General features: G+C 35.6%; 50 protein-coding genes (1 of these 50 cut by a window edge). 5 read left to right on the top strand and 45 right to left on the bottom strand.

From position 1 onward, the window contains the following. Positions 1-111: 111 nt before the first annotated feature. Positions 112-3285: an LVIVD repeat-containing protein gene (locus TTHT_RS01300; RefSeq protein ID WP_201328236.1), complete on the top strand. Its 3174-nt coding sequence runs from the start codon at positions 112-114 to the stop codon at positions 3283-3285. Positions 3286-3312: 27 nt separating this feature from the next. Here TTHT_RS01300 and TTHT_RS01295 read toward each other — a convergent pair whose 3' ends face one another. The 6 genes from TTHT_RS01295 to htpG all read right to left on the bottom strand — a co-directional run bounded on the left by TTHT_RS01295 (position 3313) and on the right by htpG (position 13769). Further along, positions 3313-4974: a peptidylprolyl isomerase gene (locus TTHT_RS01295; protein WP_201328235.1), complete on the bottom strand. Its 1662-nt coding sequence runs from the start codon at positions 4972-4974 to the stop codon at positions 3313-3315. A gap of 83 nt (positions 4975-5057) precedes the next feature. After that, positions 5058-7889 (bottom strand): S8 family serine peptidase, encoded by a 2832-nt coding sequence (locus TTHT_RS01290; RefSeq protein ID WP_201328234.1) that lies wholly within the window; start codon positions 7887-7889, stop codon positions 5058-5060. Between the two features lie 201 nt (positions 7890-8090). Further along, positions 8091-8318 carry a FeoA family protein gene (locus tag TTHT_RS01285; protein ID WP_201328233.1) on the bottom strand — a complete coding sequence of 76 codons (228 nt, stop codon included), beginning with the start codon at positions 8316-8318 and terminating at the stop codon, positions 8091-8093. Then, complete coding sequence (locus TTHT_RS01280) at positions 8315-10276, bottom strand: peptidylprolyl isomerase (protein ID WP_201328232.1); 1962 nt, start codon at positions 10274-10276, stop codon at positions 8315-8317. Before TTHT_RS01280 ends, TTHT_RS01285 begins: the two co-directional genes overlap by 4 nt. Positions 10277-10525: 249 nt before the next feature. Further along, positions 10526-11875 carry a hypothetical protein gene (locus tag TTHT_RS01275; RefSeq protein WP_201328231.1) on the bottom strand — a complete coding sequence of 450 codons (1350 nt, stop codon included), beginning with the start codon at positions 11873-11875 and terminating at the stop codon, positions 10526-10528. Between the two features lie 58 nt (positions 11876-11933). Beyond that, positions 11934-13769 (bottom strand): molecular chaperone HtpG, encoded by a 1836-nt coding sequence (gene htpG, locus TTHT_RS01270; protein WP_201328230.1) that lies wholly within the window; start codon positions 13767-13769, stop codon positions 11934-11936. Positions 13770-13965: 196 nt separating this feature from the next. On the opposite strand from htpG, the gene iorA reads away from it, so the two are divergent. The 3 genes from iorA to TTHT_RS01255 all read left to right on the top strand — a co-directional run bounded on the left by iorA (position 13966) and on the right by TTHT_RS01255 (position 17256). Continuing rightward, positions 13966-15741 carry an indolepyruvate ferredoxin oxidoreductase subunit alpha gene (gene iorA / locus TTHT_RS01265; RefSeq protein WP_201328229.1) on the top strand — a complete coding sequence of 592 codons (1776 nt, stop codon included), beginning with the start codon at positions 13966-13968 and terminating at the stop codon, positions 15739-15741. Position 15742: 1 nt separating this feature from the next. Beyond that, positions 15743-16324, top strand: a complete 582-nt coding sequence (locus TTHT_RS01260) for an indolepyruvate oxidoreductase subunit beta (RefSeq protein ID WP_201328228.1) — start codon at positions 15743-15745, stop codon at positions 16322-16324. Positions 16325-16401: 77 nt separating this feature from the next. Then, a complete protein-coding gene (locus tag TTHT_RS01255) occupies positions 16402-17256 on the top strand; it encodes a DMT family transporter (protein ID WP_201328227.1) in 855 nt (284 codons plus the stop codon). Here TTHT_RS01255 and TTHT_RS01250 read toward each other — a convergent pair. From TTHT_RS01250 to aspA, 14 genes are all read right to left on the bottom strand, one after another. Beyond that, positions 17243-18868 carry a TonB-dependent receptor plug domain-containing protein gene (locus tag TTHT_RS01250; protein WP_201328226.1) on the bottom strand — a complete coding sequence of 542 codons (1626 nt, stop codon included), beginning with the start codon at positions 18866-18868 and terminating at the stop codon, positions 17243-17245. The two genes, TTHT_RS01255 and TTHT_RS01250, sit on opposite strands and share 14 nt — an antisense overlap. Beyond that, entirely contained in the window at positions 18858-19682 is an 825-nt protein-coding gene (locus tag TTHT_RS01245) for a sensor histidine kinase (protein WP_201328225.1), read from the bottom strand. Before TTHT_RS01245 ends, TTHT_RS01250 begins: the two co-directional genes overlap by 11 nt. After that, a protein-coding gene (gene prfB, locus TTHT_RS01240) for a peptide chain release factor 2 (RefSeq protein ID WP_408033905.1) occupies positions 19679-20795 on the bottom strand; the annotation gives its coding sequence in 2 pieces (ribosomal slippage) (positions 19679-20732 and positions 20731-20795; 1119 coding nt in all). Before prfB ends, TTHT_RS01245 begins: the two co-directional genes overlap by 4 nt. A gap of 22 nt (positions 20796-20817) precedes the next feature. Then, positions 20818-21219 (bottom strand): secondary thiamine-phosphate synthase enzyme YjbQ, encoded by a 402-nt coding sequence (locus TTHT_RS01235; RefSeq protein WP_201328224.1) that lies wholly within the window; start codon positions 21217-21219, stop codon positions 20818-20820. Further along, entirely contained in the window at positions 21194-21703 is a 510-nt protein-coding gene (locus TTHT_RS01230) for a DUF2062 domain-containing protein (RefSeq protein WP_201328223.1), read from the bottom strand. Before TTHT_RS01230 ends, TTHT_RS01235 begins: the two co-directional genes overlap by 26 nt. A gap of 2 nt (positions 21704-21705) precedes the next feature. Beyond that, positions 21706-22641 (bottom strand): thiamine-phosphate kinase, encoded by a 936-nt coding sequence (gene thiL, locus TTHT_RS01225; protein ID WP_201328222.1) that lies wholly within the window; start codon positions 22639-22641, stop codon positions 21706-21708. Beyond that, complete coding sequence (locus tag TTHT_RS01220; protein ID WP_201328221.1) at positions 22634-23302, bottom strand: hypothetical protein; 669 nt, start codon at positions 23300-23302, stop codon at positions 22634-22636. The genes thiL and TTHT_RS01220 overlap by 8 nt, the downstream gene beginning before the upstream one ends. A gap of 12 nt (positions 23303-23314) precedes the next feature. Beyond that, complete coding sequence (locus TTHT_RS01215) at positions 23315-25378, bottom strand: PEGA domain-containing protein (RefSeq protein WP_201328220.1); 2064 nt, start codon at positions 25376-25378, stop codon at positions 23315-23317. Continuing rightward, the gene (locus tag TTHT_RS01210) at positions 25378-26742 is read right to left on the bottom strand and encodes a tetratricopeptide repeat protein (RefSeq protein ID WP_201328219.1); all 1365 of its coding nucleotides are present in this window, start codon (positions 26740-26742) and stop codon (positions 25378-25380) included. The genes TTHT_RS01215 and TTHT_RS01210 overlap by 1 nt, the downstream gene beginning before the upstream one ends. Then, positions 26739-28697 (bottom strand): serine/threonine-protein kinase, encoded by a 1959-nt coding sequence (locus tag TTHT_RS01205; protein ID WP_201328218.1) that lies wholly within the window; start codon positions 28695-28697, stop codon positions 26739-26741. Before TTHT_RS01205 ends, TTHT_RS01210 begins: the two co-directional genes overlap by 4 nt. Before the next feature lie 106 nt (positions 28698-28803). After that, positions 28804-29403, bottom strand: coding sequence for a DUF2238 domain-containing protein (locus tag TTHT_RS01200; protein ID WP_201328217.1), 600 nt, complete (start codon positions 29401-29403; stop codon positions 28804-28806). Positions 29404-29447: 44 nt separating this feature from the next. Continuing rightward, entirely contained in the window at positions 29448-31004 is a 1557-nt protein-coding gene (locus tag TTHT_RS01195; RefSeq protein ID WP_201328216.1) for a M16 family metallopeptidase, read from the bottom strand. A 10-nt stretch (positions 31005-31014) separates the two neighbouring features. After that, positions 31015-32502: a M16 family metallopeptidase gene (locus TTHT_RS01190; RefSeq protein WP_201328215.1), complete on the bottom strand. Its 1488-nt coding sequence runs from the start codon at positions 32500-32502 to the stop codon at positions 31015-31017. 108 nt (positions 32503-32610) lie between these two features. Beyond that, complete coding sequence (aspA, locus tag TTHT_RS01185; RefSeq protein WP_201328214.1) at positions 32611-34479, bottom strand: aspartate ammonia-lyase; 1869 nt, start codon at positions 34477-34479, stop codon at positions 32611-32613. 61 nt (positions 34480-34540) lie between these two features. On the opposite strand from aspA, the gene TTHT_RS01180 reads away from it, so the two are divergent. Further along, a complete protein-coding gene (locus TTHT_RS01180; protein ID WP_201328213.1) occupies positions 34541-35962 on the top strand; it encodes a lipopolysaccharide biosynthesis protein in 1422 nt (473 codons plus the stop codon). A gap of 54 nt (positions 35963-36016) precedes the next feature. Here the strand turns inward: TTHT_RS01180 and ndk are convergent, their stop codons facing one another. The 25 genes from ndk to TTHT_RS01055 form a co-directional block, all read right to left on the bottom strand. Further along, positions 36017-36430, bottom strand: coding sequence for a nucleoside-diphosphate kinase (gene ndk, locus TTHT_RS01175; protein ID WP_201328212.1), 414 nt, complete (start codon positions 36428-36430; stop codon positions 36017-36019). A gap of 15 nt (positions 36431-36445) precedes the next feature. Continuing rightward, positions 36446-36988 (bottom strand): 2-oxoacid:acceptor oxidoreductase family protein, encoded by a 543-nt coding sequence (locus tag TTHT_RS01170; protein ID WP_201328211.1) that lies wholly within the window; start codon positions 36986-36988, stop codon positions 36446-36448. A 3-nt stretch (positions 36989-36991) separates the two neighbouring features. Beyond that, positions 36992-37813 (bottom strand): 2-oxoacid:ferredoxin oxidoreductase subunit beta, encoded by an 822-nt coding sequence (locus TTHT_RS01165; protein ID WP_201328210.1) that lies wholly within the window; start codon positions 37811-37813, stop codon positions 36992-36994. Then, positions 37813-38955 (bottom strand): 2-oxoacid:acceptor oxidoreductase subunit alpha, encoded by a 1143-nt coding sequence (locus TTHT_RS01160; protein WP_201328209.1) that lies wholly within the window; start codon positions 38953-38955, stop codon positions 37813-37815. Before TTHT_RS01160 ends, TTHT_RS01165 begins: the two co-directional genes overlap by 1 nt. Then, on the bottom strand, positions 38948-39232 hold the full coding sequence (locus TTHT_RS01155; protein ID WP_201328208.1) for a 4Fe-4S binding protein: 285 nt from the start codon (positions 39230-39232) through the stop codon (positions 38948-38950). The genes TTHT_RS01160 and TTHT_RS01155 overlap by 8 nt, the downstream gene beginning before the upstream one ends. A gap of 11 nt (positions 39233-39243) precedes the next feature. After that, positions 39244-40116, bottom strand: coding sequence for a succinate--CoA ligase subunit alpha (gene sucD, locus TTHT_RS01150; protein ID WP_201328207.1), 873 nt, complete (start codon positions 40114-40116; stop codon positions 39244-39246). 12 nt (positions 40117-40128) lie between these two features. Then, a complete protein-coding gene (gene sucC, locus TTHT_RS01145) occupies positions 40129-41295 on the bottom strand; it encodes an ADP-forming succinate--CoA ligase subunit beta (protein WP_201328206.1) in 1167 nt (388 codons plus the stop codon). A gap of 74 nt (positions 41296-41369) precedes the next feature. Beyond that, a complete protein-coding gene (add, locus tag TTHT_RS01140) occupies positions 41370-42464 on the bottom strand; it encodes an adenosine deaminase (RefSeq protein ID WP_201328205.1) in 1095 nt (364 codons plus the stop codon). Between the two features lie 67 nt (positions 42465-42531). Then, positions 42532-45132, bottom strand: a complete 2601-nt coding sequence (locus TTHT_RS01135; RefSeq protein WP_201328204.1) for a CBS domain-containing protein — start codon at positions 45130-45132, stop codon at positions 42532-42534. Next, positions 45129-45515, bottom strand: coding sequence for a thioredoxin family protein (locus TTHT_RS01130; protein WP_201328203.1), 387 nt, complete (start codon positions 45513-45515; stop codon positions 45129-45131). The genes TTHT_RS01135 and TTHT_RS01130 overlap by 4 nt, the downstream gene beginning before the upstream one ends. Before the next feature lie 4 nt (positions 45516-45519). Next, the gene (locus tag TTHT_RS01125) at positions 45520-46644 is read right to left on the bottom strand and encodes a LysM peptidoglycan-binding domain-containing protein (protein ID WP_201328202.1); all 1125 of its coding nucleotides are present in this window, start codon (positions 46642-46644) and stop codon (positions 45520-45522) included. An 89-nt stretch (positions 46645-46733) separates the two neighbouring features. Next, entirely contained in the window at positions 46734-47678 is a 945-nt protein-coding gene (locus TTHT_RS01120; protein WP_201328201.1) for a bifunctional riboflavin kinase/FAD synthetase, read from the bottom strand. Further along, a complete protein-coding gene (locus TTHT_RS01115; protein ID WP_201328200.1) occupies positions 47675-48148 on the bottom strand; it encodes a phosphatidylglycerophosphatase A family protein in 474 nt (157 codons plus the stop codon). Before TTHT_RS01115 ends, TTHT_RS01120 begins: the two co-directional genes overlap by 4 nt. Continuing rightward, positions 48135-48428: an ArsR/SmtB family transcription factor gene (locus TTHT_RS01110; protein WP_201328199.1), complete on the bottom strand. Its 294-nt coding sequence runs from the start codon at positions 48426-48428 to the stop codon at positions 48135-48137. Before TTHT_RS01110 ends, TTHT_RS01115 begins: the two co-directional genes overlap by 14 nt. After that, complete coding sequence (locus TTHT_RS01105; RefSeq protein ID WP_201328198.1) at positions 48409-48996, bottom strand: type II secretion system protein; 588 nt, start codon at positions 48994-48996, stop codon at positions 48409-48411. The genes TTHT_RS01110 and TTHT_RS01105 overlap by 20 nt, the downstream gene beginning before the upstream one ends. Next, positions 48983-49378: a prepilin-type N-terminal cleavage/methylation domain-containing protein gene (locus TTHT_RS01100; RefSeq protein WP_201328197.1), complete on the bottom strand. Its 396-nt coding sequence runs from the start codon at positions 49376-49378 to the stop codon at positions 48983-48985. The genes TTHT_RS01105 and TTHT_RS01100 overlap by 14 nt, the downstream gene beginning before the upstream one ends. Beyond that, on the bottom strand, positions 49368-50105 hold the full coding sequence (locus TTHT_RS01095) for a metallophosphoesterase family protein (protein WP_201328196.1): 738 nt from the start codon (positions 50103-50105) through the stop codon (positions 49368-49370). The genes TTHT_RS01100 and TTHT_RS01095 overlap by 11 nt, the downstream gene beginning before the upstream one ends. Continuing rightward, positions 50083-51444, bottom strand: a complete 1362-nt coding sequence (gene accC / locus TTHT_RS01090) for an acetyl-CoA carboxylase biotin carboxylase subunit (protein WP_201328195.1) — start codon at positions 51442-51444, stop codon at positions 50083-50085. Before accC ends, TTHT_RS01095 begins: the two co-directional genes overlap by 23 nt. A gap of 12 nt (positions 51445-51456) precedes the next feature. After that, positions 51457-51906, bottom strand: a complete 450-nt coding sequence (accB, locus tag TTHT_RS01085; protein ID WP_201328194.1) for an acetyl-CoA carboxylase biotin carboxyl carrier protein — start codon at positions 51904-51906, stop codon at positions 51457-51459. Continuing rightward, the gene (efp, locus tag TTHT_RS01080; RefSeq protein ID WP_201328193.1) at positions 51906-52466 is read right to left on the bottom strand and encodes an elongation factor P; all 561 of its coding nucleotides are present in this window, start codon (positions 52464-52466) and stop codon (positions 51906-51908) included. Before efp ends, accB begins: the two co-directional genes overlap by 1 nt. Positions 52467-52478: 12 nt before the next feature. Continuing rightward, complete coding sequence (locus TTHT_RS01075; RefSeq protein ID WP_269089392.1) at positions 52479-53576, bottom strand: aminopeptidase P family protein; 1098 nt, start codon at positions 53574-53576, stop codon at positions 52479-52481. Then, the gene (locus TTHT_RS01070) at positions 53573-53905 is read right to left on the bottom strand and encodes a hypothetical protein (RefSeq protein ID WP_201328191.1); all 333 of its coding nucleotides are present in this window, start codon (positions 53903-53905) and stop codon (positions 53573-53575) included. Before TTHT_RS01070 ends, TTHT_RS01075 begins: the two co-directional genes overlap by 4 nt. Beyond that, a complete protein-coding gene (locus tag TTHT_RS01065) occupies positions 53887-54855 on the bottom strand; it encodes a tetratricopeptide repeat protein (protein ID WP_201328190.1) in 969 nt (322 codons plus the stop codon). Before TTHT_RS01065 ends, TTHT_RS01070 begins: the two co-directional genes overlap by 19 nt. 9 nt (positions 54856-54864) lie before the next feature. Next, positions 54865-56205, bottom strand: coding sequence for a hypothetical protein (locus TTHT_RS01060; protein WP_201328189.1), 1341 nt, complete (start codon positions 56203-56205; stop codon positions 54865-54867). A 21-nt stretch (positions 56206-56226) separates the two neighbouring features. Then, on the bottom strand, positions 56227-57671 hold the 3' portion of the coding sequence (locus TTHT_RS01055) for a type IV pilus secretin PilQ (protein ID WP_201328188.1). It continues 556 nt past the right edge of the window; the window shows 1445 of its 2001 coding nt (coding positions 557-2001); the start codon falls outside the window, past its right edge; the stop codon is at positions 56227-56229.

Genomic DNA, 57671 nt, shown 5'->3' with positions numbered 1-57671 from the left:
CCTCTTTAAATATTTTACCTGAATTGTGTAAAAAATATAAATGTGACCTGCTTCACTTGAAAAAAACAAAATATTACTTATACTGTAATTATTACCACCCTGGAGGATAAAATGAAAACCTTATTTTCTAAAATTTTGGCTGTAATGATTCTTTTGTTTTTTTTCACAACCTCAACTTTTGCTATAAGTTATAAATTAGGAATGTTTGAACCTGTTCACCACGGGTACTTTGCCGGGTCTGTCAATTATAACAACTACAACATTGCTGTGTCTCTGTATGGGGAAATATGCGTCTATGATGTGTCTAACAACGAATATGAGTTGGTTAACTCAATAGACTGCAATTTCAAGTTATCTTCTTACTCTTTAAATCCGGTTGTTTATCAACACTATATGTATATTCCAACAAGGCAAAAGCTTCTCATTTTTGACTTATCTGAACTTCCAGAAATTAAATTTGTAAAATCATATCCACTTGACGGCAGTGTCACTTATGTATACTCTATAGCAAAGTACGGCAATATCCTTGCATTAGGTGGAATTTCAAAACGGTCTGCCCTCCTGCTCTCACTGGAAGACCCGGAAAATCCAGTTGAACTATCACTTGTTGAAACAAACTCAACCAGAGTTACAAAATCTGTTGACATTACCGATAAATATCTGATAACCGCATCTCTTTATGAAGGGTTATCAATCTGGGATATAAGCGATGTCTATAATCCAGTTCTTATAAAAGAGTTTGATATACCCAAAATGATTTGTGCATACATTGTCAACAATGATTACATCATAATTAGTGACAACTACAGATTGAAACTAATTAACATATCTAACCCTGAAAATATAGGAGACCCTGTTGAAATTTACAATGACAACATAGGCATTACAGGTGTCTTTACCCTAAATCAAAACCTTTTGATTTTTAATATTAATAAATCTCTCTTTTGCAATCTTTCAGAGCTTAGTAACCCATCTAATATTAACTGGAAAATAGATAATCTGGATTTCTACTGCGTAAACACCAACATTACTGACATGGGAGGAGGGATTTACAAAATATTTTGCAGAGACTATTATGATTCCAAAACAATTTTTGAAATCAATGACTCATCTCAAAGCATAACTCGAATAAGCAGCATAAATGGGGAAGATTTTAGAAATGACGGTGATATAGTCACCTACAACAATTACCTTTATACAGTCACCTATGGTAAAGGAATAGCTATTTACAGAATTGGGACAGACGATAAACTTGAATTAATTAAAACTGACAGGTTAAACAATACTATTTTTAATCCAACAGGATTGAAAGATATAACAATAACAAGCTCTAATAAATCTACTCAACACTATCTTCTTGTTAACGATACATATAAATTTGTAATAGCAGATTTAAGCGACCCTGAAAATCCTTCAGTTATTTCTTCCACAAATGCTTATATAAGAAGTTATTGTTATTCTGAGCCTTATCTTTTTGTTTACTATGACAGTTCAAAAGAAATAACAATATTTGACCTGTCAGATGTTTCTAACCCTCAACAAGTTTCAACACTTGAATTAACTGACTCTCAACAGGCTTCTATTTACTACTACAACGATTATCTTTATGTTGGGAAATATATTATTGATGTATCAGACAAAGCCAACCCTCAGGTAGTTAGCGATACTACTCCTGCAATAAAATTAACAGGATTGGATGACTATTTGTTTTGCTGGCCAACTTCAACCTCAAACACTTTAAAAATACTAAAATTAACAGACCCTTTAAATCCAGAAGAAGTACAGACAATATACCTTGGGGCTTCTTATGTATACTCAATGAACCTTTTTACTGAAAACTTACCTATGAATGATATGGTTGTCTGCTCTTTTAATGCGACAAACGCCACCCTGCCTAAAACAGTAATAATTAAATACAACTCAAGGGATGAAAAATTTGACATAAGGTATTTTCTTGATTCTGAAGTTAAAGGAATAGCCTTTGGTTCAAACTATGCATTTGTATCTCAGATAGGAAAGGCCCCCCTTGCGCTATTTGGACTTGCCTTTTCAATCCCCCACATTGCAAACACTTGGGGATGGGAAACAGACCTGGTACTTGACAATATAGCTGACAGAAACGACAACATTACCTACTACCTTGAAGATGGAATAAAAACTGTTCAAAAAACTACGGACATATCTCCCTATGAACAAAAAACAATACCTTTGGCTGAAGGCCAATGTGGAGAAGTAATTATGCCTTTTAGTTCTTATTTAGCTTTTAAGGTTTCCTATCACCACACAGAGGAACACGGAATAGCTGAATTTACATTAAACTATTTTTATGACAAAAGCTTTACCCTCTATACACCTCAATACCTTTCAAGTAATTTAACATGGATGGGACTTGCAACAGCAAACTGCGAAGACGATGTCCCTGGTATAAGCCTGGATGCATACGACAATACAGGCAATCTCCTTGAAAGGGCAAATTATGTCCCTCACCCTATGGAAAGGTATGCCTCTGTTTTAAGCAACATTTATACTCAAACAGACTGGCAGGATATAGCAAAAGTCAGGGTTGAATCCAACGGATTTTTCAATGGATTAACAATTTCAGGTAACGGCAACTCCCAGTTACTTTTTACACCAGCGGTTTATGACAGTTTTAAAAATGACACAAGGTATCTTCCTCACATTGATGTTAAAGGATACTGGAATACATACCTTGTGTTAGACAACCCAACTGATTCAGATATAACAATAAATCTAATACTTTATTCACAGGGTAATGAGGTTGTAAACGAGAACAAAACTGTTCCCGCAAATTCAAATCTAACAATTCTATTAAACGATTACGCAGATAAAAATGTTGATTGCGGAAAAATTTCAAACTGTGGAAGTGAACTTGTTTCAAGGCTTGCTTACAGGTTTAACTCAACAGGGGCAACCGCAGAGTTTTTAATCAATGGATATGAACATAGCTACTTTCTTGCATTAAACCTGCCAGCTTACAGGGCAGATGTTTTAACCTGGTGGGGAATCGCTTTAATGAACCCAAACGATTCAGCCGTTACAGTAACATTAAAAGCCTATGCAAATGGACAGGTAATAGATACAGCCACAGTTAACCTTAACCCACATACAAAAATGGCAGACTTGCTTGAAAATATTTTTACAAACCTGAATGGGCAAACTGTTGAGAGGGTAATAGCACAAACTTCAACTGCACCTATTTTAGGGCTGAATATTTGCGGTTCAAATCAGGACAGGTATCTTTTCACCAAAGCGTTTTTTTATTGATAAAGTGGGGGCATATGCCCCCTTTTTTTATTCAAAATCTACTCTTTTAATTGTTGTAAACTTCGTAATTTTAGAAAGACTATTAAAACCTTTAATTACCTTTGCAAAAATTGTGTATCTATAGTTTAAGTGGGGGGTTGCTATGTGGGTTATGAAAAACTGGCTTCCCCCTGTATCTTTACCGGCAAGCGCCATTCCAATCATCCCCTCATTGTTGTACGTTAACAGGTTGTACTCACACCTTATTGAGTAATCTGGCCCCCCGTATCCAGTGCCTGCCCGGTCTCCCGCCTGGGCAACAAAGCCTGGTATTACTCTATGAAAAAATATCCCATTGTAATACCCTTTCTCTGCAAGGTTGTAAAAATTCAAACAGGTTAAAGGGGCAGATTCAGGGAATAATTTGCAAACAAGTTTTCCTTTATCTGTTTCTATTGTAAATTTCTTTAAACTTTCAGCCTCTTTCAATTTAGCAAGATAATAGGATAAGGGTTGAGGTTGTGGTCTATAGTGAAACAAACCTGCATCTATCAAAAATGAAATAAACTCCCTTTGATTGTTTTTTACAAGTTCAATAAATTCCTCTTTTTTTAGAATTCCCTCTTCAAGTTTTTCAGTCAAGTAACTTAAAACCTCTTTGCTTTTACTTTGAATAAACAACTCCTTTGCCTTCTTAATCGCAAAATCTCTTCCTTTAATATTCTCAATAAACTTTAACTTCTGATAGTAGGAAATTTGAGAGTTTAAAACACTTTGCTCCTCTTCTTCTGGCATATACGGTGCGGTCACATAAGCATAAAATCCACCCTTTTTAAACAACTCAACAATTCTCTTTTTGTTTTTCACATAAGGCAAAGCAACTTCAAGCTGGGCAGGGGTTAGAGAGTTTAAATCAATCTTTGAAATTTTCCCTTTGTTTTTCAAAAAATACTCAATAGCAGTCTGTTTTACAAGGGGGTTTTTGTCTTTTAAAAACCTTTTGGCAATTGCCTTTTTGTTCACCGCCTTTATGTATGCAACCTTTAATTGCCATTTGTTTTCATCAAGCAATCTTTCAGGGCTATCAACAACAAACATCCCGTAAAACTTTGTGTTTAAATCTGCATTTAACAAATCTTCAGCCTTAGCAAATCCCTTCTTTTTTAGCCTGAAAAGTGAGTAAACTGTTTCATAGGGGTTTGTTTTATAAAAGTCACTTAATATTTTGTCTGTTACAAGATTACCTGCACGCCACAGATTATAAGCAATCTCTTTTCCATACCTATTTTTTAACATCTTGTTTCTGTTTAAGGCAATGTTAAAGCCGGTGACATCTTTTGTGTTTAAAAGCGCCACTGCGGTTTTCCCTGTAAAGCTTATTGATGAAAGAGTATTTACAAGCTTTTTTTTAGGAAAATTAACTCCAGTGAACATCGAAGCAACAGCAAGCCTGTCGGCAATTCCCCTATTGTTTCCAAATTCTTCAGCACACTTTCTAAATGTATAAAAATCTGGAATTCTCCCGCTTGCAATAGCGATTTTTTTTATTAAATCAAGGTCATTCCCAGCAAGATTATATGCTCTCCTCAATAAAAGTGCATTCCTCTCATTTTCCGCTTTTAAAATCAAAGCTTCAACATAATCTTTTTTCACTCTGGAAGAACAGGATACAAGAAAAACAAAGATTAAAAAAAGGGATATTTTTTTCATTAGTCATCTCTGAATTTTAATAACTTGATTTTACAACAAAATAAAAAAGGGGGCTAATAAAGCCCCCTGAAAATAAGTATTATTTACTGAAAAAACCTCTTCACACCAATTATTAAATCTGATGATTTAAAAACAACATCACCGAAAAGCCTGTACCCCTCAGGGCAAACAGGAGGAATTGAGTTTGCCTTGAGGGTAAACTCTTTTTCAACAAATGGGTAAAGGTTAGCTTTTTCTGTGGAAAAAACAACAGGATTATTCAAATAAAGCATTTTGTCAACATGGAGTTTAATTCCTTTTATTCCCTTCTTGAACAATGCACCCATAACCTTTAAAGTGTATTTGCCTTCAGGAAGGTCAAATGCGTCAACGGTAAGTTGTTGATAATTAAAGCCTGTTTGAATTACAGCCTTTCCATTGCTATCGTATACACAAACTGCAATGTCGGTAAAGTGGTTAAAGTCTTCTTTTGAAAGTGACATTACAAACCTTGCCCCTTTTACACCATTTCCTATTGTAAAATCTGTTGAATAATTGCCGTTTTTCAATTCTGCTGTTTCAGATTTAAAGTATCCTTTAATTTTTGCTTTAACATTAACCTTTTCACGGTTAATTGATTCAAGGTATGAATTAAACTTAATTTCAGGCTTTTCACCTGCTTTAAAATTAAACTTAACTGGGGAAACAACCTTCACAGTCTGAAGATAAATCTTTCCAGAAAATTTCACCCCTGCCTTTTGCTGAAAGTGGCTGAATGGTACAACCTCCCATACACCTGGCATTACATCAGGATAGGAAATTGTAAGTTTTTTTACCGTTACTGTATCTTTTGAAGGTTTGATTCTCACCATTCCTATATTGTGCCCCTCAGGGTTAAACAGCTCAAGGTAAAGCTTTCCGTAATTTCCTGCCGGGACAGTAAACACAAAGGTGAACTCATCAGTACCTTCAGGCACATAGAAGAATACCCTTTTATAATGAGATGGGGTAAGTGCAGTTTGAGGTATTTCAATTACTCCTTTTTTATCTGCAAAATCTGGTACAACAATTGTCACCCACAAATCAAAAGCAATGTTTTGATTTATCTTTTTCATTCCTTTGTAATATGCGATAACTCTGCCAGTGTAAAGACCGGGCTTTCTCATATATTTTTTATTAAAGTAAACAGGAATCTTTGCAGGTGTCTTGCCCTTAATGTATGCTGAAGTCCTTGTTAACTCAAGCCATTTTGCAGTTGAAACAAGGTTGTATGCCTCAAAAAAATTCATCTTCTCATTGTCTGTCACCTCTGGCTTGAAGATTGGCGCAACAGTGAAGGTAAAGCCTTCTGGCTTTTCAGGGATGTAGCCGCTTCTTAAATAAACAGTATAACCTTTACCGTCAGGGTAATAAGGTGATTCAGTTCTAATTTTGTAATAGTTTAAAACTGATTTTTTCTTTAAGAGAGAGTTTAAAACATTCCAGGCTTTTTCAACATTAATCAAGCCCCTTCCCTGGTCAAGCATTGTATAGCCTTTGAGAGGGATTGCTGAATTCATCAAAGCCCTTTTCACCTCTCCCTGGGTGTACTTTAAGTCTTTGCCATAAACCTTTTTAGCCTTTGAAAGAATTAAAGCCATAACCCCTGCAGCCTGAGGGGAAGCCATTGAAGTGCCCCTCATAACATCCCCCTTCATCCAGTGGGGAACAGTTGAGGCTGCACAGCCAGGTGCTGCAGCGTCAGGTTTGGGGACAATTCCTCCCCTGCTTGAGAATATAAACATTTTATTAACTGAAATCTTTGATGCATAATCTGCATCTGCAGATGTTTTTGGAAGTAATGCTCCGCAGGCAAAAATCATTTCACTTGATGCAGGCATACCGGTTGTGTTAATCCCAGGCCCTGAATTTCCATTGCTTGTTGAACCTGCAATATTGAAGTTTTCTTTAAACATTTTGTCAAGGTACTTTTCAATGTCAGCCCTTCCTGCATAGGTTGAATCAATGCCATAACTCATTGAAAATACGACCGGTGTTTCCGGGTGTTCCTTATGCCATTTAATCATATAATCGTAAGCCTTTTTCATTGACTCAACTGTGGTTGCCCCACCTGCAAAGTTTGAACGGCCTATTTTTAATGAAATAACCTTTGCACCTGGTGCAATACCGTTAAATCCTTTCTGCCCGTGAATCATGTAGCCTGTTGAAATTCCTGCACAGTGTGTGCCGTGTGCCCCGGCATCAAAATGAAAAACAATCTTTTTCTCTTTCGGGAATATGTTTGCCTCTATAGGAAGAATATCCCCCTTTTTGTCTGGGTTTTTTCTGCCTGAAAGGTAAAAGTAATCATAACGAACATTATAATTTGTCATCTCCCTTTCATCAGCCATATCACCGTTCATATTTGTATCAACATAGTAAACCCATAAATCTTTTCCATCTTTATTCTTTTTGTTGAATACAACTACAGGCCACTCATCGTCAAACTTTCCATTATTGTTTGGGTCTTTTACCTCTGAATTTTTAAACTGGCTTTCCTTTAAAACACCAATATAAAACTCTGTGTCTTTTGTAACTCCATTTAATTTATCAAGGTTTGTAAGAAAAATGTCGCTATCCTTCAAAGTCCAGTAAACTTTGCCATTTTTTTCAATTTTTTCAGCCTTTGAAAGAGTAACATCTCCCTCCCCTGTAAAATCCTGAACATCAATTACCTTAACCTCACCTGTTGAGGTTTTTCTTAAACCGGGAACAGATACATCAACACCTGTATCAATAATAAAAACAACAACACCTCTTCCATCACAATCGGGGTTTTTCTCAATAAACTGTTTAGCGCCTGTTGTTGTTGTGGAAAGGAATTCGTAAACATCTGATGCTTTTAGCGGGAAAAATAAAAGCAATCCCAGCATTAATACGATAAACACTTTCTTCATGCCTTACTCCTTAAAATTAATTTGCTTGCTATTTGATTATAAAACAAAGAATTTTGGAATTAAATTAAAATAAATCTGTGGGAATAAATTGAAAATAGATTTTTCAATTTCAAAGTTTTTCATCTATGCAGGAAAATTGGGATATACAAATACAAAAAAGAAGGACAAAAATCTTTTTCAAAAAAATACTTTTGTAAAAATTTATTCTACCTTTTCAACCATTACTTTAGCGGCAACCCCTCTTCCCAGGGCAACATTTGAATTGTGAACAGATATAAGAAGGGGGCCAAAAGCCCCCTTTTTCTTTATCTCTATTTCATCACCTTCATGAATACCAAGGTTGTTTAACTGAACCTGGAATCTGTATCCCCCTATAAAGCCCTTTATTATTGCCTTATCTCCTTGCTCAAGTTCAAGAAGGGATGTCATTTAGATTCAGCCTCCCTAAGGCGTTGTAAAAATTCAGGCCTAACTTCTATTTTACCCTCTTCTGTAAGTTTCTTTCTTAAATTAGCGACCATTGAAGTAACAAGCTTCATAGCCTCTTCGTTTCTTATTCTTTCTCTTAAAGATGGAAGTTCTTTCATAAACTTTTTCTGGTCAAAGTTAACCTTTTCTGTGATTTTACATACAATATAATTTCCGTTTTTATCAAGGAGAGGCTCTGTAATCTGATCTTTATCATATTTAAAAAGCTTCTTAACCTCATCTGAAGCAGGCTTTAAAATAAAGGCAGAATTAACCTGTTCCATTGTAATTTTTCTCTGCTTTCTAATAGAGAGTTTATTTTTCTTTGCAACCTTATCAAAGTTTTTATAGGTAACCTTTGCTCTAAATTTTTCAGCCTCTTTCAAAGCAATTTTTCTTGCCTCTTCAATTTTTAAGTCTTCAAGCACTTTGTCTTTTACCTGGTCAAATGCAGGTGTTTCTGGCTTTTTCTCTTCAACCATCTGGCAAACAACAAAACCTTCCGCAGTTCTTAAAGGATTTGAAATCTCATTCTTCTTCATAGAGAAAACATAGTTTGCAACAAATCCTGCTGTCCCAAGCCCTTTAATGTTTGCTGAAGGAGAGTTTTCAAAGAAACCGCTGTCATTAACTTTTATCTTCATTTCCTTTGCTGCTTTTTCAATACTCTTATATTTTTTAGCAAGCTCTTCAAACTCTTTTGCCTTCTGATTAGCAAGGTCCTGAGTTCTTTTTGCTTTTAAAATAGATTTAATCTCTTCTTTAACCTCATCAAGGGTAAAAGTCTTTGCCTTTTTCTTCCCTGTAACTTTAATTATGTGATAGCCATATCTTGTTTTAACAGGCTTTGAAATCTGGCCAACCTTAAGGGAAAATGCAGCGTCTTCAAACGGTTTAACCATTCTTCCCTTTGGGAAGAATCCAAGGTCTCCACCCTTATTTTTTGTACCAGGGTCATCTGAATACTTTTTCGCAAGTTTATCAAAATCTGCACCCTTTTTAAGTTGATTGTAAATCTTTTCTGCAAGCTTTTTAGCCTCTGCATCGCTAATCTTTTTCGCAGAGGAGCTAATCAATATGTGTTTTGCCCTTACCTGCTCTTCCTGTGTATACTTATCCTTATTTTTTTCATAGTAATCTTTGATTTCAGCATCACTTATCTTTACATTAGCACCAACAACAAATGGGTTGAAAACAACAAACTTAATCCTTCTCATTAAAGGTGTTTTGTATTTATCTTTATGGTTTTCGTAATACTTCTTCATTTGCTCATCAGTAAAATTGACTTTAACTTTATTTACATAATTTTTCGGGTTAAAAACTGCGTAATCAAAAGCAATTGAAACATTCTGTTTTTCGTAAATATCTCTTAATTCATCAACTGAAAATTGAACAGACTCTCTGTAAAGGTTTTCAAGTTTTTCTATAATAATGTCTTCCTTCACTCCTCTTTCAAAATCTGAAACCCTGTAGCCATAAGCGTTTAAATACCTCTTATACTTATCAAAACCTATAAAATTCCCGTTTTTGTCAACAAATACAGGGTAACTTAAAATTCTTTTTGCCACTTCCTCTTTTGAAGCACTTATTCCCATCTGCTTTGCGTGATAAAGTTCCACCCTTCTGTTAATAATACTATCAAAAGCCCTTCTCTGAATCCTGAAAGCCTTTGCAAGCTGAGAACTCCATGCTTTCCCATACATTCTTCTATAGTAATCTTCAAGGTCTCTTGCCTTTCTAACATATTCCTGAAACTGTATCTCATTTCCGTCAAACCATGCTATGACAGAAGTTGGTGTACCTATCTGTCCTTTTGCTCCCCAATTAACAAACACATAAACTGATAGCGCAATAATTACTGCCCACAGCAATGCGCCTGCAAAAATAGATTTTGTTCCCTCTCTCATTTTCTTTAACATACACAACTCTCCTTTATGCCTTGTTCTTCAATCTTCAATATGTTAAAGGAAAATGCCCGTTTCTTCAAGCAATAATTTAAAAATCAAGAAAGGAATCCAAAATTATAAGCAAATAATATTAAAAGACAACTTTATATTAAAAAATTGTGGCAAATTGAAAAATATAAGTGGTTTGTGAAATGAATATTTGTTCTGTACAACAAAAAAAGCGCCCGAATTACGAGCGCTTTTACAATTATTTTTTAACATTTATTTAACATTACTTCTAACTTTTCTACCTGTATCAGTGTGTATAACCTTTACAGGTGTAATGGTGTAAATTGGTCTTCCAGGAATATTTATAGAATGGTTTCTTCCAACACCAGTTGAAATAGCATGTCCTGGAACTCCACGCCTTCCACCACCTTCAGCATAGTAATCAAGCCTTCTATAATCACTTTCCCTTAAACCAACCTTTGCGGCAACCCTTGCATCCCTTATTTCAGGGTCTGTGTTAAGTCTTGCCCTTATAGCGAGAGGTTTTTTAACATACCTGAAAACCCTCTCCCTTACTTCAGGTAAAGGTTTTACAATACCTCTGCGTGTGTTGCGGTAGATACAATGGTAATCGCAATAATAACCTGCTCTCGCTAAATAATCAGACAATGACAATTGCCATTCAACATAATCATAAGAAAATCCATATTCAGCACCAAAACCTGCAAGTGGGTCATAGTAGAACTCTGCATGCCAGCCGTGAAATGGATCCCATGCCCATTTAATTGAATTCCATCTGTTTACAGAAAACCACAGCCATAGAGCATAATCAGTCATATAGATGGTTGAAGGGGAAAGCAACCCATAAGCATGTGTTAACTCTGGATTAAAAATATACCAGTTGTCGTGCAAAACATTAGAAATCTGGTGAATCGGTTTAACATAGCTTACCCTGTACCAGCGAGTTTTACCTGATTCGTCTGTATAAGCCAAAACAGGAGGAAGTTTATCAACCATAGAGTTAAGCAGCATTCTTGATTTTGTTAAAGCCCAGTCGTGCTTTCTCTGTTTTACCCATGAAACAAATTCGTTATCTGTTTTTGTGTTAAAATGCACCCTTGTAAAAATCTTATTTCTCTTAATAATAGACGGTCTTTCTTTTCCTGAAAGCTTTGTTATATAAACATTATCTTTTCCTTCAATATCCCTCATTACAAGGTATGTTCCACCTTCCCTCAAAAAAACCGATGATGAAGCAAGGGAAAGAACCACAGGTTTTTTTGTTTCAATTACAGCCTTCCCTTTACCAAAGTATAAAGTTGTTTTGTCTCCACCTATATCAATTGTCTCAAAGTGAAACTTTGTGTTTTTGTCAAACCAGTAGGTTGAGTTGTTGAAATCAACAAGTTCAAGCCTGCCGTCTTTTGTATCGTAAGTTGAGCCCAATAACACAAGGTAATCAAATCCCACCTTATATGCCTTGCCATTAAAATAGAGCTCAGGATTGCCAATAGCAAACCTCACTCTGCCTGCTGTCATATGTGAAAGATCATTGTTTGCAGAATAACCAGGCAATGCAAGTAAAACCGTTAGTATTAAAACCATTAAACCTTTTAGTTTCATAACCACCTCCCAAATCCCTTTTGCCTTTAAGAATAGCAAAAAGCGTGCCATTAATGTGTTATTTTTTGTCCAATTCAAGAAACCTTTCAATTAACTGATTGTACCTTTCAACAGATGATGGAATATCAGAAAGAAAACCTTCTGACAACTCTGCCGCGTCAACAATTGAATTTAATAAGGTTTCTTTAAGTTCTTTGTCATTGGAATTTAAAATAAATCTCTTTAAATTTTTGTACACAGGGTGGGAGGGGTTGAACTCAAGTATCTTCTTTGACGGAACATAAAATTTGTTCAATGCATTCATCATTCTCTCCATCTGAGATGAGGGAGAATTTTTCTGGGAAACAAGGCAGTAAGGGGATTTAACAAGCCTTGTGGATATTACTGCATCAAATATTCTATCTTTTAAAATCTCCTTTACCTTCTCAAGAAATTTTTTATCCTCTTCCTCAATCGTTTTTTCAGCCTTTTCCCCCTTTTCAAGGGTTATATCTTCCCTTGTTATAAGTTTAAACTCTGCTTCTTTAAATTTGCCTATATGCTCAATAACAGTCTCATCAAGCACCTGGGTCAGTATTAAAACAGGGACGCCTTTCTGGTAAAACTGTTCAAGGTAAGGTGATTTTTCAATTGTCTTTCTGTCTTCTCCCACAATGTAATAGATTGAATCTTTGTAATCTGTTTTTTCAAGGTACTCTGAAAGTGTTATCTTTTCATTACCGTCTGTGTATTCAAAGAGTAACAACTCTGCTAAATCCTGCTTTTCTGGATAGTCTTTAACAATACCCTCTTTTAAATACACTCCAAACTCGTCAAAAAAGAGATTATAATTTGCCCTGTCTTTCTTTAAAAAGTCTTTTAGATGTTTGATAAACTTTGAAGTTATTGTCTTTTTAAGCCTTAAAACAACAGGGTCGTTTTGAATTGTCTCCCTTGAAATATTCAACTGTATGTCTTCAGAATCAACAACTCCCTTTAAAAACCTTAAATAATCAGGCACCAACTCCTCTGTTTTCTCGTCAATCAAAACCTTTCTATTGTAAAGCCTTATGCCTGTATCATCCTCAATACCAAATTTAACAAGGGAAAATGGCGGGATATAGATTATGGATTTTAAATCAACCGGTGCGTCGGAGTAAATATGAAGATAGCTTAACGGCTTTAATTCAGACTTTGTAAGGTATTTGTAAAACTCTTCGTAATCCTCTTTTTTCAAACTATTTGGATTTTCAAGCCAGAGAGGCTTTACCTGTTTTAACTTTCTTCCATTTAAATAGATTGGATAGGGGACAAACTTTGAATACCTGTCAACAATAGCCTCAATCCTTGACTCGCTTAAAAACTCAAGTGCATCTTCTTTAAGGTAAATCTTTACAGAAGTTCCCCTCTTAACCTCTCCTTCAACAGTGTCAACTGTAAACCTTTCTTTCCCCTCGCTAATCCATTTTACCGGATAAGCATCTTTTAAATAACTTTTAGAAACAACCTCAACCTTTTCAGCAACCATAAAAACAGAGTAAAAACCAACCCCAAATTGCCCTATTAACTCCTCGGTTACATTGTCTTTTTTATCAAGCAATTCAAGGAATTTTTTAGTTCCTGAATGGGCAATTGTTCCTAAATTTTCAATAATCTCATCTTCAGTCATTCCAATTCCAGTGTCTATAATCTCAATTGTTTTTTCATTTTGGTCAACCTTTATGTCAATCCTGTGTTCCAATTCACCGTCGGCAATCTCCTCTCCCTGCAATTGTTTAAATTTCAATTTATTCAAAGCGTCAACAGAGTTTGAGATTAACTCCCTCAAGAAAATATCTCTATGTTTGTAAAGGGAATGAATAACAATATCAAGAAGCCTTCCCACCTCAGATTTAAACTTTATTCTTCTTGCCATATCATTCACCTCCGTAAAAGTTTAAACACAGCAACTATAATTTAAAAAAGGAGAAAAAAATTTGCAAGTCACTAAAAACAAAACATTCACCCTAACAAAAAAGATTGTTCATTAAAAGTTAACTCCTCATTGTTTAATTTTTTTGTGCTAAACTTTATAGGTAAAAGGGCTTTAAATTTAGAGGAGGAGGTGGTTTTTGAAGGTTTTACTTTCAGGAAATGAAGCAATCGCAAGAGGTGCGTATGAATACGGCTGTGTGTTCGCATCTGCCTACCCCGGAACTCCCAGCACAGAGATACTGGAAAATGTAACCCATTATAAAGAGATTAAATGCCAGTGGTCTCCAAATGAGAAGGTTGCTGTTGAGGTTGCAATAGGTGCATCGTTTGCAGGTGGAAGGGCATTGTGCGCAATGAAGCATGTTGGGGTAAATGTTGCCGCAGACCCTTTAATGACTTTAACCTACATAGGGGTAAAAGGGGGATTTATCCTTGTTTCAGCAGACGACCCTGGAATGCACTCTTCACAAAATGAGCAGGATAACAGAAACTATGCAAAGTTTGCAAAAATCCCTGTACTGGAGCCATCTGACTCTCAGGAAGCAAAGGATTTTGTAGGGAAAGCGTTTGAAATTTCAGAAAAGTTTGACACACCTGTCATTTTGAGAATGACAACAAGAACCTCACATGGAAAGGGGCTTGTTGAGGTAGGAGACAGGATTGAATCAAAGGTTGAAAGAGGTTTTGAGAGGGATTTCTCAAAGTATGTGGCACTTCCTATGAATGCAAGAAAGAGAAGGGTTGTTGTTGCAGAGAGAGAAAAGAAGTTAAAAGAGTTTGTTGAAGAAACTGATTTAAACAGGATTGAAGAGGGAAAGGGAAATATCGGCTTTATTACCTGCGGTATTTCATACCAGCACTTAAAAGAGGTTTTACCGGATGCACCTGTTTTAAAGATAGGAATCCCATATCCCCTACCAATGAAAAAAATCAAAGACTTTGTTAGCAAGTTTGATAAGGTTTTTGTTGTTGAAGAGTTAGACCCGTTTATTGAAGAGCAAATAAAGGCTGAAGGGATAAAGGTTTACGGCAAGGAATTCTTCCCTGAGATTGGAGAATTCTCCCCTGAGGTTGTAAGGAATGGCCTCGTTAAGGCTGGAGTTTTAAAGGAAGAAAATAAGGTTGAAGCGGAAGACAAGGCAATTCCAAGGCCACCGGTATTCTGTCCGGGATGCCCACACCTTGGTATTTTCTATGCATTGAAAAAAGCAAAGGCAAAAATTGTTACAGGGGATATTGGATGCTATACACTTGCAGCAATCAAGCCTTTTGAAATGATGGACACCTGTGTTTGCATGGGTGCATCTATTGGAAACGCAATTGGAATGGAAAAGGTTTTAGGTTCAGGTAAGGGAATTGCCGCAGTTATTGGTGATTCAACATTTGTTCACTCAGGATTAACAGGGCTTGTTGAGGCTGTTTACAATAAAAGCAACATCACAATTGTAATATCAGACAACTCAATTACAGCAATGACAGGTGGGCAGCCTGACGCAAGGAGTGGTTTTACCTGCAATCACGAACCGACTGGCAAAATGGATTTTGAGGTTGTTGCAAGGGCAATAGGGGTTGAACATGTCTATGTTGTTGACCCAACAAAGATGGATGAAACTTACAAAATTGTTAAAAGGGAATTGGAAGCAGACCATCTTTCATTAATTATAAGCCAGGGGCCGTGTGTTCTCTATCCGCAAAAGGTTAAAAGGGAAAAATTCTATACAGAACTTGAAAACTGCACCGCCTGTGCAATGTGCTCTAAAATCGGGTGTCAAGCAATTTACAGAACAACAGAGAAAACAGAAAAGGGAAGGTTTAAATGGAATATTGACACAACACTTTGCACTGGATGCGGGTTGTGTATCCAGATGTGTAAGTTTGATGCTATAAGACCAATAAGCAGGAAGGGTGAGTAAAATGGAAAGCAAAAACATTCTTCTGGTAGGTGTTGGCGGGCAGGGAATTGTCCTTGCTTCTGAAATAATGAGCGAGTTTTTCAAAAGACAGGGTTACGATGTTAAAAAAAGCGAAGTGCACGGAATGGCACAGAGGGGTGGGATTGTTTCCTCACATGTAAGAATTGGGGAAAAGGTTTACTCCCCAATGATTGAAAAGGGCAATGCCGACATTATGCTTTCTTTTGAAAAGATGGAAGCATTAAGGTGGCTTTACTATGTAAAAAAAGACGGTGTTATTGTCTCCTCAAATGTAAAGATGGTGCCACCTATTGTTAGCACCGGTGCCTTTGAATACCCTGAAGATGTTGAGGAAAGGGTTTTAGCCGAAAGGCCTGATGCTAAAATACTTGACATTGTTTCAGCACTAAAAGAGTTGGGCAACGATAAGGTTACAAATGTAATTATGATAGGGGCTCTCTCCACAATGTTTGACTTTGAGCCAGAAAAATGGCTTGAGGTTATCAAAGAGGCCGTGCCTAAAAAGGTTGTTGATGTAAACATTAAAGCATTTAATAAGGGAAGAGAGTTAATGGGAAAATAATTTCTTGAAAATAAAATAAATTCATTGTAATTTTAAGGCAGCCTGAAAGGGCTGTCTTTTTTATTTTGGGGGATGAGTTGAAATTAACAAAGGCTGAATTTATACTCCTTACAATGACTGCAATATGGGGGTTAACCTTTCCCCTGATAAAAGGGGCTGTTGCCTATGTTCCACCTTTTGCATTTCTTTCAATGAGGTTTTTTCTTGCCGTAATTGTTCTATCCTTTTTTTTAAAGCCTGAGTTTAACAAAAAGAATGTAAAGTGGGGATTGATTATAGGCTTTTTCCTCTTTGCAGGAATGGCCTGCCAGACCATAGGCCTGATGTATACAAAGGCATCCCGCTCTGGATTTATAACCGGATTTCTTGTTTTTCTTGTTCCCCTCTTTGATTACCTTATCTTTAAAAAAAAGCCAACAATATTTGCCATTATAGGAGTTTTTCTTGCATTAGGTGGGCTTTACCTTCTATCAAGCCCTGAGGGAGGGGGATTCAACATAGGCGACTTTTTAACACTGTTAAGCGCTGGGTTCTTTGCCTTTCAGGTAATTTTTATAGAACACTCCACAACAAGGTATAACGGAGATACAATTGTATTCTTTCAAATTGCGTCAACATTTATTTTTAGTTTTATTGCATCAACATTAACAGAAAAATGGAATTTCAGGATTGACATTCCCTTAATAGTTGCCGTTATTGTAACCGGCGTTTTTGCCACAGCACTTGCACTTTTAATGCAGGGAAAGTATCAGAAAGAGACCACTACAGTAAGGGCGGGCATTATCTATTCAATGGAGCCTGTATTTGCCCTATTTTTCTCATTTTTAATTTTAAGCGAAAAACTCCCTGAAAAGGGAATAATAGGCGGATTCCTTGTATTTTCAGGGATGCTAATATCAAATTTTAAATCAAAAGAAATCAATCAGGAATAAGAGGGCCCCTCATTCTATAACCGAAGATAACCACTCTTCCCGGCATCGGGATGCCCGGATAGGTTTGGTAATCTTCGTCAAAGGCATTTAAAATTTTTAGATAAAATCCCTCTCCCCAGAATGTAATGTTTAAGACAGAGGCTTTATCAAGATTGTTTATGTCAAGGTAAGAGTAATCAAGGGATATGTCCTTGCCTTTATAAATTAAGGTTAACTTGTTTTTCGGGTAATAGTAATTATACTTTGTTTCATATTCAGTATTCGTTTTATGTAAGTGTTCATAGCCTATTGTAAGTTTTTTAAAGGTATAAAAGAAGTCAAAGCCGTAAACATCGCTATCCCCTGTGTTTTCAGCCTGCCACTCTTCACCACTCCTTACCCAATCAATCAAATTTTTCTCATTTCTATAAAAGAATACAGTTTTAATATTTTTAAAACCAAGTGAAACCTGATAATTCTCACTCTTTTCCTCTTTTAAATTCTCATTTCCGTGATTTACAGGTGAATTATAGTAAAGTTCTGTAAAATCCGGTACTCTTACACTCTCAGAAAAATCAAATGAAAAGTTAAATTTTCCCAAAGGTTTTACCACTGATAAAAAAGGAAGTAAATACTTTCCCCTGTTTGTTGCTGAAAAATAGTTTGCACCACCTCTAAAGTTAAAACCAAAAAAGTTAAATACCTTTGCATATTTCAAAATTGAGGTTGTTAGATTATGGTCTCCCATTGTCTTACTATCCATTGAATTAAACTCTATGTTTAATCCCCAAAAGCCAAACCTGTTTTCCAATCCTGTTTTAAACCCACTTTTGTATGTTTCTGTTATGTTTCTGAATAAATCAGGATTGTTTTTGTCAAGGGTAAAGATATCGTAATGCCTTGTGGTATAAAACTTTGTTTTACCTAAACTTGCAATAAAAAGGGAAGTTTGAGTCCTCTCATAAGAGGGGTATGGCGCATAAAAATCCTTTGCATCAAAGTGTTTTGAGTTAAAGGCTGTAAAGAATTTTACCCCTTTGTATTTAAATTGATAGGTTACATTTGATTTATTATACTTTGAGTTTTCAATGTAGCCAGAACTTCCCTCAAACATATAGGATAAACCGTTTTCCCTTGCGTAAATATGGTAATAGTCGTCGCTTCCATAGGCAAGGTGGTTGAACTCTTTTTGATTTTCCCCAGGTTCAAAATCTATATTTCCTGAAAATGAATATGGGGTCAGGTTTGCGTTTGTTGAAGGCTCAACCTCAACGCTTTTCACATCCTCCGGTGCAAGGGGAATATCAAAGTTGTGGTGATAGGTTTGCATATTGTTTAATGGCACACCTAAAATGCTAACTCCCACCTGATTTCCCCTTGAGCCTCTGAAAGAGATGTCTGCCTGCACTCCGTTTAATCCCCTTACAGAGAGAAAAACAGAGGGGAAAAGTGAGAGTATCTCATCGTTTGAGTTTATTGATAAAGCATCTATTAGAGATTTGTCTATGTATTGAACTGCGTTTTCATTTCCCTTTTCAGCAGTCACCTCTATTGACTCTTTTACCTGTAAATTTTCAGAAGCAAAGAGGGAAAAAGATAAAAGAAAAGCAAAAAGCAAAAATTTAACCTTCATCTTCCTCTCCGTTATTTAAACTTGCATTACCGCTTGCAGGAAGGATTATTGTAAACTTTGTCCCAACTCCAACCTTGCTTTCAACCTTTATGCCCCCACCGTGTGCATCTATAAACTTTTTGGCTATTGAAAGCCCCAATCCTGTACCGCCTTTTCTCTGACTGCTGAATGCAACAAAAATCTGTTTTAAAAACTCTTCAGTCATTCCAGGCCCGTTGTCTTCAATCTCAATAAGGTATAAGTCTCTCATATTTTTTAGTGTTATTTTTACCTTTCCACCTTCACCTAATATCTGGATTGCATTTTTAAGGATATTCATCAAAGACTGCCTTAACTTCTGCTTATCACCGTTAAAAATCAAATCCTCTTCTGGAAAGGAATACTCAATAACAATCCCCTTGTTTTCAGCCTCAACCTTCATAAAGTTGACCATATCGCTTAAAAATTCCGACAGATTAAAGTCCTCCTTTTGCAACTGTGTGGGCCTTGCATAGGTTAAAAAGTTAGTCATTAACTCGTTAAGTCTTGCTATTTCATAGGTTATTGAGGAAATTGTCTCCCTGAAATCATTTTTTAACTCTTCATCTTCAATAGCGTCTTCTATGTCTTCCTGCAAAAGTTGAACATTTATTTTAATTGAGTTTAAGGGGTTTCTAATCTCGTGGGCAAGCCCGCTTGCAAGAATACCTGCCTCAGATAAGTCTTTTGTTTTTTTGGTTATTTTCCCTGTTTGTTTCAGTTTTGTATACAAAAAAATTATTATCCCTATTGCCCCAATTAAAAGGATAGAAAGAATTATTACCGCTATTTTCATGCCTTTTCGCCTGATTTACTATTTGCAGTCATAACAAGGTATGCCTTTATAAACTCGTCAAGTTCACCATCAAGCACAGGGTCAACATTCCCTGTTTCATAGCCTGTTCTATGGTCTTTAATCATTCTGTATGGATGAAGAACATAGGAACGAATCTGGCTTCCCCATGTTATTTCCTTCTTTTCCCCTGTCAACTCTTCCTGCCTCTTCCTCTGCTTTTCAAGTTCAAGCTCATAGAGTCTCGCCTTCAACACCTTCATTGCAACTTCTCTATTCTTAATCTGAGACCTTTCATTCTGACAGCATACAACCAACCCTGTTGGCAGATGGGTAATCCTAACCGCAGAATCTGTAGTATTTACATGCTGTCCTCCCGCCCCTGATGAACGATAAGTATCTATTCTTAAATCTTTTTCATTTATCTCAATATCAATCTCATCATCAAGTTCAGGGATAGCAAGCACTGATGCAAAAGATGTGTGTCTTCTCTTGTTTGCATCAAAGGGGGAAATTCTAACAAGTCTGTGAACCCCGTTTTCCGCCTTCAATAAGCCATAAGCAAAGTCCCCTTTAACAAGCATTGTTACACTCTTTATCCCCGCTTCATCCCCTGGCTGATAATCTATTATCTCCTTCTCAAATCCCTTTTTTTCAATATATCTTGAGTACATTCTGAAAAGCATCTGAGCCCAATCCTGGGATTCGGTTCCTCCTGAGCCTGAATGAATAGTTAGAATTGCATTGTTTCTATCGTGAGGGCCACTTAGCATCATTTTTATTTCAGCATCTGATACAGTTTTTTCAAGTTCTTCAATCTTTTCTGCAATTTCCCCTAAAACATCCTCCCCCTCTTTAAAGAATTCAAATAAAACATCTATGTCCTCTTCAAGGGAGTTTAGCTTTTCTGAAAGAGCAATTTCATCTTTTACAGCAGAAATTTTTTTCAATACTTTCTGAGCTTTTTCATTGTCGTTCCAGAAATCAGGTGCAGATGTTTGCTCTTCAAGTTTGGTTAACTCAAGCTTTTTCCTCTGCGGGTCAAAGATAACTCCTTATAGGAACTATCCTCTCTTTAAGAGAGTCAAACCTTTCCCTTAACTCTTCAATACCCATTGTGCTCATTTTACACCTCACTTTATCCTTCAATAAATTTTAAATACACTTTTCTTGTCCTGGGGCCGTCAAACTCGCAAAAGAAGATTGACTGCCAGGTGCCTAAAACAATTCTCCCGTTTTCAACAATAACTGTAATAGATGGTGAAACAAGGGTTGATTTTATGTGAGAATCGGAATTCCCTTCTAAATGCCTGAAATCAGCATTTTGAGGTATTAGCTTTGAGAGATAGGTTAGAATATCCCTTTTAACTGACGGGTCTGCATTTTCATTAATTGTTACAGCCGCTGTTGTGTGCGGGACAAAAACAGTTAAAATTCCGTTTTTACAACCGTTTTCCTGTAAAAATCCCTCTATTTTATGGGTTATGTCAATCATCTCATTTCTTGAAGAAGTGCTAACAGTTAACACTGACTGTGCCATTTCCCTCTCTCCTTTTAAGCAAAATTAAAATCACAATATAGGTTATTAAAGCTGCAACAATACCTAAAATAGTACTTCCTATAAAAAAGGGAAAGATTATTGCCTTTAAATCGTTTACAAGGTAATGCCAGGCTTTGCCATTAATAAAGTTTGCAAGGGTAAATATGTGCCAGTTAATTGCAGCTAAATTAAATGGATTATTTGGGCAACAAATCAATTCCCCTAATTTTAATCCGGCAAGGTACATTGGCACTGTGGTCCAGGGATTGTTTACCCAGGTGAAACCTATTATGAGAATCTTATCAATTTTTTTAAAAAGCAGGGCAATACTGATTGCCATCAAATTGTGGAAGCCTAAAAATGGGCTGAATGCGATAAACATACCTATTGCTGCTGATAATGCCCTGTCATGAGGAGTGATTTCTTCATTAAATAGGGCTTTTTTTATATCCCTCAAAACATCTTTGAATTTTTTTCTTGCCATTGTTAATACAGTCCCTTCCTGTTGTCAAAATGATTATAGGTTAAATCCTTTAATTTAACAAGAGAATAGCCCACTTCAAGGAGAACCTCTCTCTCATCAGTTATCTCGCCTATAACATAGGCTTCTGGCAGAAATTCAGTTATCTCATCTTCTTCAAGTGGGGAAGTAAATAACAAAATATATTCCTCTCCACTGTGGAGAAAGTAATTCAATAAATCCTTTTCTTCAAACAGATCAATTTCTGGAAGCTTAAATAATTGCGAGTAAAGAATGCAGCCTGTGCCACTTAACCTGCAAATTTCCCCTATTTCTTTAGACAATCCATCAGATATGTCAATCATTGCTGTTGCAAGATTGTTTTTCCCTATAATTATTCCCTCTTCAACCTGGGGAAGTGGCTCAAGGTGTTTTTTTACCGCATAAGCATAGTTGGGGTCTTTTATTTCAATATTGTTCTTAATCAGGTAATAGCCTATAGCAGAGTATCCCGGTACACCGGCAAGGTAAATCTTATCACCCACCTTTGCACCGCTTCTAAATACAGGCTTGTTTATAACCTTGCCAATAGCCACTGCATTTATAAAAACAAAGGTTTTTGAGCCTGTTGTATCCCCCCCTATTAATTCCACATTAAAACGAGAAAGTGTTTCCTCTATCCCCTGCAAAAACCCCTCAATAAAGAAAGGACAGGCGGGGGGAAGGGAAAGAGATGTTAAAAAATATTCAGGCTTTGCCCCCATTGCTGCAATATCACTTAAATTGGCACAGACAGTTTTTACTCCAACCTGATAAGGGGTTGAAATATTCAAATCAAAATGCACATGCTCAACAAGGCTGTCTGTGGTAATTACAAAATCGTCAAAGACGGCACAATCATCCCCTATAAATTTATGCTTTTTTTCAAGGAGAGAGATAATCTCTTTTTCTAAATTATTCAAGGTTATCCTCGTGGTAGCGTGTAATTTCTAAAATAAGGTTGTCTATTTTTCTGGCGAGCCCTGAATCATTATTAAGTTTTTGTCTTAACTCAGTTAGCGATTCCAGACTTGTAACCACAGCTTTTTCAGGTAAATAGTAAATATCCAGGTTTTCTGATACAGCAATAGTTTCAAGGCTTTCTTCTGTAAATTCTTTTAAAGACTGAACAATGTTCTTTATTTCATTGTTAAAACCTAAAATAAAAAATTCATCTTCATCAAAAGCACCGAAAACCATATCGTGTGTTTCAAGCCTTTCAAAAAAGTTGTTAAACTGAGTCTCTGTATACGGAATTATATTTGAACGAACAAAAAGATAACTATCGTACTCCCCTATTTGTTTAACGGTATTTTTAATCAATTCTGGATAAGTTTTGCCCTCAACAATCAATTGTTTTACAAAATTGTTGTACCTTAAAGAGAGGTCATTTTTATCCTTCTCAGAAAAATTGACAAGAAAAATAGAATAACCTTTTTCAACCGGGAATCCTTCTGACAATGCCTCATCCATAAAAATGAAAGAGAGTTTTCTAACAGCCTCCAACGGCAACTCTTTCAATAAAGGAAATTTTGACAGAGAAGTATCACCTTTTTCATTTATTATTATCAATGCGTTTTTCATTTTTTAACCCCTTTAATGTGCCTGTAAGTAAGCTTTCGTAAAATCTATTAAATCTTTTACTTTAAATCCGTGAGAATTTATTATTGTTGCGTTTTCATTGTAATTGTACTGGTTGTAAAGCATTTGCAAATCAGACCACAAACCAATCTCCTGATAGCAAACACCCTTTAAAAACAGTATTGTACCAGCAGATATCCCTGGCGTATCAGGAAGTTTTATTGAAGAAAAAACATCATAAGCATTTTCAAACATTCCAAATCTCAAAAAGCAAATTCCTAAATTAAGTTTTAAAGCATTTACTTCAACCTCATCAAAATCCGGGTTGTTAATATTTGATTTAAAATATAGATATGCAGAGTTATAGCAGAGAGAATTTAAATTTTGCCTTATTTGCAGAGGCCTTTTAACAACTTTAACATCAAACTCCAATATTTCTTTCCCTCTCTCAACTTTAATTTTTACCGATGGAGCTTTCAAAAGTGAATAAACATCTTTCTCTGTAAACACCTCTTTATCATTTATAGCAAGAACAACATCCCCTCTCTTCAACAATTCATTGTGACTATCAATAATTACAGGTTTATTTTCTTCCGGGTCATTTATCACAGTTATATCAGCAGTATATTCAACAATTTGAGGAATACTGTTGATGAAATTTATCAATTTTTTCATACTCTCTGCATCTGTTGGATTAACTGTTATTTTTTCAGGTTTAAAAAAGTCTGTGTTAAATATGTAGAAATCAATAATCCTCCTCAACCTAACCCTCTTCTCAATTCCAAAAAGGACAAGGGATTCTCCATAATCTTCTTTGATTTTTTCAATAGTTTTTCTATCCCCATTTAGAAGATTATCAACTGAACTTAAATACTCCCTATTACTTGAAGCATTGAAAATCTTTATCTCTTTCAATGCAGTAATTAAATTATTTTCAAAATTGGTAAAATTCACCACTCCGTTTTTAAGTGGTTTTGTCCCTACATAAAGAAGTGATGGTTTAGGTACTGCATTTACTTTAACAATTTCATCACTATTAACTTCTACCGTTTTTATAAAAAAACCTGTGGGAAATGCTACTTTAACACTATGGCTACCTGAACACACTTCCAATTTTTTTACTGGTAAATTTCCCACCCTTCTCCCATCAACAAACACATCGCCGTTTAAACCAAAAATTGTGGTTTCAATATTTAAATATCCTATGCTTCTCTCTAAAACAAAAGGTTTGTAAAAGTAATCCTTTAACTCTTCAATATTTAAAATCACTTTCTCAGTTTTATAGCAATCTCTTTTAAGCTCAAGTTCATGCTCTCCTTTGTCAAGGTTATTAATTACAAAATAGTTTGAAAGTTCAGAAGGTGTTATCCCCAATTCTTGAATTGTTTCAACATGCTCTTTTAAATAATCAAGAGGGGCTGTTCCTGAGGTTTCACCCACATAAACTCCATCCAGATAAACCTTCACATTGGGAGGAGATGTTAAGATTGTTGCTGATGCTTTTATTCTTATTATAGGGGCATCAACTGTTATCGTCTCCCCTACTTTAATTTCAAATTCTTTTGAAATTGTTGAAAAATTAGGTTTTGTAATTTCAACAGTATGTTTCCCTTCAAGAACAGGTATCTTTCCTGTTTCATCTCTTTCAGCCTCTTTTCCGTCAACAATACACTTAAAGTCTGTTTCCGGGCATTTTACATCTATATATCCAACAAGCTCCTTTTTAAGGTTGGCAAAAAGGGTTCTTAATTTTCTGGGAAATATTGCGCTATTCAATTTGTGTGCTGGATTTGTTTTAATAATTTTCACAAGCATATCCTTTGAACTTTTCTGATCACCTTTCTTCAAATACAAAAGACAGAGGTATTCAAGGCTTTTCATATAGTAAGGATAAGCTTCCTGCGGCAATTCCCCTAACTCGTAAGACTGGACAATACTCTCAAAAACAGGAATGGCGTTTACCTGATTATCAGAGTTAAAGAATATGTCTTCTCCCTGTTTGAAGGTGGAAACATAGTCTATAGAGAAAGAATTTAATGAAATAAGAAATACTGCCAGTATAGTTATTAACTTTTTCATCAGTTAAACCTCACTATAGATGAAGACTTATCAGCGAGAAAAATTGTTCCATCTCCATCAACCGTCATATGGTAAAATTTCCCACCTAAAAGGTTATATATATCAATCTTTTGAAACAGTGAAAAATCCTCCTTTAAAATGACAAGAGTTTTACCTTTATCCACAAGCATATAAATGTTATCGTAATTGTCAAAGTCTAAATCAACAATCTTCGAATAATTGGCAAAAGTTTTAATAAGTTTTCCTTCAAAATCCCTTACATCAATTACATTTCTTGAATCTCTCACTATAAAGATCTTACCGTCTTTCCTGATTTTTATATAATCAGCAGGAGCAACTATCTTTTTTAACAATTTCCCTGTTTTATCAAACTTGTAAACCACTGCTTTATCTTTGTCATAAATAAGGTAATTGCCAAAGTAATCTATTGCAATAGAAACAATATTGCTTAATGGCTCCCCTCCGTCTGTAAAGGATTTAGAAATTCCTTCTGTTTTATTAAAAACCCTGTTTGAAGTTGAATAGTAAAAGCCAAACCTTTTGCTATAAAAAATAGAGGTAACCTCTGATGGGGTTGAAAATTTCCTCATCTTCCCTTTTGTTATAAGATAAAACGCATCTTCTTTCTTTGAATATGCATACAAAGTACCTCGTTTATCGGTAATTATTACCCCAGGCTTTGAAATTTGATAATAAGTTCTATGGATTTTGTATTTTTTGTTTAAATAAAACCTTAATAGATTTGTGGTTAAAAAAGGGACATTATTATCTTTAATATTTTCTAGAGTAATAAATGATAACATCTTTAACCCTTCTCCAGGGTTGTTTAATTTGTAATAAAAGTAAGAAGCCAATTCCATGGACTCGTCAAAAACTTCGCTTTCTGGAAATCTCATATATACCTTTGATAGGAAATACAATCCCTGTTTATAGTTTCCTTTAAGCCCACATATTTCTCCTAATTTATAGTAAACCTTATCAAGAATCTCTGAATCAGGGATACCTGCCTTTATTTTAGAAAGGATCCCATAAGCAGAATCTATATCCTGATTGTCCAGCATTATCATCCCTTTGTAATAAAGTGCATTGTCATAACTATTGCTTGATTTATAATCGTTTATGACTCTGTCAAAATACTTTAAAGCTTTATCTTTTTCTCCTATTAAATAGTAATACTTTCCTATTTCCAAAAGTGCCTCATCGGCTTTTTCTGATTGCGGGTATTGTTCAACCAGAGTCTGGAATTCTTTTATAGCCTCGCTATAATTTTTATTCAATAAAAAAGCCATTCCGCTTTCATAAATCCTCAAATCAGTTGAAGTTGTAAAATTTGCAATTAATAACAAAGCCATTAATAGTTTCATAATAGTTTTTCCTTAATATTTAGTTCTTTATCTGCCCTAACCTCAACAGATATCTCTTTTACTTTATTATCACCAGGGCTCACAAACTTTATCTTATGAGTTCCCGCAACAATTTTCACATTAAAAATTGGCGTTTCACCCACACTTATACCATCAATATAAACCTCCGCATATAAGGGCGCAACATCTATTTTATGAATAATACCAAGTGGTGGAAGTTTCAAAACTGTTTTTTTGTTCCCAATCAACTCTTCAACAAAAATCTGACGATAAAAATATTTCATATTTTCCACTTTCAACTTCACTGTACCTGCTTCAAGTTTAATGCTTTTCCCATTTGTAAACTCTCCTAAGTACTTCCACTTTCCATTTCTTCTAATATAAAGTTTGACAGGAAACTCGGTATCAATCACCAAATAAGAAGGCTGTTTTATAACCTCCAAAACAACCTTACTTGTTAAAATCTCCCCAGGATTTAACACAATTGTTTTGTCTTTATATCCTTCAGCTTTAAAGAGCAGGATATTTTTCTTTGAAGTATTTATCTTTATTTCACAGGGGGTAACGCAACTTTCCTTTCCATTTATAAACACAGTTGTTTGTGGCGGTTCAGTAACAATTGACATTGTGGTAAAAAGTGATTCAAGTTTATATTTCAAATTGTTAGTATCTTTTGAAAAGAAAAAGGTCTTATTCACAGGCTTATAACCTTCTTTTTTTAAAACAATTCTCTTTTGTTCTCCATTTTTCCCGGAAAGTTTAACTGTTATTGGTGTTTTGCCTACAAAACTGTCGTTAATATAAACATCAGCGCCTAAAGGGTCTGACTCAATTCTTACTTCTTTAGTTATTCCAAAAGGAAGAATCTGGCTCAATCCTTCATTTATATTGTTTAGTATCTCTCCGTTTGTATAATAATACCCCCCTGCAAAAGCTCCAATTAATACAAACAAAAAGACAATAAAAAACAACCCTTTTTTGCTTGACTGTTTTTTTTCTGTTATCTCTTTTGCCCGTATTAATTCATACTCATTTCTCGCAAGTTCCTTCTCAATCATTGAAACTGAGCTATCAAGCCCTGTATCTGAAAGCAAATCTTTAATCCTTGATTTTTGAGAGCGTGTTAATTTAACTGCCCTTATTAAATCATTAGAAAATTGTTTTGCCGACTGGTACCTCTCATCTGGATTTTTTGCAAAAATTCTGTTAAAAACTTCATTCCACGATTCTTCGGTAAACCCAATCTCATGAACATTTTCAACAGGCTCTGGAGGCTCATGAACAATTTTGTATAAAATTGCAGACAAAGTCTGTCCTTTAAAAGGCAATTTCCCTGTGAGCATCTCATATGTAACAATACCTAAAGAAAAAATATCTGAGCGATGGTCAACCTTCCCTTCCATAATTTGCTCTGGTGAGGCATAACTGGGGGTACCAAGAAAGGTGCCTGTTTGAGTCAGGGAAGAGTTTTGAAGTTTTGCTATTCCAAAATCCATTATTTTACACTTTAATTCTTGATCAATTAAGATATTTCCTGGTTTTATATCCCTGTGTATAATCCCTTTTTTATGCGCATAATCAAGTGCAGACGCAAGCTGAGAAACAATTTTTACACAGGTTTCAAGGTCTAACCTTCCCTTTTTAGCAATTATTGAAGAAAGGGTTTCTCCCTCTACAAACTCCATAGCAATGTAAGGAATTCCCTGTTCTTCTCCTATGTCATAAATACCCACAATATTAGGGTGGTTTAATGTACCTGCAATCTGAGCTTCTCTGTAAAACCTCTCATAAAATTCCTTTTTCTCTTGCTCTGAAATACCCTCGTCAACCTTAATTAGTTTGATAGCGACAGTCCTTTTGATAATGGGGTCATGTGCTTTATACACTACCCCCATTGCACCCTCACCTAAGATTGATTCAATTTTATATCTACCAACTGTTTGAAGATGTTTCATCCTGCAATAAGGATAGTATTAAAACGCTTAATTGTCAATATATTGAAAAAGTTTAGGTGCTAACATAATAAAGAAAAAAAATTAAAAAAATAGGCTAATTGCTTTTTTAAAACAACCTTTTTTGCAAAAAATAAAAACATGTTGCAAGAATCGCTCCCAAACCATCGCATAGCATGTCCTTCTGTGCATCCCAGATATCCCCCTGAGCACTAACATAGTATAGTGCTTCTTTGGGGCTTAAATTTCCTGCGGCAATCCATTCAATTATTTCGTACACAGAAGCAACTGTAAATATTGCAAAAATAGGGAATAGAAAAAGGACAATTTTTGAGTTAACAAGTTTTTTTCTATCAAGTAATTCTGCAATGGCAAAGGCGTAAAAGCCGACAGAGAAATGTGCCACCCTGTCGTAATTGTTTCTCTCCCATCCAAATAAATTGTTAACAAAATCAAACGGCACATTTTTAAATACATAATGACCACCTATTGTGTGCATTACAATCCAGACAAACATTAGAATATAAGCTGTATTTGAGAATCTGAATTTCTTATATGTTAAAACAAGGGGAACAACAACAATTAAAACTGTGATATTTTCAAAAAACCAGACTTTTCTGTCAACTGGATTAATCGCGCAAACAACAAACAAAACAATATAAACAATTAGTAACAATTTAGGTAAATCCAAAAAACTCTTATCTTTCATAAACTCAATTATACTAAAAAAGCCCCGATTTCTCGGGGCTAATTTTATTTAGAGCTTGTTTTTTGCTTTATTTTCTCCATTTTTTTCTTTTTAAGTACCTTATGTTTCTTTACTTTTTCACCCTTTTTCTTCATTTTTTCCTTCATCATTTTCATCATCTGCATTCTTTTCATCTGCATTTCTTTCAACCCAGGAATTGTCACATCAACAGGGTAAACCTTGCCAAACTTTGTCAAAGGCATATCAAACTTTGAAGAGTCCCCAACAACGGCTATTGTCAGATTATTTAAATCAATGTATTTGTTTGCCACCCTTTTTATATCCTCATTTGTAACCTTTTTTACCGCATTGAAGAATCTTTCGTTAAAATCAACGGGATAACCATAGAATGTGTAGTAAGCCACTTTGGCAATCTGCTTTTCTTTGCTGTCGAACTGGAAAACATATGAGTTTAAGAATTCATCTTTTACCTGTTTTAATTCCTCTTCTGTTACTCCGTTTTCCTGGATGTCTTTAATTATTGAGAGGGCAGTTTCTATAACCTTTCCAGTTGCGTTTAGCCTTGTGTTAATTGCACCCATAAAGAAGCCATAGTAATTATAAGGGGCATAAATGTACGCGTGAGGAGAGTAAGAAAGTCCCATATCCCTTCTTATAGTTTTCATAAACCTTGATGAAAACCCACCCCCTAAAATCCTTGAAAATATAACTGCGGCAGGGTAATCTGGATTGTCTTTCTTCATCTTTACAAGGTTACCAAATACAATGTTAGACTGTGTAACCCCTTCCCTCTGGACAAAATAAATACCACTTTTTTCAGGCTTTATTTTAGAAGGAAGTTGAGCCTTTTCTCCAGTTTTAAGGGATTTTGCAAGTTTATCTTTTAAAAGTTTCTTTACCTCTTTTGCATTAAAATCCCCATAAATATACATTACCGCGTTTTTGCCACAGAAATATTTTTCTCTGTAAGCTATTAAATCTTCCCTTGTTATTGCACTTACAGTTGCAAGTTCAGCCTGTTTTGAGAATGGGGAAGTTAATCCATATATCCTTCTTGAAAACACCCTTCTTGCAATTGCCTTAGGGTCATCGTTTCTCCTTACAATCATTGCTTTCATCTGCGCTTTTGCAATTTCAATCTTCTGCTGTTCAAATTCAGGACTTGTTAATGTGGCTACAAAAAGGTCAAAAACCTTTGGGAAGTTTTCCTTCAAGCAATCAAAGGAGACTGAAATAGATGTATCGTCCGATGATGCCTCAATGCTTGAAGCCGTGCCTTCAAGGAATTCATCCATTTCATCCCCATTCATTAAAGAATTACCACCTGTTCTTAACACATTTGAAAACAACTCGCTTAATCCTTCCTTGCCATCAGGGTCACAAACACTACCTGCATGAAACATAATTTCACCGCTTACAACAGGAAGTTCGTGGTCTTCAAGGATTAAAACTGTCAAGCCATTATTGAGTTCTATCTTTTCAGGTGTAACCTTTTCAGGTACCTTTAAAGGAGGATACTTTATCTCCTTGTAATTTTTAACAATGGAAAAAGAGTATATTGAAAATAGTGCAAAGATTATTATTAAGCTTATCTTTCTCATAATTCACCCCTTATTTAAAATCGGGAATAATTTCACCGATATTTTTACCATTTTGCCTTAAATACTTTTTAGCATATTCCTGTATTTCAACTGGAGTAAGTTTCTCAATCATATCAACTTCTCTAAATATCTCTCTCCAGTCTCCAAGCTTCACATAGTAATTTGTTAGAAGCATTGCAATTCCAGGATTTGAATCAAGTTCGTAAATCAAGTCTGCCTTAGCCTGAGACTTTACCTTCTTTAATTCTTCTTCTTTGATAGGCTCTGTTTTCAATCTTTCAATCTCTTCATCTATCTCTTTTGCAATCTGGTCAAGTGATGTGCCTGGTGTTGGAATAGCATAGATTAAAAACATTGAGGGATATTTATCCCCAGGCCAGCCGTTAAAACAGCCAACATAGGCAGCTCTTCTCTCTTTTTTTACAAGCCTTTCATATAGCCTTGATGTCCTTCCATTACCTAAGATCTGGGCTATTGCCTTGAAAGCAACATCCGCCTTTCTGTCTTTTGCAGAAGGCCTGTGATAGCCAACAAGGTAAACAGGCTGGCTCTTTTCTCTTAAAATAACTTTTCTAACTGCGGTTTGTTCAGGTTCTTTTGTAACAATCTTTGCAGGTTTTTCACCAACAGGCAACCTTCCAAAGTACTCTTTAAGCATTGGCTTAATCTTTTCAGTATCAAAATCACCTACAATAGCAATTGTCATTGTTTGAGGGCCATAGTATTTTTTAAAGTAATTTGCAACTTTTTTCCTTGTATACCTTTGAATGTCAGACATTGCCCCAATAGTCGGAATCTGATAAGGGTGGTATTTATAACATAGAGCCTGAAATTCTTCTAAGAGTTTACCAAATGGATTTGATTCTGTTCTCATTCTTCTCTCTTCAGCAACAACATTTCTTTCTTTGTAAAACTGCCTGAAAACCGGGTTCATAAACCTATCAGATTCAAGAAAACAGAATAATTCTATTTTATTGGAAGGCAAAGAGTAGTGATATTGAGTAGCGTCACAGGTTGTAAAAGCATTTAAGTCGGGGCTTCCTGCTTGAGTTACAATTCTGTCAAACTCACCTATATTTGCAGCATTTTCAGCCTCTTTTTGAAGCCTTGCAATCTCTTTTTTTAGTTTAGCAATTTCTTCTTTGCTACCATTGTTGTCTTCAAGGTAATAAAGCTTTTCAAAAAGTTTGTCAATTTCATTTAAAAGCTTTAACTCTTTTTTAAGGTCTTTTGCACCAACTGTGGTTGTCCCTTTGAAAGCCATATGCTCAAGCATATGGGAAATACCTGTTATACCATAGGTTTCATTTACTGAACCAACATCAACATAAGTATGAAAAGAAACAACAGGTGCATCGTGTCTTTCATAGAGAAGAAAGGTAAGCCCGTTGTCAAGCTTGTAAATAGTTAGATTCTTCTCAAACTCTTTCTCCGACATGGAAAAAGAGGGTAGAAAAAATAGCAACAACGCACAAAAAAAACCAATTTTTTTAATCATTTATCAACCCCCGCATTTTATTTAACAATAAATTTTACGATAACTTTTTAAAAAAGTTGAGATAAAAAAAGCAGGTGCTAATGCACCTGCCAATCGTTGTGTAAGGTTTTAACGCTTTTTTCTTAAATGCCTTGGTTTTACCATCTCTTCAGGTGAAAGTATTTTATCAAGTTCTTCCTTCGTTAACAAGCCTTTTTCAAGAACAAGTTCATAAACACTCTTTCCAGTTTTCAAAGCCTCTTTTGCAATTGCGCTTGAGTTTTCATAGCCGATGTATGGGTTCAATGCAGTTACAATACCAATACTATTTTCAACATATTTCCTGCACACTTCCCTATTTGCAGTAATCCCTATTACACATTTATCTGCCAAAGTAATCATAGCATTTCTCATAATATCTATTGACTGAAAAAGGTTGAAGGATATAACAGGTTCCATTACATTCAATTCAAGCTGCCCAGCTTCAGCCCCGAAGGTAATAGCAAGGTCGTTACCTATAACCTGGAAGGCCACCTGGTTGACAACTTCAGGTATAACAGGGTTTACCTTACCTGGCATTATTGAAGAACCAGGCTGGACTGCTGGAAGGTTTATTTCGTGTAATCCTGCTCTCGGGCCAGAAGAAAGAAGCCTTAAATCATTTGAAATCTTGGAAAGTTTCACAGCAAGTCTTTTAAATACACCTGAGAGATGAACAAATACACCTGTATCCTGAGTTGCTTCAACAAGGTTTTCTGAAAGCTTAAAATCAAATCCAGAAATTTTTCTTAATTCTTCCACAACAAGTGGAGGATAATCTGGGTCTGCATTTATTCCAGTGCCAATAGCAGTACCCCCCATGTTTATTTCAGTTAACATATCTTTTGTTGCATGAATTGTTTTTAAATCCTCTTCAAGCATTGTGGCATATGCTCCAAATTCCTGTCCCAAAGTCATTGGTACAGCATCCTGAAGCTGGGTTCTTCCCATCTTTATTACATCTGCAAATTCCTGCTCTTTAACCCTGAAGGCATTTGCAAGGTGGTTTAATGCCACTTCAAGGCTTTCAATTGAGAAAATTAGCCCTAATTTAATTGCAGTTGGATAAGCGTCATTTGTCGACTGAGACAGATTTACATGGTTGTTTGGATGGATTATTTCATACTGCCCCTTTTTGTATCCTAAAATCTCAAGAGCCCTGTTTGCTATAACCTCGTTTGCATTCATATTTGTTGAGGTGCCCGCCCCACCCTGTATAACATCAACCACAAAATGATTATGCAAAGCACCATCAATTATCTCATCACATGCCTTAACAATTGCATCTGCTTTTTCTTCTTCTAAAAATCCTAATTTTTTATTGGCAATAGCAGCAGCCTTTTTTACCATTGCAAGTGCTTTTATTAAATTAGGAAAATGGGAAATAGGGATTCCTGTTATCGGAAAATTTTCTATAGCCCTTAATGTTTGAATCCCATAGTATGCACAATCAGGGACAGCCCTTTCCCCCAACAAATCATGTTCAACCCTATATTTGCCACCTGTATAGAAATCATCTTTCCCGGCTATAACAGAGATTGAATACTTTAACCTTTTTGATAACAATTTTGATATTCCCTTCATCATAAAATAATAGATAAAGGGTTTTTCTCTCTTTAAAACATTGAGTTTATCAACATAAAAACTAAGAATTTTAACATCTGTCACTGCTCTTGCGTTTACAGTATGCTGATAATCATCAAGAAAAATTCCCTCTCCAAGAAAATCCCCTGAAGCAAGCCTTGTTAATCTCTTTTCACCTGCCGGCTGATTTTTTGTAATCTCAACCTCTCCATCAACAATTATAAAAAACTTTTTTCTGGGAGCATTTTCAAAAAAAAGGTATTCACCTTTTTTATACTCTTCCCACTCAAAAAATGAAGCAATATATTCAAGGTTTTCATCATCTAAATCCTTAAAAAGTATGTTTTCCTTTAAAATATTTATTTTGTCGTCCATACAATCCCCCTCCAGCTTTTTCAATATAAATTATAGCAAATTAAAAAAATCAAAGTATTTTATGTATAATTATGCCATGAGTTTATTCGACAGCTTTTTCAAAAAAAATGTTGTTTACCTCTCAATCCTTCAGGTGCTGGTGGCATTATCATTTTTTGTTCTTATTGGCTCAATTGCACACATATTTCCAAAAGAAGATGTTGGCCTTTACGGAAATTTCAGAGGGCTTGTTCAGGTATTATTTGTCTTATACACAATGGCATTTGACATCGCCCTTGCAAGGTATTTAGGCACTTACTCAAAAGACAATGAAGCTCAAAAAGAGGTTTTCTCAACAGTTGTTGTACTGTTTATTGTCTCAAGCATTTTTTCCACTGCAATATTGTTTTTATTCGGTACCTTTTTAACAGACAGGTTTCTGAAAAACGATTTTTTAATGTTTTTAGCAACAGTATTCTCTCTTTTTTCAATGGGAATTTACAAGATTGTTTATACATTTTATCAGGGGAAGAAAGAGATACCCAAGGCAAACCTTTTACAATTTTTTTCATACTTTTTAGGTAACATAATTATTGCCATATTTATAATTACCAAAACAATAACATCAATACATTTAATAGCCTTTTTAATAGGCTTTTTTCAATTTATCCCTGTGGTTATTTTAGCAAAACTTATAAAAGAAAACTTTGTGAGAAAATTCAGGTTTAAAGAGATTTCTTACTTTGCAATACCAAGGAGTATATCGGTTTTTCTTTCAGGGCTTGCACTTTCTGCAAGCGTTTTGCTTGCAACTTACTTTTACTCATATACAGTTGCTGCTGACTTTACAATTACATCAAGGATATTAAGAATTGTTGAGATTGTAACCTATGCTTTCAACATTATTTTCATGCCATTAATTGCAGAAAAGGTTGCAGAAAAGGATTTTAAATTATTGAAACAATCACTCTCCCCCTTTCAGGATTTAGTAATTTTTGTCGGTTTATTAGGGGGGTTTTTAGTGTTTTCTCTATCTAAATTTCTTATCTTAAGTTGGTTGCCTCAAAGGTTTTACCCTTCAATATTTATACTTCAAATAATGTCGCCTGGGGTTTTCTTTTACTTTTATTTTGTTATGTTTAGAAGCATTATTCACTCTATGGATGAAAAACCTATTCAAACATATATTGAGTTTGCTGGTGTTTTGGGGCTTTTTATAACATTTTTTATTTTATACAAATTAAACCTGAAACCTGCAATTTCAATCTCTGTAAGCGTTGATATTTACTTTTTTATAAAAGCGTTTTACTCCTTTGTATTTGTAAACAAAAACTTGAAGTTAGAAAAAAATAAACTTATGTGGATTTCAAACAGTTTTCTCTTAATTGTGTTAGGCCTTCTCTCCCTGAAACTTCCTGCTGTTTCAATAATTTTATTCCTGATAGTTGAAACTGCACTGTTTTTCAAACATTATTTGCCAATACTAAACGGCACACGAAAATAAAAAAGGGAGGCTTAATTGCCTCCCTTAAATTATTCAAATTTTTGTTAAATTCTTTTAGACAAGCTCTAATGCGTTGAAAAAGTATGAGATTTCGTATTTAGCGGATTCAGGAGAATCTGACCCGTGAACTGCGTTTCTCTCAATGTTTTCCGCAAACATCTTTCTCAATGTGCCTTCCTCAGCGTTTTCAGGGTTTGTTGCACCCATTAACTTTCTCCAATCTGCTATTGCATTTTCTTTTTCAAGCACCATAACAATAATTGGGCCTTCAGACATAAAATCTGTAAGAGAATTGAAGAAAGGCTTGTCTTTGTGTACATAGTAAAAACCTTCAGCCTTTTCCTTTGTCAACCTAATCTTTTTTAAACCAACAATGTTAAATCCATTTTCCTCAATAATTGCCAGAATTTTTCCTGCATAACCCTTTGAAACGGCATCAGGTTTAATAATCCCAAGTGTTCTTTCCATCTCTAATTCCACTCCTTATCTATATTTTTTCCCTACTTCGTAACCTAACTCAAAAGCCTTAATGTTGATTGCTTCAGTCCCCTTTGGAACCCTGCTTAAAATAGCCTCTTTCATTAAATCTGGCTTAACAATTTCAGTAACAGCAACAACAATACCTGTTGCAATAACAGAGGTTGTAACAGTTAAACCAATCTCTTTTTCAGCAAGCTCAATTATAGGAACCCTTATTATCTTTCTACCGTCATCTCTCACATTTTTAACTAAATTTTCTTCAAGAATAACAAGGGTATCATCCTTTAAATCTGTGTAATAGAGGTCGTATGGCCTCTGTGCGGTTGCTAAAAACAGGTCAAGTTTTGTTGCCTTGTTAAAGAGAATCTCGTCTTCACTGATAATTACATCAACCTTTGTGGGGCCTCCCCTAACCTGGGATGTATATGTCGGGCTTTGAACAGCGTTAAGCCCCTGCATAATAGCGGCAGTAGCAAGGAATGCACCTGCTGTAATAATACCCTGACCGCCTATTGCTCCAAACCTTGCTTCAAAATGAAAAGACATACCTTACTCCCCTTTTAAAGATTCACAAAGTTTATAATACTGCTCGGTAAATTCCGGCTTGTCTATTTCAACAAATTCACCGGTTACAACTTTGCCGACTAACTCTTCTTCGCTCATTTTCTTTGCCTTTGACATAGGCACGGTATGCTCTTTTATCCAGTCAAGCAATGCGTGAGGTGATTTCATCTTATTCCTTCTTCCAAGGTTAATGTGGCAGTTTGAAATTACCTCAACCACAGAGCAACCCTTATGCTGCAATGCTTTTTTTATGTACTTTGTTAAAATAACAGGCTTTAAAACTGTTTCTCTTGCAACATAGGTGGCACCTGCTCCAGTTGCTAATTTAACAATATCAAACTGGTTGTCGTAGTTTCCGTATGGTGTTGTTTGAGTTTTAAATCCATTAGGTGTTGTTGGAGAGTACTGTCCTCCTGTCATTCCGTAAACATTGTTGTTGATAACAATTATTGTTAAATCAATGTTTCTTCTACAGGCGTGGATAAAGTGATTTCCACCGATTGCTGTCTGGTCTCCGTCACCGCCAAACACGACAACATACTTGTCAGGTGCAGCAAGCTTTATCCCTGTTGCAAATGCAACAGGCCTTCCGTGGGTTGTGTGCATTGTGTTGAAATCTATGTAACCGCTTATCCTGCCTGAACAGCCAATACCTGATACAACAGCCACATCGTCTTTAGATATTTCAAGTTCATGAACCGCCCTTAAAAATGCCTGCAAAATTGCACCGTCTCCACAACCAGGACACCATTGCAGGTTTCTATAATCCTGCCTTAAGTAATATTCGTAATTTATATAACCAGCCATTAGAATACCTCCTCAAAACGGGTAACAATATCCGTAGGTGAAACAGGTGTTCCATCAACCTTGAGTAAGTCTTTAAGTGGAAGCCTTCCCTTGTTTACCCTTTCAACTTCAAATATAATCTGCCCTAAGTTTGCCTCTGCAACCATAATTCCCTTGTACTTGCCTGTCGCAATAACCTCATCAAGCTGCTTTTCAGGGAATGGCCATATTGTAATAGGTCTGAATACACCCACCTTTTTACCCTTTTCTCTCAACCTTTTTGCAGCAAGTTTTGAAGCTGCTCCCGTTGAACCATAAGCAAAAATAATGTATTCAGCGTCATCCATCATAAAAAGCTCATTTTTAACAATCTCATCAGCGTGGTTTTCAACCTTTTTCATCATTCTTTCCTGCTGTTTCCTTATCATCTCTTTGTCAATTGTAGGATAACCGTATTCATCGTGGTTCAAACCTGTAAGGTGAAATCTGTAACCTCTAAAGAATGCACCCATTGGAGGGACATCTCCCTTGCTCATATCAAAGGGTTTATATTTTTCACCTTCTTTCGGCTGGTATATTTCCCTTTCAACAATCTCAAGCTCAGATGGGTCTGGCAATTCAACCATTGTATTCATGTGGCCTAATGTTTCATCGCCTAATATAAACACAGGAGTTCTGAATTTTTCTGCCAAATTGAAAGCCCTAACTGTTTCATAATACATTTCCTTTGCATTACCCGGTACAAGGGCAATAACAGGGTGGTCTCCGTGAGTTCCCCATTTAGCCTGCATAACATCAGATTGGCTTGGTGCAGTTGGGAATCCAGTTGACGGGCCACCTCTCATAATGTTAACAATTACCACTGGAGTTTCGGTAATACAAGCAAGACCTAAGTTTTCTGATTTTAAGGAAATTCCAGGACCTGAAGATGCAGTCATTGATTTTACCCCTGTCCATGCAGCACCAATTGCAGCAGCCATTGAAGCAATTTCATCTTCCATCTGGATAAAACCGCCACCAACCTTTGGCATCTCTTTGGACATTACCTCCATAATCTCTGATGATGGGGTAATTGGGTAACCGGCATAAAACCTGCACCCTGCATCAATTGCCGCAAGAGCAATAAGTTCGTTTCCTGTATATACCCCTTTTCTTTTACTCATTTGTTTCCTCCTCGTCTATACGAATAGCAAAATCGGGGCATCTCATTTCACAGGTTTTGCAACCTATGCAGTATTCCTCTGCATCAACCTTTGCAACAACGCCGTAAACAGAATACTTGTTGTTTACTAATTGCAATGTCCCCGTCGGGCATACGGCAACACATATACCGCATCCCTTGCAAAGATTTTCATAAACATGAACCCTGTGGTGAACCTTACTCGGTTTTTTACGTCTTTTTAGTGCCTCTTCATTTATTTTTCTATCTTCGCCTGTCATTGTTAAACTCCTTATTTCTTCAATGCTTTCAGCATTGTCTCGCCTATCTCTGCAGGGCTTTTTACAACATGGACGCCTGCATTTGCAAGTGCTTCCATCTTTTCTTTGGCTGTTCCTTTACCGCCTGCGATAATAGCCCCTGCATGTCCCATTCTCTTGCCCTTAGGCGCTGTCTGGCCTGCAATAAATGAGACAACAGGCTTTGTTACATGCTGTTTTATATATTCAGCAGCCTCTTCTTCCGCTGTTCCACCGATTTCGCCTATCATTACAATGCCTTCAGTTTCAGGGTCTTCCTGAAAGAGTTTAAGTGCATCAACAAAGTTTGTACCATTAACAGGGTCTCCACCAATACCAATACAGGTTGACTGGCCAAGCCCTCTTTCTGTTAACTGATAAACAGCCTCATAAGTCAAGGTTCCACTTCTTGAAACAACACCTATAGAACCCTTTTTATGGATAAAACCTGGCATAATGCCTATTTTTGCCTCTTCTGGTGTGATAATACCAGGACAGTTTGGGCCTATAAGCCTTGAAGTTTTATCCTTTAAATAATTTTTTACCTTTACCATATCAAGAACAGGAATTCCCTCAGTAATGCAAACAATCAATTCCATTCCAGCATCAGCTGCTTCCATAATAGCGTCTGCAGCAAATGCAGGGGGAACAAAAATTAATGATACATTTGCCCCAGTTTGCTTTCTCGCTTCAGCAACAGTATTGAATACTGGAACTCCTTCAACAGTTTCTCCTGCCTTCCCTGGAGTAACACCAGCAACAACCTTTGTTCCATAAGCAATACACTGAGCAGTGTGGAATCTTCCCTCTTTACCTGTAATCCCCTGAACCAAAACTCTTGAATCTTTATTTACAAGGACAGCCATTTTATCCCTCCATTACTTTCCGTTAACAATGGCGGCAACCTTTTCGGCAGCCTCTTTCAAACCTGTTGCAACTTCAAAGTTAAGGCCTGAATTTTTAAGAATTTCAGCACCCTGTTCTGCGTTTGTACCCTGAAGCCTTATAACTATTGGAACATTTACACCAACATTCTTGGCTGCCTGGACAATACCCTCTGCAACCATGTCGCACCTAACAATTCCGCCAAAGATGTTTATTAAAACTGCCTCAACCTTGGGGTCTGAAAGGATAAGTCTGAATGCGTTTGACACCCTCTCAGTATTAGCAGCACCACCTACATCAAGAAAGTTTGCAGGCTCAGCACCAGCAAGTTTAATAATATCCATTGTTGCCATAGCAAGACCAGCACCGTTTACCATGCAACCGACATTACCGTCTAATTTAATAAAGTTTAAATCATACTTGGATGCTTCAACTTCGTATTCGTTTTCCTCTGAAATATCCCTTAATTCAACAATTTCAGGGTGTCTGAACAAAGCGTTATCATCAAAATTCATCTTTGCGTCCAGTGCAAGAACATCTCCCTCTTTTGTAATAACAAGGGGATTAATTTCTGCAAGAGACGCATCTTTTGCTTCAAAAGCTTTGTAGAGCGCCATAAAAAACTTAACCGCTTTTTTGGCAACATCGCCAGTAAGGTTTAAGCCATACGCAAGCTTTCTTGCCTGAAAAGCAGCAAGACCTATTGAGGGGTCAACAAACTCTTTCAAAATCTTTTCAGGGGTTTTAGCAGCAACTTCTTCAATCTCAACTCCACCTTCAGTTGAAGCCATTACAACAGGTTTCCCTGTTCCCCTGTCGACAACAATACCTACATATAATTCCTTTTCAATGTTTAATCCCTGCTCAACAAGAACTTTATGAACCTTTTTACCTTCTGGTCCAGTCTGGTGGGTAACAAGGGTCATACCAATCATTTGTTTTGCTATTTCATATGCCTCATCAGGGTTTTTGGCTAATTTAACTCCGCCACCTTTTCCCCTTCCTCCGGCATGTATCTGGGCTTTTATAACGCACAGGCCACCGCCTAACTTCTCCGCAATTGCCTTAGCCTCCTCAGGGGTAAAGGCAACTTCACCCTTAGGAGTAGGCACTCCGAACTCTCTTAAAATCGCCTTAGCTTGATACTCGTGGATTTTCAAAACAACCTCCCACTTTTGGTTTTGTGGTTTCCCACAAAAAAATTTTTCATAAAATTATAGCATATTTTAAAAGACTAAAACTTTTCTAATTCTTTTATTACTTTTCTGAGCATGTCTCTTTTTTCCCGATAAGGGATAAAAGCAGATTTAAAACTTTGAATAATAATGTCTTTTATCTCTTCAAGGGTAAAGCCATAGTATTCGTGGGCAATCATAAATTCTTTTGTCAATGTTGTGTCAGACACAAGCCTGTTGTCAGTATTTAAGGTTATTCTTAAACCTAAATCATAGTAAAGCCTTACAGGATGGTCTTCAAACCTCTTAACAGCCTTTGTTTGAATATTTGAAGATATGCATATTTCCAAAGGAATCCTGTGGTCATTAACATAATTTAATAAATCCCCATTTTCAAACAGCCTTGTGCCGTGTCCTATTCTGTGAGCTCCACAGTAATGTATTGCCTGATGGATAGATTCAGGGCCATAAGCCTCTCCTGCATGGGTTGTTGAATTAAGGTTGTTTTTCAAAACAAGCTGGAAAGCCTCTCTATGCTCTTTTGCCGGGTAATCTTCTTCTGCTCCAGCAAGGTCAAAAGCTACCACCCCTTTGTTTTTGTACGCAACAGAAAGTTCTGCCAATTTCATTGAGTACTTTGGGTCTATGTTTCTTATTCCACATATTATAACTCCAGACTTAACACCAAAATCCCTCTCACCCTGTTTTAATCCCTGTAAGACAGCTTCTAAAATGTCAACAAGCCCTAAACCTTTTTTTTGATGAAGTATAGGGGAATACCTTACCTCAATGTATTTAACATTCTCTTTAGCAACATCCTCAATCAATTCGTACGCAGCCCTGTATAACGCCTCTTCTTCCTGCAAAACGCTTAAGGTAATATCAAACGCTTTAAGGTAGTCAACAAGGCTTTTACAATCAAAACCTGGCTGCACCATCTTTTTTAATTTATCTGGATTGTCTGCAGGCAGTTTAACCTTTTGTCTTTCAGCCTCTTCAAGAATTGTCTCCACACGCATACTGCCATCTAAATGACAATGAAGTTCAACCTTAGGTAATTTTTTTATAATTTCTTCGGTAACAGGTTTGTTATCATCTTTTTTAGGAAAAACATACTCTTTCCCTATTTCCTGCTGTAATTTTTCTTCTGTCATAGAACCTCCCTCATCTTTTAAAAGATTATAGATAAATTTTAGGGTAATTTAAAGACTAATTAACAAATCAGGGTTTAAAAGAAGAAATTACCCTATTTAAAATTTCAATTTGCTCTTTCTTTGAAGTTATATGGTAATCAATTGCCTCTGAAATCACTCTATCAAGAATTTTCTTTATCTCTCTTCCCTCTTTGATACCAAACTTTATAACATCTTTGCCACTAACATATAATTTAAAGTCCATATACTTGTCTATGTAGAGACTTATATTCTTCCTGTATTTTTCATCATCAAAAAATGCTATGGCAAAGAGAAGAATCTCTATTTCAACCCCTTTGAAAAAGTGATAATACTCAGACAATTTTCTATCCTGCCATTTTGCGAAGATTGAATATTCTCTTAAAAAAGCCTTGTAATTCAAAAGTATATTCTTTGCCCTTTTTTTAAGGGTTAGCTTTTCAGCAATTTTAAGCCTTTCATCTCTTTTAGAATGAATCAATATCGCCATCAGATACAATAGCCAATCTTCAGCAGAGTTTTTATACAAAAGCTTGTACCAGGTTAAAACTGAATCAATGTTTAACGCTATCTGTTTAATGTAGTGGTCAATAGAGATTTTATCTCCAAAAAATTTAAGACAACCATACTTTTCAAAATCATCCAGTATAAAAGAAGCATTTCTCTCAGCAAACAATTGCTTAAACTCTTTTAAGTATCTTATCCCTGTTATTCTTTCAAATATATTTAGATTAGCGGCAGACAACATTAAGCTTTCAGTAGTTTTACCTATTTTAAACTGGAACCTGTGCTTAAACCGCAATGCTCTTAAAATTCTTGTAGGGTCATCTATAAAACTTAAAGAATGCAATACCCTTATAATTCTATCTTTTAAATCTCTTTTTCCGTTAAAGTAATCTATTAAATCACCAAATCTTTTTCTATTTAAACAAATTGCCATCGCATTAATTGTAAAATCCCTTCGATAAAGGTCATGAAAGAGATTTCCGGGGGTAACTTTGGGCAAATCACCGGGTAATTCATAATACTCAAACCTCAAAGTGGCAACATCTACTCTTAAATCATTCTCCAAGATAACAACTGCTGTATTAAATTTTTCATGAGTCTTTACCCTGCCACCCAATTTTTTTGCAAGGGCTTTTCCAAACTCCATTCCATCTTCCGAAACAACTAAATCAAGATCGTAATTCTTCTTTTTTAAGAGTAAATCCCTAACAAAACCGCCAACAATATACAATTCAACACCCTTTTCCTCTGCCAAATCTGAGGCTGTTTCAAGTATTGAATAAATATTGTCGGGCAGGTTTTCTTTTAACCTGTCCTTTAAATTTATTGAAACTTCACCACCTACATCTTTCACAACCGCAAAGTGTTTAAGTGCAGCCGTTCTGGTTATTATTCCCTTAACTTTTCCATTTTTTTCAACAAAAACAAGTTTTATCCCCTTTTCAAGAAACAGTTTTTTTACACTTTCAATATCATCATCAGCACTTACCCTTATTACATCCCTTATAGCAAAGTGAGCAATAGGGTAACTTTCAAGTTGCTTTGAAATTGCATAATCTATATCCTGTCTTAAAATATAACCAGTGTAATCCCCTATTTCATTAACAACCGGAAGAGAATTTACTTTTGTTCGGTTAAACACATCAAAAGCTTCTTTAACACTTGTATTTTCACTTAAAACTGCAATTGGAACAGAAAGTATATCCTCGCATCTTGTTAAGGGAGGAATGTTTTGAAGCACCTCTTCTACAAAATTTCTCACTTCAAATACTGTTTTGTCTTTAAAGACTTTGGAGATTACATTTTTATGCCCTCCTGCTATATTTTTAAAGAGTATTTGCAAATCTATATCACGGTAGTTGTTTTTAACTATAAGATAAATCTTTTTCTCCATCTGGATAATAGCTATAAATAACTCAATAGCCTCTAACTCCATAACTCTATGAATAACAGTTGACACATCTGAAAAATAAGAGTTAAGGGATAATTGCACAATAGCAATATCTCTCCCCTTTATTCTTAACCTTTCCATCTCTGTAATAATTCTGTTTAATAGCTCAACCTGCTTTTTGTTCAATGGAGTCTTTAACACTCTTGCAACCTCAGTCAAATTCCCCCCGCATCTTAAAAGGTAAGCAACTGCCTCAATATCTTCAGGAGTGGTTTCTGCAAATGAGAGAAAATCTGTATCTTCATAAATGCCAATAATTCCAAGAGTCGCAAACTTTTCTGGAATATCAACATTGTTTTCTTTTAGAAAATCAACAACAATTGACGTAGATGAACCTCTTCTTCGTATAAAATTATTTTCAGCATTTAAAAACATTTTCTGGGCATTTTTGACATGATGATCAAAAACAAACAGCTTGTTTTTGCTAACTTTTTTTACTTTATCACACAATTCCCCTAACCTGTTACAGGCAGAGGTATCAACAATAACAGCAGATTTAAGTTCCTTTTCTCTAATTTCAGACAGCTTTTTTTCTTCAGGAAGCCAATCTTTGTTTTTTTTTACAAAATCATTGACTTTGTCTTCCTTGGAACCGGGAAAAACAATAGAGTAATCTTTAAAAAACAGAGATAACAAACAGCAAGCGGCGTATCCATCAAAATCTAAGTTTATATGAGAGGTTATGATTTTCATTGATTTAATTGTTTTTCAATATCTTCAGGCTTTATTAGTCCCATTAAAATATCTTTAATATACCCATCTTTCACAATAACAACAGATGGAGTTGCCATAATACCTAATTTTCTTGCAACTTCCATATTTTTAGTCACATCAACCATCTTCCCTCTAACACCTTTAGAAATCAAATTTTTTATATGAGGGGTTAAGCGAATACACGGTGTACACGATGGAGAATAAAGATATACAAAAAAGTCTTTCCCTCTGAAATCAGGCAAAATATCTGAGAGCTTTACACCAACATTTTTTTTTGCCTTTTTTAATATGACAATTTGAAGAATTATTTTCAAAATAAAAAGGGCAGCAATTATCGCTGCCCCAATGTATAGAATTTTCATTTTCTTACCTTTTTACAGCTACTGTTTCCTCAACAGGCATTTCTTTTTCTGAATAAACAACCTTAACAGTTGAGGTGTAATCATTGGAAAATAGAACAACTCCTTCTCCAAGATAGATATATCTGTCAATATGTTTTAATTTTCTAAAAAACTGTACAATATCCCCTGCGTTAAGTCCGCCTTTTTCTCCCCCTTCAATAACAACCGTAGAGCCCTGGCCTGCATGGTAGGCCTTATCTTTCGCCATGTATATTTTCAACATCTTTGCCCTGTCAGGAATCTGGCAATCCCCTGTTTTTGGTTTATAATCCACCATTAAAGGAATAGGTTCATACTCTAATTTAACAAGAAAATCTCCCCTCTCAACAGGATGGGAAGAGTAAATAAATTTTGCTGTTGCAATGCCATCGTTTACGCAGAGAACTTTAACATCTGCAAGCCTCTGGAGTATAACAACATACTTATCTTTCTCAACTTTAACCACTTTTTCAGGTCTAACAACTGCATAAGTTTCATTTGCAACTAATTTCCCGTCTGCAAATTCTTTTGCATAAATAACATCAGGTACAGCAAATGTAAGTTGTTCGTCTTCATCTCCCTCTACAACAACTCCGTTAAAGCTTTTAGCTTCATAGTCTTTTGGAGAGTCAACAGTAATCGAATACATAGCATTTTTTATATCTGCTACTGTAGCTGATTCAGTTACTTTAGCCTCTTCTTTTGAATTTACCTGTTGTATTTCTTTATGTGTGGGTTCTTCAACCTTTTCTTCTTTTTCTTCCTGAAACTCTTTTACTTCCTGCTCCGGCTGAGTCTCCGCTTTTGCTTCTTTAACTGTTTCTACTTCTTCTATTACAAGAGGGTCTCCCGGATAAATCCAGTGTGGGTCTGTTATATATTTATTCTTTTCCCAGATCTTTGGCCAGAGATAGGGGTTATTAAAAAACTTCCCTGCAAGGTCCCAGAGTGTATCTCCTTTAACAATTATGTATACTTTTGTGCCATCTGGATATGATGTAGGAGGATTATACGGAGTCCAATGCTTTTCAACTGTAATCTCAGCATAAGACATACCGGCAAAAATCATTAGAAACATTGCAAAAAATAAAACTTTTTTTCTAATTTTCATAAATCCACTCCTAAAAAGTAAAATTCTTGTCTTAATTGTAATAGTTTAAAAAAGTTAAATCAAGCATTTTATATAAAAAAAAGTTTCTTCTAAATTAATTTTTCTAAAAATCCATTTCTTTTTAGAATGTTTTTACACTGTTCACAATTCGCTTTTATCTCTTTTACAAGTTCATCAACCCCTGAAAATTTCTTTTCAGGCCTTATGAAATCCACAAACTTTACCTCTATTAGTTCCCCATAAATTTCTCTGTCAAAATCAAATATATATGTTTCAACAATAATCTTTTCACTTCCAAAGGTTGGTTTATAGCCAATATTTGTAATGCTGGGATAATTTATACTGTTTAGTTTTGTGTATGAAGCATAAACCCCTAATCTGGGAACAAGTTCATTTTCAGTAATAATATTAGCAGTTGGGAAACCTATTTTTCTCCCCCTTTGTTCCCCATGGATTACAATCCCTTCAAGATAATAATGCCTTCCTAAAAACTTATTTGCTTTCTTAACCATACCCTCTTCAAGCAGTTTTCTGATTAAGGAACTTGAAACAATCTCTCCATCAACTTTAACAGGAGGTACCGCTATTACATCAAACCCTTTTTTTTCACCCTGTTTTTTTAAAAAAGAGAGGTCTCCGCTTCTATCTCTACCAAATGCGAAGTTAAATCCCACAAAAACCTTTTTTGCCCCCAAAGAATCTATTAAAACCTCGTCAACAAATTCCTCTGGGGATTTTTTAGCAAAAGAAGGGGTAAAGTTAATAACATAAAAATAGTCAACCCCCATTTTTCTGAGCAAATCCCTCTTCTGTTTTCTCGTTTTAATTAATTTAGGAGCATTTGCAGGGTATAGTACCTTTCCCGGATGTGGATCAAAACTTACAACCACAAGAGGTAATTGCATTTTCTCAGCACTTTCTTTAGCAAGGTTAATAATCTTCTGATGCCCTAAATGTACCCCGTCAAAATTCCCAATGGTAACCACAGATGCATTTAAAGAAAAATCTGATTCTCTATGAAAAAAAGTTTTCATTTTATCTTTCCCGCTATAAAAACTATTATTAATACCGAAACACCGGCCATTATTCCTGCCACTATGTCATCAAGCATTATACCACTTCCACCTTTTATTTTTTCCATTTTATTAACAGGGAAAAATTTTGTTATATCGTAAAACCTGAAAAAAACAAAAGATAGAATAAAATTTAAAAAATAGTTCTCATAAAAAAAACCAACTATCAGCATTGAAACCAAAATTCCTGAAGCCTCATCGATCACCACAATGGAAGGGTCTTCTTTATTTTCGTAATTTTCTATAATTCCTGATGTTAAAAAACCAGCAATGGTAATAATGAAAAAAACAGCTACCAAAGTTAAATAATTTGCCTCTAAAAGAATAAAATAACCTAATAAACCTGCAACTAAAGAAGCAAAAGTCCCGGGGGCAAAAGGAAAATAGCCGCAATAAAAGAAAGTAGCAATAATATAGTTAATGTTTTTCACAGAGTAATTCTCCGATTAATTCCAACAATTTTTTAAGTCTTTCTGTAGCAACAGTATAATATACCTCATTCCCTTTTTTCTCCTGTTTAACCATCCCGTTATACCTCATTATTGCAAGGTGCTGTGATACATTTGACTGGGTTGCCCCTGTTAGCTTTTCAATTGAAGAAACATTTAAAGATTGGTCTTTAATTAAAAAAAGTATCATTAAGCGCAGAGGATGGGACAACACCTTTAAACATTCGGAAGCAGTCGTTAAATTATTTTCGTTGAATTTCATCAGACTCTCTCCTTAATTCTATTTTCTTGTTTCTGGTTATTACCGGGGCTATAAACTTCCAATCTGAATACACATCCCCTTTCATAAAGTCTTTATAAGGCCTGTCTTTAGACTTTGAAAATACACCTACAATTTGCCCGGTTATAATAGGCTGGCTTGATTTATTGTATATTTGTCCCACTGGAACAGGATTAGGGTTTGAAGTTTGCTTACCGTTTCCTTCTTCTGCAGTATTTGTTTTTTTAAAAACTTTCCCGCTGGCCAGGTCTGACAAATAAATAAGTCCCCATTTACCATCCTTTGAAAAAGGCTCTCTGTAAAGCCTTCTTATACACCTTGGATTACTTTCAATTAATTCTTTTAACTCAAAGGGATACCTTTTATGGGTTAAATAAAACCTTCTTATAGCCTGAGCGTATTGCTCTCCTCTAAATAAAAGTTCATTTTCTTTTTCCCTTTTTACAACATATGTCCATTTTTCCGCAATTAAAGCCATTGAAATAGAGAGGATTACAATCATTACTATTGTAGCAGTTAATATATACCCCTTATTGTTACCACTCATCATAGTTTGTCCCATCCAGAGCTTTACCTGAGTATCCACTTTTTACATCAATTATACCAGGCTCATAATCTTCACCTACATCTTCAGGGTTTTCATATTCAACCTGCCATGTGTCTGAAGATTTTGTGAATGGGTCTTTGGGGATTTCTCTCATATATCCATCGTCAACCAGTGTTTCAAGACTATCTGGATAGTGCCCCTTGTCTGCATAGTACTGCTCAATAGCCTGCCTCATTTGAAACAGGTTCTCCTTTAATACCGCTTCTTTTGCTTTAATAATGGCTTTTTTGTTAATTTTAACAGCCACTGATGCCAGCAAAAGAATAATGGTCATTACGACCATTAATTCAATTACAGTAAATCCCTTTTTCCCTTTAAACTCCATACCCCAGCCTTATAGCAAGATGAATAGGAAGCCTTTCTTTAACAATCCTATCAAAAGCTTTGTTAATATTGTAATTTATTCTATACGCATAAATTTTGTCAAGTTTACTGTCATAAATAATAGCAGATGCTCTGGGGTCTCTATCTCTTGGCTGGCCAACAGAACCAGGATTTATAATATACCTTTTTTTCCTATCAAGTTTTATTACCATTCTATCCCTTAAAAAGAATCCATTTACATCTTCTCCATCAAACTCATATACAATTGGTAAGTGAGTATGCCCAATAAATGTAATAAAGTGATTTGTCTGCATAAAAATCTGATAGGCATCAAAGTCAGAAAAAATATAGAAGTCTTCGTTTATTGGTGAACCATGGGCTATTAGAATATCATTGTTAACTTCCAAGGGTCCTTGGGGCATTTTTTTTAGAAAATTTAGGTTATTCCTGGTAAGCTTTTTCATAGTCCACAAAGCTGCTGCCTTTGCCTTATCATTAAAATGATTGCCTTTTTCTATGCCTGAACATACCTTATCGTGATTCCCTCTAACATAAAGCACATTTTTCAATGAGCGGAATTTTTCAACAACCTGATTGGGGGCAGCAGCATAGCCTACAAGGTCACCTAAAAACAGAATTTTATTGTATTTTTTCCTCTTAAAGAAAGATAAAACCGAATTGAAAGCATCAATATTTGAGTGAATATCACTCAGTACCAGATATCTCATTTCTCCTGAAAAACTCTTCCATAAAGTGTGTATTAATTTCCCCTTTAATAAAAAACTCGTCTTCAAGAATCTTTAAATGTAATGGGATATTTGTTTTTATCCCCTCAATAAGAAACATTTCCAACGCCCTTTTCATTCTGGCAATTGCTTCTTCCCTGTTTCTCCCATGGGCAATCACTTTGGCAATCATTGAATCATAATATGGAGGAACTGTATAGCCTGCGTAGGCTGCAGTATCAATTCTTATTCCTGGTCCTCCTGGGGTATGAAAAGCTTCAATCTTACCTGGAGATGGCATAAAAGTTTTTGGGTCTTCAGCATTTACCCTGCACTCAATTGCATGCCCAGTAATCCTAATATCTTTTTGTTTTAATTTTAATTTTTCCCCTGCTGCAAGCTCAATCTGAAGTTTAACAAGGTCAATGTCTGTAATTCCTTCTGTTACAGTATGTTCTACCTGAATTCTGGTATTCATTTCCATAAAATAAAAGTTATTGTCCTTGTCTAATAAAAATTCCACCGTTCCCACATTGGAGTATCCAATAGCAGATGCAACTTTTTTTGCAGCCTGTCCCATGGCTTTTCTTAAATCATCAGTCAAAACCGATGACGGTGCCTCTTCAATAATTTTCTGATGATTCCTTTGAATTGAGCATTCTCTTTCACCAAGGTAAATAACATGGCCAAATTTATCCGCCACAATCTGAATCTCAATATGCCTGGGATTAACAATATATTTTTCAAGGTATATCTCTGGATTGCCGAAAGCTGCCATTGCTTCATTTTTTGCTGTTTCAAATTGCGACTGTAGTTCATCCTCGCTCCAGACAACTCTCATTCCCTTTCCGCCTCCACCTGCCGAGGCTTTAAGGATTACAGGGTACCCAATTTTAGCTGCCAATGACTTTAATTCACCAATATCGGACAATCCACCTTCGCTACCAGGAACAACAGGAACATTTTTCTTCATTACAGTTTGCCTTGCAACAGCCTTGTCTCCCATAAGCCTTATGTGATCAGGTTCCGGCCCTATAAAAGTAATGCCACAACTTTTACACACTTCAGCAAATTGAGCATTTTCAGCAAGAAAACCATATCCAGGGTGTATAGCATCAGCCCCTGTAATTTCTGCCGCTGCAATGATAGAAGGTATATGCAAATAACTTTTATAACTTTGCGGAGGACCTATGCATATGCACTCATCAGCAAATTTAACATGAAGAGAGTCTTTGTCTGCTTCAGAGTATACTGCAACAGTTTTTATTCCCAATTCCCTGCAAGCATTAATTACTCGAAGAGCAATCTCTCCTCTGTTCGCAATAAGAATCTTTTTAAACATACCTTTCCCTTATTACTCAGGCTTTAACGCAAAAAGCTTCTGGCCGTATTCCACAGCCTCAGCATTTTTCGGGAAGATTTTGACAATTACCCCATCATACTCACTTTCAATTTCATTCATAATTTTCATAGCTTCAACGATGCAAAGAACATCTCCCTTTTTCACCCTGCTTCCAACCTCTACATAAGGGTCTGAATCTGGACTGGGTGCTCTGTAAAATGTTCCAATAATTGGAGATGTAATGTATATCAGGTTTTCGTCTCCCTCTTCTTTTTCTTCAACAGTTTCCACCTTTGCAGGGGTAACAGAAGGAACATGGACTGGTTCTCCTGCTTGCACAACCTTTACTTCAGAGACCTCTTTTTTTAATTTTATACTAAAATCTCCATTTGTAAGTTCAAGCTTTGTCAAACCATTTTTAGCAAATGCTTCCATCAATTGTTTTATTTCTTTTATATCCATTATTTCACCCTCTCAACATACTGACCGGTTCTGGTGTCAATCTTTAATTTATCCCCAACATTAATAAACAGAGGGACATTTATTTTAGCTCCTGTTTCAAGAACAGCCGGCTTCGTTCCACCAGTTGCTGTGTCTCCCTTAAATCCAGGCTCTGTTTCCACAACCTCTAATTCTACAAAAGTAGGTAACTCAACAGAGATAGGTTCATTTTTATAGTATAGAACGTCTACTTCCATATTTTCCTTCAAAAATTTTGCTTTATCCTCTATCTTTTCAAAGGGAATAGTAAATTGTTCGTATGTTTCCAGATCCATAAAAACCAATTCATCGCCCTGAGAGTAAAGAAACTGCATATGTCTATCAACAAGGTCAGGTTTGCCCACCTTTTCACCTGAACGAAAGGTTTTGTTTAAAACCGCCCCGGTTTGAAGATTTTTTAACTTTGTTCTAACAAAAGCACCACCCTTCCCAGGTTTTACATGTAAAAACTCTATTATTTCAAAAGGGGTGCCATCAATTTCAATTTTTAGACCATTTCTAAAGTCACTTGTATCGTACATATTTCACCTCCATTATTCCTGCTTAATGAGTATAAGTTCTTTTGGAAAATCAGTCAATACATTCAACCTATCATTTTCAACTACAACCATATCTTCTATTCTAATGCCAAACCTATTTTCAAAATAAACTCCAGGCTCAACAGTAAAAACCATTCCATTCTCAATAACAATATCACTAAAGGGGGAAACCATAGGGGATTCATGAATCTCAAGCCCTACTCCATGTCCAAGGCTGTGTTGAAAAAATTCTCCCAGGCTAACAGAATCAAGACACTCTCTACCAATAGCATCAACTTGAAAAGCCTTCATCCCGGTACGAGCTTTATCTATAACAGTTTTCTGACAATTTAAAAGTTTAGAGTAAATGTGTATAAAAGAACTATCGGGATTACCAAAAAACAAGGTTCTTGTAAAATCTGTACAATAGCCTTTATATATACCGCCAAAATCAACAAGCACAGCCTGATTTTCATCTAATGGAGTATTACCTGATTCTCCATGGGGCATACTTGAATTTTTCCCAAACAACACAATAGGGGGAAAAGACACATTTTCAAAACCCTCTTTTTTAAGCAGATCTTCAAGGATTAAAGCAAAAGATTTCTCCGTTATCCCCTTTGTCAAAAAAGAAAGGGCTTTCTCAAAAACTTTTGAGGTTTTTAAAGCCCCCTCCTTTATAATTTCAATTTCTTCTTTCTCTTTTACACCTCTTATTTCGTTACTAATATTTTTTTGAAAAGAAAAAGATGTCTCAGGTAATCGTGAGGTTAATTCATTGTAAATCTCACAAGTTGTTTTGGCCTCATCTAATACAATTTCTTTAATTTTAAGAGAAAAAATAAATCCAGCAGTATCATCAAAATAGCTTGATTTAACCTTAAATAATTCACCGTAACAACCATCTTTATCAACTTTTTCAAAGTATCTGAAATCAGTAATAAGAAATTCTTTGTCGCCAGTAATCAATAAAAAGGCTTTACTACCTTTAAAGCCTGAAAAATAAAAAATATCCTTTAAATCAGTAAATAAAACTGCCTTTTGTTTCTTCAAACACAAAAAATCTCTTAATTTTTGAATTCTATTTTTAAAATCAAATTGGAAATTTTTCATAAAAGAGTCTTTATTACCCTATTATAAACTTTTATAAAATCCAGATTGGCTTTTAACAATCTGCTATCATCTGCAAGCAGCACAACATAAAAATCCTGGTGTTTTTTTACAAAAAAATTGAGACCATCAGCCTTAATAATATAATGGTCAGGGAAAAACAAAGGCAAAGGTTGCAAAGAATTAACAAAATCCAACAATTCTACAGCTAACATTTCAGGCTCATGGATATAATCATAGATTGCCTCAGAAGAGTATATCAACAAGCCTTGACTATCAAAAACCAGAATAGATTTTACATTTAAATCTGATATTAATTGCTTGAATGCCATTTCACTCTCTCTAACCAATTTTCAAGAATCTTTATTTTTTTAATAACAAATTCGTTTTTATCTCCGCCCTTTAATTTGGTTTTAATTCTTTCAATATCTTTTAGAAGCTCTATATCTTGAGTTTCATCAAAAAGATTCTCTAATATCTCAAGAGCCTCTTCAAACATACCCTGTCTTTCATATATCAAAGCCAGTGTCCTTGTCTTTATTTCAGGCTCTTCTTTTTTGTCAGGTAATGTGACTGTTGAAATCTGATCCGGAAGAACTCCTGTTACAACTTCTTCTTTTTTAATTTCATCTACCTGCTCTCCGCTTGAATACTCATCTCCGATTTCTTCCTCAATATCCTGAGATTCAATCAGGAAATCATCTTCTTTTTCTTCAGAATCCTTTACCAATTCATCTTCGTCCCTATCAGTTTCTATTCTTTCGTCTTCAGAAATCTCTTTTGTTTTCTCAACAGGGTAGTCTTCTTCTTTTAATTCCTGATCTACATTTTCAATAACTTCATCTGGCTGTTCATCTTTATCATTAGTTAATTCAGTTCTTTCAATTTCAAAGGTTTCATCATTGTCAACCTGACTTAACTTTTCTTGTTCATTAATCTTCTTCTTAATTTCATCTAAATAAGGGTGATTTGCAGGAAGAAGAAAGCCTAAAAAATCAACATGACTTTTTGCTTCTTCTACATTACCCACTCTTAAATTAGCCTCAATAGCAATCTTTCTTGCTTTAATATTATCAGGACTTGAAAATAATACTTCATTTGCAAGAGCGAGAGCCTCTTCCGCATTATTAAGGTTAAGCAGGCACTCTGCCTTCAAAACCTTGGCTACAATAAAATTTGGATACAATTCGAGGCACCTGGTGATGTCACCAAGTGCCCCTTTATAATCATTGTTTTTTATCTTTTTCTCAACCTGTTTTACTAAATCAATCTTTTCGAGCATTTAACTCCCTTAATTGTTTTGCGCAAGAGTAACTTCAAATGTAGCATTGATCACTTTGTTCCCTGAGTATACAGAGAGTACAAAGGTAGTGTCATTATTAATAGGAGGAGTTGTAATAGAGTTCATTCCAGTAACTTCCATTATCTTGTCTGTATCGTTAGCAGCATTCCATGGGAAAATTTCAGCTTTATCGTAAGTACCCTCAATAGTCCAGTATAAAGTAATTACATCACCAGCCTCTACTTCTTTCCTTGAGCCAGTAAACATTGTAATACTTGCTTCAGTCACATTGTTTACTGTTAATGTTTGAGTTGCACTTGCCATTCCTCCAGAATTATTCTTTGCAAGCAATACATAATCTGTCGTATATGTTGGGCTTACAGTTATTTCACCTGAAGGTAATGTTAAAGTCTGGGCTCCTGGGTAAAGAGTTAAAGAATCGGCATTTGAGACATCATAACTGATAACCGCCTGCTGACCTGCGCTTATAGTTGTTGGAGAAACCATAAAAAGGTTTATAACAGGGTCAATAACACCGCCAGAAGTTGCAGCAGAATCTATAGAAACCTCTGAAGAAGCAGTTCCAAACGGGCTTGAAACAATTAATGTGTAAGTTACGGGAGGAGTGACATTATGAAGAGTATAAGAACCGTAAGGGTAGTAATCAACCGGGTTAAGATGGATATCTCCAGGTTGAATAACTATTTCAGCAACACTACCGGATAACAACCAGAATAATGTTACATCATCGCCGTCTGAAATTATAGTTTTGTCTGCACTTAACAAATCAATTGAAGGAGTAAGGCTGGCGGTATCGTTTCCAAAGTTGGCAATTGTAATGCCAATTGTCCCCTTAGCCTGAACATACTGGCCTGAACCGTTTTTACCATAAAGGGTAATTTCAGCATTCATTTCGTAAGGGGAGTAAGTCCCAGCAAGAGCACCATGGGTTTTTTCATCTAACCTTACCAATTCAAGACTAAATGTTTTTGTAGAGTTTACCTGAACTGTCTCTGTTACTGCTCTTTCAAAGTCGCTAAACACTGTTCCGCCATCGTTTCTATAAAAATGAACGCTGTACTTGTAAATTGTAATGTCGTTAAAGTGTGAAGGAGTAGCGGATGCATTTTTTAAGTAATTGCTAACAGTAACTGAAACATAATCAGCAGTAAGACCATCATCACTATTAATCATATCAGCTTCCACATTGTTGGTATTTCCCTCTGACAGTACACTTTCAATTTTAAAAGTGCTGGGCACCTGAGGATCGCCCTCTGCACCACCACTACAAGCAACCATTCCTGCAACAACTATAAAAAGGCTAAAAATTGTTAAAAGTCTTTTCATCATATCTTTCTCCCTCATATATATTTATTTAACTATTTTTGGGGTTATAAAAATCAATAATTCATTATTTTCAGAACTTTCAAGCTTGTGCCTAAATAACCAGCTTATCAACGGAATGTTTCTTAAACCTGGAACATAGTCGTTAGAATTCTGATCATTTACCTGGAAAATTCCACCTATTACCGTAGTGCCGCCATCCTTTACAAGCACCTGGGTATTTGCATTTCTTGTAATAATTGTCGGGTTACCCTGAACAGTATGTGTCCAGTCAGGCTCCTCTTTTTTAACATTCAAATCCATAATTATAGTTCCTTCAGCCGTAATCTGAGGTGTCACCTCTAATTTCAACGAAGCATTAATGTACTTCACAGTTACCGTATTGTTCTGAACTGTCTGAATAGGGATTCTCGCACCACTTTCAATAACCGCTGTTTTATTATTCTGAGCAACGACATGAGGTCTTGATAAAATCCTTCCCATTCCTTCATTTTCCATTGCAGACAAAACCATATCAAGGGAGAATGAACCTAAGACATTCCCTAACATCAATCCTATTGAAGATGTAGTATTCACAGCAGGCAAATTAACCGCATAACCACTTCCAATTGGCCCCAATGTCCCGTCTGCCGGGTTTACAGTTCCACCTACCCTAATAGTATTTGGAAATGACATACCTGTCTGGGTACCCAGAGATGAATCGTATATTCCAGTGAATCCCCATTGAATACCTATTTCTTTTGCAAAAACCTTTTTGGTTTCTACAATTCTTGCCTCAATAAGTACCTGAGTATTCGCCCTATCAAGAAGGTCAATCATTTCTAAAATAGGCGGGATCTTTTTGGGAATATCTGTAATAATTACGGTATTTGTCCTTTCATCAACAATTATCTGCCCTCTTTTTGAAAGGAATGATTTCAAAATAGGTTCAACTTCTTTTGCTTTTGCATATGAAAGGGATTTTGCTATTGTCTGAGTATCTACTGCAAGTTCCTTTTCCTCTTTAAGTTTTCTTCTCTCTTCAGCCTCTTTTCTAAACTTATCAAGTGTTGCAACCCTTAAAACACCGTTTTGTAATTCACTTCCCAAACCTTTGTCTTTTAATATAATGTCTAATGCCTGATCCCAGGGAATATCTTTAAATCTATATGTAGCAGTCCCTTCAACAGAGGAATCAACAATAAGGTTTAAGCCTGCAAAATCTGCTATGTATCTGAGCAAATCTCTTATATCAATATCTTTAATATCAATTAAACCAATCTTTTCTCCCACATACTTTTTTTGGCCACCTGCAATAGTCTTTGTTAAAAAAGCATACTGCAGTTCCTCATTCCCGGTTACTTGTTCTGGGGTAGTTTCCTGTGCAGCTTGAACCTGTTCGCCTACATAGAGAAGTAAGCTGTTGTTTGAAAACTTAACCCTGGTTGAAAGGTGTTCAACATCTTTCTGAACTTTTACAATTACATCATCAT

This window comes from Thermotomaculum hydrothermale, assembly GCF_016592575.1.
Taxonomy (GTDB): Bacteria; Acidobacteriota; Holophagae; order Thermotomaculales; family Thermotomaculaceae; genus Thermotomaculum; species Thermotomaculum hydrothermale.
Note: the sequence above shows the minus strand (reverse complement) of the source record. Positions and strands in the feature narration are given on the sequence as shown.

Excerpts from the sequence above, each read along its gene's own strand:
- TTHT_RS01300 (WP_201328236.1), top strand. The coding sequence starts at position 112 with ATGAAAACCTTATTTTCTAAAATTTTGGCTGTAATGATTCTTTTGTTT.
- TTHT_RS01295 (WP_201328235.1), bottom strand. The coding sequence starts at position 4,974 with ATGAAAAAAATATCCCTTTTTTTAATCTTTGTTTTTCTTGTATCCTGT.
- TTHT_RS01290 (WP_201328234.1), bottom strand. The coding sequence starts at position 7,889 with ATGAAGAAAGTGTTTATCGTATTAATGCTGGGATTGCTTTTATTTTTC.
- TTHT_RS01285 (WP_201328233.1), bottom strand. The coding sequence starts at position 8,318 with ATGACATCCCTTCTTGAACTTGAGCAAGGAGATAAGGCAATAATAAAG.
- TTHT_RS01280 (WP_201328232.1), bottom strand. The coding sequence starts at position 10,276 with ATGTTAAAGAAAATGAGAGAGGGAACAAAATCTATTTTTGCAGGCGCA.
- TTHT_RS01275 (WP_201328231.1), bottom strand. The coding sequence starts at position 11,875 with ATGAAACTAAAAGGTTTAATGGTTTTAATACTAACGGTTTTACTTGCA.
- htpG (WP_201328230.1), bottom strand. The coding sequence starts at position 13,769 with ATGGCAAGAAGAATAAAGTTTAAATCTGAGGTGGGAAGGCTTCTTGAT.
- TTHT_RS01260 (WP_201328228.1), top strand. The coding sequence starts at position 15,743 with ATGGAAAGCAAAAACATTCTTCTGGTAGGTGTTGGCGGGCAGGGAATT.
- TTHT_RS01250 (WP_201328226.1), bottom strand. The coding sequence starts at position 18,868 with ATGAAGGTTAAATTTTTGCTTTTTGCTTTTCTTTTATCTTTTTCCCTC.
- TTHT_RS01245 (WP_201328225.1), bottom strand. The coding sequence starts at position 19,682 with ATGAAAATAGCGGTAATAATTCTTTCTATCCTTTTAATTGGGGCAATA.
- TTHT_RS01235 (WP_201328224.1), bottom strand. The coding sequence starts at position 21,219 with ATGGCACAGTCAGTGTTAACTGTTAGCACTTCTTCAAGAAATGAGATG.
- TTHT_RS01230 (WP_201328223.1), bottom strand. The coding sequence starts at position 21,703 with ATGGCAAGAAAAAAATTCAAAGATGTTTTGAGGGATATAAAAAAAGCC.
- TTHT_RS01220 (WP_201328221.1), bottom strand. The coding sequence starts at position 23,302 with ATGAAAAACGCATTGATAATAATAAATGAAAAAGGTGATACTTCTCTG.
- TTHT_RS01215 (WP_201328220.1), bottom strand. The coding sequence starts at position 25,378 with ATGAAAAAGTTAATAACTATACTGGCAGTATTTCTTATTTCATTAAAT.
- TTHT_RS01210 (WP_201328219.1), bottom strand. The coding sequence starts at position 26,742 with ATGAAACTATTAATGGCTTTGTTATTAATTGCAAATTTTACAACTTCA.
- TTHT_RS01205 (WP_201328218.1), bottom strand. The coding sequence starts at position 28,697 with ATGAAACATCTTCAAACAGTTGGTAGATATAAAATTGAATCAATCTTA.
- TTHT_RS01200 (WP_201328217.1), bottom strand. The coding sequence starts at position 29,403 with ATGAAAGATAAGAGTTTTTTGGATTTACCTAAATTGTTACTAATTGTT.
- TTHT_RS01195 (WP_201328216.1), bottom strand. The coding sequence starts at position 31,004 with ATGAGAAAGATAAGCTTAATAATAATCTTTGCACTATTTTCAATATAC.
- TTHT_RS01190 (WP_201328215.1), bottom strand. The coding sequence starts at position 32,502 with ATGATTAAAAAAATTGGTTTTTTTTGTGCGTTGTTGCTATTTTTTCTA.
- aspA (WP_201328214.1), bottom strand. The coding sequence starts at position 34,479 with ATGGACGACAAAATAAATATTTTAAAGGAAAACATACTTTTTAAGGAT.
- TTHT_RS01180 (WP_201328213.1), top strand. The coding sequence starts at position 34,541 with ATGTATAATTATGCCATGAGTTTATTCGACAGCTTTTTCAAAAAAAAT.
- ndk (WP_201328212.1), bottom strand. The coding sequence starts at position 36,430 with ATGGAAAGAACACTTGGGATTATTAAACCTGATGCCGTTTCAAAGGGT.
- TTHT_RS01170 (WP_201328211.1), bottom strand. The coding sequence starts at position 36,988 with ATGTCTTTTCATTTTGAAGCAAGGTTTGGAGCAATAGGCGGTCAGGGT.
- TTHT_RS01165 (WP_201328210.1), bottom strand. The coding sequence starts at position 37,813 with ATGGCTGGTTATATAAATTACGAATATTACTTAAGGCAGGATTATAGA.
- TTHT_RS01160 (WP_201328209.1), bottom strand. The coding sequence starts at position 38,955 with ATGAGTAAAAGAAAAGGGGTATATACAGGAAACGAACTTATTGCTCTT.
- TTHT_RS01155 (WP_201328208.1), bottom strand. The coding sequence starts at position 39,232 with ATGACAGGCGAAGATAGAAAAATAAATGAAGAGGCACTAAAAAGACGT.
- sucD (WP_201328207.1), bottom strand. The coding sequence starts at position 40,116 with ATGGCTGTCCTTGTAAATAAAGATTCAAGAGTTTTGGTTCAGGGGATT.
- add (WP_201328205.1), bottom strand. The coding sequence starts at position 42,464 with ATGACAGAAGAAAAATTACAGCAGGAAATAGGGAAAGAGTATGTTTTT.
- TTHT_RS01135 (WP_201328204.1), bottom strand. The coding sequence starts at position 45,132 with ATGAAAATCATAACCTCTCATATAAACTTAGATTTTGATGGATACGCC.
- TTHT_RS01130 (WP_201328203.1), bottom strand. The coding sequence starts at position 45,515 with ATGAAAATTCTATACATTGGGGCAGCGATAATTGCTGCCCTTTTTATT.
- TTHT_RS01125 (WP_201328202.1), bottom strand. The coding sequence starts at position 46,644 with ATGAAAATTAGAAAAAAAGTTTTATTTTTTGCAATGTTTCTAATGATT.
- TTHT_RS01120 (WP_201328201.1), bottom strand. The coding sequence starts at position 47,678 with ATGAAAACTTTTTTTCATAGAGAATCAGATTTTTCTTTAAATGCATCT.
- TTHT_RS01110 (WP_201328199.1), bottom strand. The coding sequence starts at position 48,428 with ATGAAATTCAACGAAAATAATTTAACGACTGCTTCCGAATGTTTAAAG.
- TTHT_RS01105 (WP_201328198.1), bottom strand. The coding sequence starts at position 48,996 with ATGATGAGTGGTAACAATAAGGGGTATATATTAACTGCTACAATAGTA.
- TTHT_RS01100 (WP_201328197.1), bottom strand. The coding sequence starts at position 49,378 with ATGGAGTTTAAAGGGAAAAAGGGATTTACTGTAATTGAATTAATGGTC.
- TTHT_RS01095 (WP_201328196.1), bottom strand. The coding sequence starts at position 50,105 with ATGAGATATCTGGTACTGAGTGATATTCACTCAAATATTGATGCTTTC.
- accC (WP_201328195.1), bottom strand. The coding sequence starts at position 51,444 with ATGTTTAAAAAGATTCTTATTGCGAACAGAGGAGAGATTGCTCTTCGA.
- accB (WP_201328194.1), bottom strand. The coding sequence starts at position 51,906 with ATGGATATAAAAGAAATAAAACAATTGATGGAAGCATTTGCTAAAAAT.
- efp (WP_201328193.1), bottom strand. The coding sequence starts at position 52,466 with ATGTACGATACAAGTGACTTTAGAAATGGTCTAAAAATTGAAATTGAT.
- TTHT_RS01075 (WP_269089392.1), bottom strand. The coding sequence starts at position 53,576 with ATGAAAAATTTCCAATTTGATTTTAAAAATAGAATTCAAAAATTAAGA.
- TTHT_RS01070 (WP_201328191.1), bottom strand. The coding sequence starts at position 53,905 with ATGGCATTCAAGCAATTAATATCAGATTTAAATGTAAAATCTATTCTG.
- TTHT_RS01065 (WP_201328190.1), bottom strand. The coding sequence starts at position 54,855 with ATGCTCGAAAAGATTGATTTAGTAAAACAGGTTGAGAAAAAGATAAAA.
- TTHT_RS01060 (WP_201328189.1), bottom strand. The coding sequence starts at position 56,205 with ATGATGAAAAGACTTTTAACAATTTTTAGCCTTTTTATAGTTGTTGCA.